The following is a 55530-nucleotide window of genomic DNA, read 5'->3' as shown; positions in this document are numbered from 1 at the left end:
CGTCGGCTCGCGTCCCGCCGAGGTATGGGGATGGAAGAGATAGCCCTCCTCCTCCAGCTCCTGTAGAATGCTGCGGATCGTGGCGCTGGAGAGATTCATCCCAGCCTCGTCTGCGATCACGGAGGAGGACACGGGCCGGGAATGCTTGATGTAATAATGAATCACCCACTGGAGCAGGCTTTTTTTGCGCTCTTCGACGACTTCCGGCTTGAGCTGGCGCATCGGGTTTCTAAATTAGCAGTTAAATAGTTCGACTGCTAATATTATAGCCTAAGGCCCCTCCCCTGTCAAACGGGAACGGCGGAGAACTAAGGCCCTAACGGTGGACCAGCTCTTTGAGCTTGTGGCCGACGATGACTTCGTCGATGATGCCGTAGGTCTTGGCCTCGTCGGCGGACATGTAATAGTTGCGCTCCATGTCGCGCGTGATCTTCTCCATGGGTTGGCCGGTGTGCTTGGCCATGATCTTCTCCAGGGTAGTCCGGGTGTAGGCCATCTCCTTGGCCTCCACCACGATATCGGTGGCTTGTCCCGAGATCCCCCCCACCAAGGGCTGGTGGATCATGATACGCGACTGGGGCAGGGCGAAACGCCTGCCCCGGGTTCCGGCCGCGAGGATCACGGCGCCGAAAGACATGGCCATGCCCATGCAGATGGTGGTGATGGGCGACTTGATGTATTGCATGGTGTCGTAGACCGCCAGGCCCGCAGTGACCATGCCCCCGGGAGAGTTGATGTAGAGATTGATGTCCTTGGTGCTGTCGTCGGACTCCAGATAGAGGAGCTGGGCGATGAGGATGTTGGCGGAATCCGTGGTGAACTCCCCCTCGTAGCCCCCGACGAAAATGATGCGGTCCTTGAGCAACCGCGAATAGATGTCGTAACCAACTACCGCGCCCTGAGTGGCCCGCTCGATGACTTGAGGTATGATGTTCATCCTCCTATCGAAACATATTTCCCGTTTTTAGGTCAATTCGCCTTAAAACCAAGAAGGCGCAGCCTGGCGATCCACCATAATCCGCTCAAGAGCCGCGCCAGGTCGAGCTTGGTGGCTCCGGCCCTGCGCTCGGCGAACTCGATCGGGACTTCCTTGATCCGCAGCCCGGCAGCATGGGCGCGGTAAAGGGCCTCGTGCACGATGGATGGCCCGCGGGAGCTCATGGTTTCGGGATGGATGCCTTGGAGGGCCCGGCGCGAGAAGCAGCGGAAGCCCGAATTGCAGTCGGCCGCCTCCAGACCGAGCAGGAGCCGGGCATAGGCGTTGGCCGCGCGCGTGAGAACCCTCCGCCTCCAGGATCTTTCGGCATCCCCGCCGCCCGGGACGAAGCGCGACCCCAGGACCACGTCGCAGTGCTCAACCGCGGCAAGGAGCTCGGGGATATGCCGCGGCTCATGGGAGAAATCCGCGTCCATCTCGACCAAATAGTCGACTCCCCGGCTCAGGGCGAAGAGATAACCCTCCCGGCCCGCCAGCCCCCGGCCCCGCGGGCCGGGCCTCTCGATCAAGTGCAGCCCTGGACGGCGGCGGGCCATGTTTCTCACGAGCTCTCCCGTTCCGTCCGGGCTCTTGTCGTCCACGACCACCGCTTCCAAGCCCAGGCCCAGGCCGAAAATCCTATCGAGCAAGGGCAGGATATTCTCCCGCTCGTTGTAGGTGGGGAGCATGACCAGTATCCGCGGGCTCATTGGACAGGGACGCCCATTCCGGCCCCCAGCAGAGCCTCCGCCGCGGAGAGAAAGTCCTCCACGGGCATGTCCTCGAGACAGGGCTTGGCGCGGCCGCAGCGCGGCCGGTAGAAGCAGGAGCAGGCAGGGTCCGGGGACAGCTTGCGCCCCAGGCCGAACGCGTCAAGCTCCGAGGCGGAGCTCGGCCCCGTGAAGACGATCACGGGCCTTTCGAGCGCGGTCGCGGCGTGGAAGCACAGCGTGTCCGAGGTCACGATGAGGCCGCATGATTCCACGATGGCGGCGAAGGCCCGGACGCCGTGCCCTGTGCCGGCGTCGATCAAGGCGGCGGGGCTCCGCTCCATTATTTCCCGATTGCGCCCTTCCTCGTCCGGGCCTCCCAGCAGCAAAATAGGGCGCTTGAAGCGCCGATGCAGAGCCTCGGCCAAGGCGGCGGTGCGCTCGCAAGAAAGCTGCTTTGAAGGCCAGCGCCGGCCCGAGCCGGTGTTGATCCCGATGGGCGCCGCCCCCGCGGCAAGCCCGTGCCGCGCCGCCAAGTCCCTCGCCGCGCGCCGGTCCTCGTCGCGCAGAACCAGGATGGGCCTCGAGTCCGCGGCGCTATCCGGCAGGGGCAGGCCCAGAATGTCCAGCCACAACTTGGCATAGGAAGCCAAGTTGCGGGACTTGAGGCGGTCGGCCGCCGAATGGCCCCCGTCCAAGTCCTTGTGAAGAAGGCTCATGTCGTAATAGGGGGCGCTCGAGGGAGTGTAGCCGAGGCCCGGAACCACGCCCACGAGCTCGCCCCGGCAGGCCGCGCGCGCCAGGGCCGCGGCAGCATCGCTTTCCTCGAGGCTCAGGACCAGGTCGAATTTTCCGTTGAGGCCGTCCTCGGCGGCCTCTTCAAAGCTCAGGACGCGCTCGATCCAGGGATTGCCCTCGATGAGCGCCTTGGCCCCGGCCGCTGTCGCCCAAGCGATGCGGCACCCCGGGTAGCGGCGATGGAGGGGCTTGAGAAGGGAGGTCGTGCGCAGGACATCCCCCAACGCGGACAGCTTAACTATCAATATGTCCATGGAAGCCAGCGTTAATTGTATATAATCGACGCATGGCTCAACAGGCCGAGACGGATTTCGATTTCGCAGGCTACACCCGGCAGTCGCGCAAATCATGGAGCCAGGTCGCGGCGTCCTATGACCTTGTCAGCTCCCGCTACTTCCGCCCCATCACCCAGGCCTTCATCGCCTACGCGGAGTTGAGTCCCGGACAACGCATCCTGGACGTGGCCTGCGGCTCGGGGGCGGCATCGCTGGCGGCGGCCAAGGAAGTCGGCGACGCCGGACGGATACTGGGGGTGGACCTGGCCCCGGGAATGCTCAAGCTCGCGCGCAAGAGGGCCAAGGAGCTCCTCCTTGACTTCATTGATTTCGAGGAAATGAACGCGGAAGAACTGGCTCTTCCAAACGACTCGTTTGACGCCGTAATCTGCCAGCTCGGGCTCATGCTTTTCTCAAGGCCCGACAGGGCCCTCTCCGAGATCGTCCGAGTGGCCAAGCCCGGAGGCTCGGTCGCCTGCATGGTCCAAGGCCTGCGCGAGAGGATGCTCTTGACCGGGCTCGTCATGAAGGCCATGACCGAGCAAGCCCCCCAACTCAAGCTCCCCGGTGCGCCCAGCCTCTACGCCTTCGGCGCGGAGGGAGCGCTCGAGGCCGCGTTCAAGAAGGCGGGGCTTGCCCGGATATCCGCAAGCCGCCTGGCGGGGACCTTTCGCTTCGACGGGATAGAGCACTACTGGGACACCATGACCCAGGGAGGCGGCCGCACGCGCCTAATGCTAGAGAGCCTGCCGGCCGAGACCCAGGCCGCCATTCGCGCCGAGGTGTTCCGCCTGGCCGCGGCCCACCTGGCCGCCGAGGGCCTCTTCATCCCCTACGAATTCGTGATGGCCAAGGCGGTCAAGATATAGCCCCGCCGCAGCTGTGGCGGAAAATCGCCTAAATATGGTATTTTCTCTTTTTACCGGCGAGGTAGCTCAGTGGTAGAGCACCGGTCTGAAAAACCGGGTGTCGACAGTTCGATCCTGTCCCTCGCCATTTTTATTTGCGCCCGGGCTGGGCCTTGGGGGATTTCTTCCTCACGGCCATAATCTTGAACTCGGGGATGTAGCCGTAGCCCACGATATAACCGTAAAGATAGTCCTCCTCCGTCATGCGATCAAGAATCACCTGGCCTCGACTGTAAGAAGCCACCAAGATGTAGCCGCCGGTTTTTAGCCCTCCTTGACCCACGTAAAGCCCGACATGCGTCACCCCATCAACGGCTTCTCCAGATTGGCTGGTGGGATTATTGAAAAATACCAAATCACCCGGCTTGGGACCTCCCTTCGGATTCCCGCTTCCCTTGCGCAGGGAGAGTAAAATGTTCCCTTTCGCCATCTGATATTGGATATCCGCCATACGGGTAAAGTTCGCGCCAATCAGATTGGCGGCGCCCATATGAGGGAGCGCGCAAATAACGGCCATCCTTGTCAGCATGGCGCAGTCCGTGGATTTTCTTCCGTCCCCCCCTAAAATGTAGGGCACGCCGAGGAATTGCGAAGCGGCATAAAGCACGCTCTGGCCTATACTCTTTGGGGGAAGCGAAAGCTTGGCGAAAGACTTGCTTTCCAAGCTTCCTAAATAGGCGGCGGTTTGCGAGTCGATGGAGTGGCCGTCCTGCCCCAGACCGTAAACCGCCTTGAACAAGGTCAAGGCCATGACCAGATCCTCGTCATAAACTCCCCAGTTGGAATTTTGGTGAAGCGGCAATCGGCCGTTCCATTGTTTCAGGGCCCATTTGACGCGGCTGACCGGGCCGTGGGGCTTTTTGTCCCGGTCTCCCTTGGCCAGGCCCACGAATTCGGGGACCGGCAAGGGTAGAAAATACGTTTTCCCGACGCTCTTCATCTTCTGGGTAAGCTTCATCATGGCGTCCGCCGAATCGGAGCCGCTTTCCTGGGTATCGAAAGCGATCAAGTCCTGCGGCGCGGCCGGGGTCTCGATGCCGGCCACCTCTAAATTGACCGGCGCCTGGCCCCCCTCGGCCGGAGAGTCCATGAGAGTGACGGCGCTAAGGACATCCGTCCACGCCTGGCTGATGAACCTGACGCCCTCCTCCCATGCTTGCCCTGAACCGCTGACGGCCGGGGCGACTTCGGGAGGATCGGCAGGGGTTTGTCCCTGGACGAGACCCGTTCCCGCCAAACCGATAAAACTGGAGAGAATCAGATTTTTCATGGGAATAGTGTAGTCCTCCCGGAGCGGCCGCAACAGGGTCGGGAGACCCAGGAAGCCCTAGGACTTTGGACCTACTCTTGATTTTCCCGTCAAATGGGCTATAATTTCATGCCGTGAACGACTTCTTCATATTCGTGGGAGCCTTCGCCTCGATCGTGGTTCTGGCCACCTTATGGATCATCCACGGAAAAATCATCGAGATCACGGAGCGCCTCAAATCCCTTGAAGCCCTCAAGAAGGACGTTAAGGCCCTGGTTTTTCTCTCCGAAGGAGGCGTCAAGCTCCAGCCGCAGAAGGCCTCCGAGCCGCCCCAGCAAAACATCCCCTGGGAAAAGTAGGCCCTTCGGCCTAGGCCCAATGCCTACTGGGCCTTCCCCTTAAGGCCCAGGCCGGGCACGCCTCCTCGGCCTATAATTTACTTGGAGGCTACTCCCATGAAACATCTACACCACGCCCTTCTCGCCACCCTCGTCTCTCTTGCCATGCCGAGCTTCTCCGCGCAGGGTCCGCAGCCTCAAGGCAAAAACCCAGTTCGGATCGCGTCCATTGAGATGGCTGTTGGCGCGGCCACGGATGCGGGAAAAAACGCCGAGGCCAAGGCACCCGCTCAACCCATTCGCTCGCTAACTGGACACCATTTGCTTCGCCCTCTCTCGAACTTCGTCTTCAGAATATTCAGGCCTCGCGCCATGGAGCCGGAAAGCTCTGTCACGCGCGAAGAACTAAAAAGGCTCGCCGCTGCAGTGGCGGACGCGGCCAATCCTTTCGATGGCGGCCGTGGTCATAAATTGGAAGAGATGACTCTTCAGACCGCCGACAGATTGGTCGAAAGGGGCGCCACCCCCAGGCAGATAGCGTATTTCCACAGCCTGATAGACCAGCGGCGCAAGGGCCGCGATTCCGTCCTAGCTATACAATAACGCCGAGGGGGATCAAGGATTATCCTTGATCCAGCCCATGAAGTCCTTGAGCTTGGCCGAAGACTCTTCGTCTAACGGGTCGAGTTCGCAGGCAATCCTGTAGCGCTTCTGGGATTTAAGCTTGGAGCAGCGCATCACCCGGGCCTGCATCTTGAGGGATTCCTTGAGGCGAAAGGCATACGGGAAATGGATCTTGAGCTTGATCAAAGTCCCCGCCAGCACCTCGTGCTCAGAAGCAAAGAGAACCCCCAGCGTCGAGATGTCCTCCAATTGCCCGTCCCCGTAGCGCACGTCGGTGTCGGCCCAGAAATAGACGTCCAATAGATTCGGAGGACGCAAGCGCGGACTGCGCCGCCGTTCTTGAGCGGAAGACTCGCTCTTGGAGGGTTCGGGATATCTGCGAAAGCGCGTGATGAAATCGAGGAATTTCACAGGCACAGAATAACAGAATGCCCAGATGAGGTCAAGCAAAACTTAGGGCCAAAGAAAAGGCAGACAGGAGGGCAAGGCCTCCAAGCGCGCCGGCAGAACCCCGACGGCTTCTCCGTCAAGGTTGAGGAAAACCCTCTCCGGAGAGGAAGCCTCCAGGCGGCGGACCCGCCGGTACAAGACCCCTGCGGAGCCCAGATGCCTTCCGGAGTAGACGGAGGGAAATCTCCGCAGCAGCTCGAGGCGCGAAATCCCCTCCACGGCCACAAAGTCGAGGAGACCGTCCTGGGGATCAGCCCCGGGAGCCACCTTCATGCCCCCGCCCACGGCGCTGGTGTTGGCAAGAAATGCCAAATGGTAAAGATCGCGAGGCTGGGCAATTCCGTCAATCACCAGGTCCATGGGGCGAGGCCTGGAGCCAAGCAAGGCTCCGAGCGAGGCCGCGAAATAGCTCAAGGTTCCGCCCCAGGGCTTGCCCGCCGCGCCGACCCGGACCGCCACCTCGCCGGCCAAGCCCCAACCGGCGACATTGACGAAGTGGCGGCGGCGTCTTTGCCCCTCCAAGTCCGAGAATTCACACACTCCCGCGTCCACCAAGCGCAGGCGCGGCCGATCCAGGAGGGTCAGCAGGGCCTCGGCGGTGGGTTTTATGCCGAAATGCCGGGCCGTGTCGCAGCCGGAACCCGCGGGCCAGGTACCCAAGCCCGCTTGCCCGCGCTCGGAGGCCGGAGCGCTCAAGAATCCGTCCACCGCCTCCCCAAGCGTGCCGTCCCCGCCCACGGCCAGCAGGAGATCAAAGCCGGCACGAAGCCCGTCTTGGACCATGGCCCGGACTTGGCCGGGGCTGGACGCGATCCAATACTCGGAGGCGGGGTGCGCCTCGAGGATCCGGGGGGAAACCGCTTCCCAGCGCCCTCGGGCCCGGCCATGGCCCGCGGCGGGATTGATTAGAAAGAGAATTTTCACAGCCTATAAAACGCGAAGCCCGCCGCAAGGCGGGCTTCGTTTTTACGGTCTTGTACGCGGTTAGAGCTTCTTAACGTTGGCAGCCCTGGGACCTTTGTCGGACTCCTGAACCTCAAATTCAACCGCTTGATTCTCAGCCAGGGTCTTGAATCCCTCACCCATGATTGCGGAATGATGGACGAACAAATCCTTCGAACCATCATCCGGAGTAATGAAACCATAACCCTTCTGATCATTGAACCACTTCACTTTTCCTGTTGGCATTCTAATACTATCCTCTTTATTCTTTAAGCATTCTCCGCCTGACTTCGGCGGCAAGGCCCTGAGGCCTCTGTTGATTATAGCATGAATGGCATGCTTTGCAAGATCTAATTTGACCCCCCTCTCCCAAATGAGCCAAAATAGCCGCTATGCCCGCCGCCGACCGCAAGGACTACCTTCAGAGGCTGATCATGGGGCTCGAGCAGAGCATAGAGACCTTGAAGTTCGAAATCCCCTACTACAAACCCGGCGACATCCAGCTCATCTATGCCAAGAAATTCCTGGCCGCGGCCGAGGAAAACCTCTCCAGCGCCCAAGCCGAGCTCCAAACTTTGCTTAAAAGCGATAATTGAGCGCCGCCGTGATCCCGTCCTGGCTGTGTCTCTCGGAAGGATTGGGCCGTGCAGGATTCGAACCTGCGACCTATCGCGTGTAAGGCGAGCGCTCTACCGCTGAGCTAACGGCCCGGATCGAGATTCTACAACTTTAGCGCCGCCGCCGCTCCGAAAGCGCCTCCAATTTTGTATAATTCTTTTTCCTAATTTCTGGGGTCGTGGTGTAGCCTGGCCTAACACGCCGCCCTGTCAAGGCGGAGACCGCGGGTTCAAATCCCGTCGACCCCGCCAGTTTGTCTGAAAGATAGAACCTCCTCAGCAGAGTGACCGCCCGTCTCATTCGGGCGGTCACTTCTGTTTAGGGGCACGAGCGGCAGCGTGTACTCGATGGTCCCGCCGTTGGGCTTGTCCAAGTCGATCCGCTTGATGAACGTGCGTAGGAAAGACTTCCGCTCGAACACGGAGCCGTCCTCCAGGAGCGCGTGGAGATCATCCGAGTAGGCCTTCACCTGGGCCTTGTTCGCCTGGATGGTCTCGGACGCTCTTTGCAGCTCCAGGTCGATCCTGGCGGTCTTCAGGGCCTCTATCTGGCCGCGCAGCTCCTTGATGCGAGGCGCGAGGTCGTCCATGTCCAGCTTGCCGGTCTCCAGTGCCGCGTAGAGCTTGTCCAGCCGGCCGTTGAAGACCTCGATCTGGCCGTCCTTCTCCTCTAGCTGGTCCTCGACCTGGCTCTTTCCTTGGCTCACGTCCTCGTTGATCAGGCGAATGAGCTTGCTCAGGTTCTCCTCGGTAAGGACCCGCAGCTTGAGCTGCGCGACTATGGAGCGCTCGATCTTCTCGCGGTTGATAAGCGGCGCGTTGCAGCCGTGCTCGCCGCGCCGAACCTTGTTGTGACAGGTGTAGTAGAAGAACCGCGAGCTTTTCGCCGCGCAGCCCGCCATGTTCGCCCCGCACTTGCCGCAGAACAGGAAGCCGCTCAGCAGGTAATTGCTGGTCACGGTCCGGGGATGCACGCGCCGGGGGCTACGCGACTTGATGAGCTGTTGGGCCCGCTCGAACACCTCCCGCTCGATGATCGCCGGGTGGGCCATCTCGACCCGGATCATCTGGTCCTCCGGCCGCTCCACCGCCTTGACCGAGTTCTTGCTGACGCGATTGAAGATCAGGACCCCGGTCGTCGTCTCGTTGCGCAGGATGTAGTGGATCGCGTTGATCTCCCACTTTCTGCCGCGCCGCGTTCGCAACCCCTCGCCGTTGAGGGCCCGCGCGATCTCCTTCGCGCCGTTCCCGGCGAGGCACATCTTGAAGATCCGCCTGACGACCGGGACCTCCTTGGGATCGGGCTCGAGCTTCCACTTGTCCGCGTTTCCGACCCGCAGCTTCACCTTGGTGAAGCCAAAGGGCGGGATGCTCCCATTCAGGAAGCCGCGCCGCGCGTTCTCCTTCATGCCCCGGATGGTGTCATGCGAGAGGTTGGCCGAGTAGAACTCGTCGATCACCTCGATGATTCCCTCCAAGAGCTTCCCGGACGGGCTGTCGTCGATCTGCTCGTTGATCGAGACCACGTCTACCCCGTGCTTGCGCAGGAGCTTCTTGTAGATGATCGAGTCTTCGCGGTTGCGCGCGAACCGGGAGAGCTTCCAGACCAAGATGGTGTTGAAAGGCGGCTGCTTCTGCTTCGCCGCCGAGATCATCTCCTGGAACTTCGGCCGGTCCGCCGTCCTCGCGCTTCGGGCCTCGTCCACGTACTCCGTATGGATCGCCCAGCCTCTCCGGACCGCGTAATCCCTCAGCGCCTTGAGTTGGGCCGGGATGGAGAGGTCCTTGTCCGCCTGCCGTTCCGATGAGACCCGGGCATACAGCGCCGCCCGCGTCGTCCCGTCGCTTCTGATTTGATCGTTCATGTTTAGTCTCCCTCCTATTCTTACGCCCAACCCACGACAGAGTTGCTCGGCGTCTTGTCCGCTTGAGCCCCTTTCGCCAGCATCCGCTCCTTGAGCATCTTCCGCCCGATAATCCGAGCGAGTATCCTAAGCCCTTCCTCCGCGCTGCCTCCCTGAGCGCCGACCGGCCACTTCTCCGACCACTGCATCTGGGTATCTATACGAACCTCCCCGCTTCATGGGCTTGGGGGTTACCCTCCGCGTTCAGACGACAGGGGCGGAACCCTTGCGACCGTGCGACTTCTCTTCATGGTGGACGCCGGACTACGCGCCCGCATTCACCTCCCTTGCGACGGCTGGGGCCATCCTAAACTCCTTACTATCCTCACGAATCCATGCTTCTACGATCTCGGCCGGGACGGCCGGCGCGTCATTCAATCTCTTGAGAAGGAACTGGCTATACCCGCCCTGCGGGCTCCAGCCGGTGAACGCGCACCGCCCAAGATAGCGCCGGAAATCCCGCAGGTGCGCCACATGAATGTAGGGGTGCCCGTACCGGCGCGCATGCTTGAGCAGGCACTCGACGCCACGAGGCCAGCCGACCAGGTATAGCAGGATGCTGCCCTTCGGCAGGCCGCGCCGGTACGCCGCCCATATCTCCTCGTAGCGTTTCTCCGACTTCTGGCCCAGTTCCACCTCGATCACCTTGGGCTGCGCCGCGTCCGGGATCCACAGGTCGGCCATGGTGAGCCGGTACTCCGCCAGCTTGCGGAAGGGTATTCGGTTCCTCGCGTACCGTTCCCGAGCCGTCGTGACCTCGAAGCCCAGCAGTTCCGACACAATGAGCCCGACCGCGTTGACCGCCAGCTCATGGCGAAGCCAGATTGACGCCAGTCCCTTGCGGTAGCGAAGCATCGCCGCCCGGCCCTCCCACCTGAGCCGCTGATGCCCTTTGCCGGTCAAGAAATAGAGCTTGCGTTGGCCGATCTGCCGGGTTTCGCTCCGGACAAATCCCGCCCTCTCCAGCTTCCAAAGCCGCTTGTAAGCCCCCAGCCAATAGTCGCTCCGCTTCGTGTCGTTGAAGAAAAGCCGCACCCTTTCCACCTGGGAAATGTCCCTGCGGAATGCCAGCCCATCCAGTTGCCCCTGGCCCAAAACGCCCCACTTCTCCAGAGCAAAGAGCACCGAATAGTCCCGTTCTTCCAACCTCAAACCCCTCCTGATCCACCTCATCTTTATATCCATTCACCTCCCCTGATTTTGCTGCCCCCAGCCCGCCGCCTTCCCGACCCCACCACCACGCCTCTCGTCGTAGTGGGGGTGGGGTCGGGAAGCGAATCGCGGCCTCTCGCGATTCGAGGCGGGCGACTTTGGGCAGCAAAATCAATCGCTTTCTCAAATCGCATCCCTGTCCAGCACCCTGTCAGACCCGTTAGAAGGGTCGTTGGACAGGGTGTTGGTGGGGTCTGACGTTTAATACTACATCTACACTGTAATACTCGGATCAAAAAAAGTCCTCCTAGCCGCCCGCTCCCGCTCCGGCTTTCTTGAGCTTCGCCAGCCGCTCTTGAAGTTGCGGATGCGCCTTTCTGGCTTTGCTCAAAGCCTGAAGAAATCTCACGCCCCGACCCGACGAAATCCAGTCTTTGACCCCCTGATAATCCTCCGCGAGCTGCTCCAAGATCCGCGCCTTGAACTTGGATTCGCGAGCCAATTGCTCCGGCTCCGGATGGGCCGCATCGGCCCGCAGCAGCCCCTTGCAGGCCCGGTAATTGTCGACGTCCTGCTCCGTGAAGCCGGCCTTGAGGAGCGGGATCATGTCCAGCAAATCTTCCCCCGAACCCCACCAGCCCTCGATCAGATCGTAGCTCTCCTCCGGGATGCCCCGGAGCAGGACCTTGATCAGCTCCAAGGGGAAAAAGAACTTCTGCCGCAGGGTCCAGATAATGGCCAAGCGGCGGTAGTGGTCCGGAAAGATATAGTAGCCGGTGTGGCGGTTCCGATAGACCGGCCGGGGCAAGAGCCGGAGCTGCGGCGAGCCGTAGAATAGAAGCGTGCGCCGAGTCAGTTGGTCCTTGCCCTTGAGCGAATAGGAATTGTTGAAGAACTCGATGAAGTCGTCCGTCTGCATCACGAACCGATCCCGGTAACCGCTGAGGCTTCTGCGCTCGGAGGAAGTCCTGTCGATGAAGAAGGTCTTCGCCGACCTGACCGGCAGGTCTTCGTGATCGATCAAGGGGGCCTTGGCCATGAACCGTTAAAGATACACTATCGCTGTAATATATGTCAAGCGAAATCTTCTCCTCCTCCCGAGGCACTAAGTCCCTTGGGGCGGTGGCCGAGAGTCCAAAACAACGGCTTCGTCGTGGAATTTGACGGATATATGTCGAAGCGGTACAATGAGCAACCTTGAACAAGGTTAACATGAAGACATTTCAAGAGTACCTGACCGTCAAGCAAGCTGCGGAGGTCCTTGGGGTCTCACCCATCACGCTTCGCCGCTGGGACAATACAGGAAGGCTTGAGAGCCGACGCCACCCCATCAATGGCTACCGGCTCTATGATCGCAAGGCGCTCGGCCGACTCTTGGAGAAGATCAATGGCTAAGTATCGCAAACCTTATCGGAACGGCCATGCGGTTGTGCGGGAGTCGAAGTCGCTCGAGATCTCCTCGACCTTTTCGCGGAGCGCCGACGTTGCCCTGTTCCAGGGCAACTGCCTTGATCTGCTGGCCTCGATCCCGGACAAGTCCGTCCAGCTTGTGGTGACCTCGCCGCCGTACAACATCGGCAAGTCCTACGAGAAGCGCGCCCCCCTTGAGCGTTATCTAGCCCAACAAGAGGTCGTCATCCGCGAGTGCGTCCGCGTCCTAGCGGATACGGGGAGTATCTGCTGGCAGGTTGGAAATTACGTCGGCAAGGACGAAATCGTTCCCCTCGACATTCCGCTCTACTCGATCTTTAAGAACTTAGGCCTCAAGATGCGGAATCGGATCGTTTGGCACTTTGAGCATGGCCTACACTGCTCCAAGCGCTTCTCGGGGCGGCACGAGACGATCTCCTGGTTTACGAAGTCCGATAAGCACACCTTCAATCTGGATCCGGTCCGAATCCCGCAGAAGTATCCCAACAAGAAGCACTTCAAGGGGCCGAAAGCAGGCCAGTTGTCCTGCAATCCGCTCGGGAAGAATCCAGGCGACGTTTGGGTTATCCCGAACGTCAAGCATAACCACGTAGAGAAGACTATTCACCCCTGCCAGTTTCCCGTCGAACTCGTCGAGCGCCTCGTCCTTGCCACCACGGCTCCCGGCCACCGAGTCCTCGACCCCTTTATGGGCGTAGGGACTACCGCCGTCGCGGCGGTGCTTCACCGGCGCAAGGCGGTGGGGGCGGAGATCATGCCTGAGTACCTCAAGGTCGCCAAGCAGCGCGTCGCCCTCGCCGCAGCCGGCCAACTTCGTACCCGCCCGATGGATCGCCCCGTATATGACCCGAAGAAGGTCAATGGGAATGGGGCCTCGAAAGGCACGACTTATACGAACGGGAATCATGACCAACTCGTTCTCCTGGATTCCCGGCGAGGCTCCAGGAACGGCGTAGGAAAAGAATTGGTCCACGCATGAAGGTGCTAGGCAAGTACTCGCACTTAAATGGCGAAGAGTATCTCCTCGTTCACCACAAGACCCTCTACAAGAAGGTCCTGGATGTGATCGCAGCCGTCGACGCCCTTCAGTTCAGGACCAAAATTAGCAAGGAGAAGGGCCGCAAAGAAGGGAAGGCAATGTGGAATCCCAAGGCCCTGAACAAGGAGTACGCTCGCTTGTTCAATGCCGATGGCTGGCAGGAGAGCAGACGCCAATTCTATGTTTCCGCCGATCGAAAGATAGCTGAAATTCTTGAGCCGATGGACTTCAAGGCTCAGGGGAAATATCTAGATTCGATTGGCCAGGAAAAGCTCTATTCATTCAATCAGACTGATTTCGTGAAGAACAAGGTTGCCGTTGAAGTGCAGATGGGCAAGTATTTCTCGGTGACCTACGACCTTTTCGTCAAACATCTATCCTTCTACAGCGGCGGAATAATAGACGTCGGGGTCGAAATCGTCCCCATGAAGTCCATGCAGAAGGACATGTCCTCCGGACCGCCCTGGTTTGAGAAGGAAGTTCATAATGTTTACCGCCACGGTCGCGGGAACCCTCCCGTCCCCCTGCTGATCCTCGGCGTCGCCCCGTAATTTCGTCATGGCAGCTGACAAGGGCGCCGCCCTAAATCGACGGGTTTGGCAGCTTTTCTCCAAGGCTGGGTTCACGACGCAGCCCAACTCCAGCGACCCCGCCGAGAAAATCGCTGAAATCAAAGGCAAGAAGAGGACCGTAGACCTCTTCGCGACCGATGAGGATCTTGATATCTCAATCGTCGGCTGGAACAAGGCCCGCAAGGAACTCAAGGAATCCTTCTCGACGCACGTTCACGACTACGACTTCATCAAGAAGAAGTTAAAGGCCGATGCAGTTCTCTTCGTATCCACGGAACACGAAATATCGGCCCAGGACAAGAAGTTCGCCCGCGACAACGGTGATACTGCCTGGGGCCTTGATGAGTTGGAATACTACGAGGCGATCACGGATGCTATCGGTAAGTGGGCCCGCTTTGAAATCATCCATTCGCTGGGCATCCGAACCCGAGAAGAAAAAACGATTTTGACCGTACCGGCAATTCGGCTCGCCCAACCTACCAGCAAGTCGGCGACCGAGCTCTTCAGCTTCTCGATTCCGGCCGAGAAGCTTCTGAAGACCTGCGCGATTTTCCGCCGCGCTCAGGGGGACGCCAAAGCCTATCAACGGATGCTGGGCGCAAAACGGCTTCCTGGCGTGGCAAAGTTCCTCTCGCAGAGCGACTCGATGCTCCCGACGAATGTGGTCTTGCACCTCGGTCCAAATGTTACCGTCCAGAATCTCAGGGATGTAGACACCTTCCGCGACGAACACAATGCTCGGGTTAGCTTTTCAAGGAGCGACGCCCGTCTCGTCGCCTTAAATATTCCACTCGAATATGCCTCGATGGAAATTATCGATGGCCAGCACCGGATTTTTGGGTTCAGCCATTGCCAGGAGAAAGTGCACAAGAACTATAACGTCTTGGTAACTGGCCTGAGAGAGCTGGATGATACTCGCAAGCGGGATGCCTTCATCGCCATCAACGATAATTCTCGGCGGATGGATGCCAATCTTGTCGCCTATCTGAAGTACACGAAGGATGATGTGCTTTGCCAAGCAGACAACGAACTGATGGCCATTCGCGTCGTCGTGGAACTCAACAAAGCGACACCCTTCAAAAAGACCGTGCGACTTCTGGACATTGGCGACCAACGGATCACCCTCAAGGGCTTTGCGGGCTATGATCTTAAGGGCCTTTTGGGGCCGCGCGGATTGCTCAGAAAATATTATGTGGCGAACACCGCCGACGAATACGTAACGGCACTTCGGACGTACTTCTCAACGATCCAGAGCATCTTCAAGACCGAGTGGAATGATCCGGATCGATACATCATTGCCACCAATCGCGGGATATCTGCCTTCCTCAAGCTTCTCAAATCGATGCTGCGCACTCACGGCGGCACGCTCGACCACGATACGATCAAAAGCTACCTCCAGCCCCTCAAGACCGAGTGGAAAACCTGGGAGTCCAGCAAGCTGCGACAAAATTACACCGCCTCTCAGGGCTGGAAGACGTTCCACCGAGACCTGGTCGCCGCAATCAGAAAAAAGCATCCTGGATTCCAAGAGTAGGTCGCAGAAAAGGACCGCGCCCCCATGCCAGAAATGCCTGAGGTCGCTGTCCTCGCTTCCGATCTCGCTCGCATTGCTCACGGTCGGCGGTTAGATGGGGCATCTTTTTGCATGGGAAGCAGCCTTCTCCCAAAGATTCTCCCTCCTGAAACCCGAAGAGCGCTGCGTAGCATGGTGGGGCGGCGCACTCAAATATCGTCCTTGGCCAAGGCGCTGATACTCCGCTCTGGCACTACGGCCGTATCGGTCCACCTGGGCATGACGGGACAGTTCCGGATCGGGAACATCCCAAAGAGGCATCGGGAGCACAATCTCATGACCCTTTCATGGGGTAAGAGTAATTGCTCTTTCCTGGACTTCCGTCGGTTCTCGCGCGTGCGCGCAGCACTGCCTTCAAGTCCAGGGGCACTAGGCGGGTTTGATCCAAACCGCGGACTATTTCTCCGCAGCAAAAGAAACCTCGCCCAGGACCTCTCCGCCCTAAAGGGAATCCGGTCGTCGCCTCGCATCACGTGGCTTCTTCGACATGGCTCCACGACCGGAGTTGGGAACTACCTCGCCAATGAGGCGCTCGGCAGGTTAAATCTCTCTCCCTTTGACGCCTGTCGCGATGAAGAAGAAGCTTTCCGAATCTTGAGGATGTGCCAGCAGCTCGCGCAGCGAAGTTTTCGAGCCGGCGGGACCTCCTTTGGCATCGGCTATTTCCGTCTTGATGGGTCTGAAGGCCGGTTCAGCCGACAGCTCGCGTTCTATAAGAACTGCAATATCCCAAGGACTACCTTTCGGAATCGATCCGTCTTCTCAAGGTTCGCCGTCTGACTCGCTTGCTGTCAGTGGCTCGCTCCGGACGCCGTCGCGCCATCAGCCTTGTCCCCATCCCCAGAGGGGCCCACGGTCGCGATCACGGTGCCTACACCGGGACTTTCGAGACGCGCCCGCCTGGCCGCTCGTAACTTTTCGCCATCCTTCTTAAGCTTCTTGGAGAGCGTCCTGATCTCTTCGACCTCCTTCTTCAGGTCGTCGATCTCTGGTGGCGGCGCCGCCGTCGCACGCGCGTTGTCGTGGGACCAGCCTGACGTGCGAGACACCCCTTTGTAGACCTTCTCCCAATCTTCATCCAAAACCTGGACCATGTCCAGGCGCTGCGTTTCTACGCTGTGGCGGAAGCGGACCACCGTGCTCTGCAAGATGCCCTCCTCGACCAGACGTTCCCATGTCTCACGCAGCTTCTCGCCGATTAGGCGAGCGCGGTCCTCGAATTCTTGGGATTTTGAGTCGAAGTTCTTGAGGTCTGGGAGGAGCTTGTCCTCCAAATACTTCAGCTTCAGCGGGACGCTGAGGTTGATCCAGGGGGTGTCGCCTTCACCGACCTTGCCGCAGAGTCCTCCTTCCGTCCGCACGTCTTTGACGAGTAGCGGCACTTGAGCCTCTTGCGCCTCCCGTTCCACCTCAGCCCAAAAGACCATGTCGTGCGTGAAGATCACGACCTGACGTTTCTTCGCCTCGGCCACCAAGCGCTTCGTGACCCTGAGACGCCTCTCGTGGTCGAGCGAGGACACCGGGTCGTCGATCACAAGCGGCTGGTGGTCTCCGAGCATCTTGGCTTCGGCCAGGAAGCAGGCGATGGCGACAGCACGGTGCTCGCCCTCGCTTAGGACCTGATCAAGGTTGGGGAAAGCGGAATCCCCGAAGACGGCGCGCTGATACGCGATGCCCTTGGTGACCTTGAAGTCGAGGGTGACGGTGCGGCTGACCCTGATCGCTTCAAGCTCGGTCTTGAGCGTTGCCTTGAAGAGGTCGTCGACGAAGAGTTGATTGAGCTTCGCCTTGGCATCCGTAATGGCCTTCGTGCCGACGTCCTTGATGCACTCGTCGAGTTTCTTCTTGAGAAGCCGATTCTCGATCAGCTGCTGAAGGGTCGGCTTGTGCTCGGCCAGGGTCTTTTTGGTCACGAGATCAGCCTGCTCATGCCTGAGCGCCTTTTTCGTCTCGGGCGTCAATGAGGCCTCGATCTCCCTGATCTTGGCGTCCAGGGCGTCGACCAGTTTCTTCAGCTCCGCCGAGCAGGGCGTCGGCTCGGCCGCGATGGTCATGAGATCGCCCAAAATGGCGGAGTTGGTGATGTCGTTCTTGCGCGTCGTGGCCTCGGCGAAGAACTTTGAGACCTTGGCCGCGGTCTCAGGCGCGTCCGTCTTCAACTCGCCCAAGAGCGCCTCGTCCTCGGTCGATAGAGCCGGAGAGAGTGCGTCGATGGCCCGCATGGCCTCGGCAAGTTTTGTCTCGGCCTCGGCGGCGCGGTTCGCAACATCCCCACGCACGAACTCCTCGAAGCCCTTCAACCGGCCGCAGGCGTCCTCGGAAAGCGGCTGGTGGCACAGGACGCACCGTGGCTCCTTGCCTCCCGTCTCGGCCGTGACCGGGAAGTCTGTGCCCGGGTAGGCGGCCTGCGTCGAGTATGAGCGGGCCGCCTTCCAAAGCTCTCGCCATGGCCCGCCGCCGACGCCCGGGAGTAGCTCGGCATCCTGTGAAAACGAATCCTTGGACGTTGCCGCCGACGCTGCCTGAGTGTCCCGCACCAAAGTTTGGCGGGCTTCGAGGTCGTCGAGTTTGGCTTTGGAGAGCCCTACCTCCAGGCGGTTGATACGGCTGAGCAGGCCATCGCAGCGAGTCTTCTTGGCCCGCACCTCGGCGACCGCTTTGGTCGGTCTTTCGAGCAGATCGGTGGCCTCGGCTAGCCGCGCCTCGTCCTGGGGATTCCACTTCGCCATTGCGTCGATCGCGGCCTGGGTGGTCGTCGCCGTGATCGTGCGGGCATTGATCTGGGCCGAGCCCCGCGCGGGCACGCTGGTCGTCAATGTCGAATAGGCGGCATCGGCGGCGTTGGCCTCGGATTTGAGGGTCTCCGTCAGCCGGGCGCACTCATCGGCGAGCTTATCGAAGAGGTCAAGGTTGTAAGGAACATACGCCAGAGCGGCAGGGCCCTCGACGTAGATCGCGGCTGCCTTTCGATCAAAGACCCGCACCTGCCTGAGCTTGGCAGGAGACGCAGCGTTCGCGGCCCAGGTCAGGGACTCCTCGGTCTTCGTCATCCCGGCCGTCTCGGCTATATTGAACCTCGCAGTTGCCGCAGACTTAGTCTTGTAGTTCGGGTCGAACACGTTCGCGAGGATGTCCTCGGCGCTTCGTGCGGCGCACGCCTTCTTGAAGATGCGGGTGTATCCCGACTTACCGCTGCCGTTGCCCCCGTAGATGAGCGTGATGCCGTCCGACTTGAAATCCAGCTTCTCCCCAGGCTTCAGCAGGTTGACGTTCTCCGCTTCGCTCAGGGCTTCGATCGAGAGGCGGGGTTGGTTCGCGGCCGTGTTCGTGAGGTGCTCGGCGCCGAGTGGTTTTGCTTCAGGCGGCGGGGTGGTGGTGAGGACGTGCTTGAACTTGATCGCCGCGAGCATGTCCGCTCGGTCCGCGTCGCGCAGAGAGCCCAGTTCCGCGAGACGGCGAAGCGCGTCGCGCTGCCAATCAGGCCAGTCCTTGGCCTTAGAAAGTATCGCCTGGCTGGGGTCTGTCGGGGTTTCTGCCGTTTCTTTCTTCGCCACTGCTGCTGCTCCTCTCGCCTATCCCATGAAGGCGCCGGAGGGGCCGCTGGGGCCGGGGCTGAAAGTCCAGGTCGAAGGTGAGCGGCGAGTCGGGCGGCCTTGCTCGAACACGCCGGGCTAAGGTCGAGGAGGCAATTTTACCACTTGTAGGTCGGTATAGGGAAGTCCCTGGCCCCTGTGCGGAATGCCAAATCCGGCATCTGCCTGAGATAGGCGCGAGAACCGTGCCATTGGGGCATTCGCTAAGCCGACCACGTGAATGCAACCCGGAAAGTTCTATCTTTCATGTAGACTGGGCCGGCACCTTTTGGATTAAATTTGTATGATGACTGTCATCTGGCCATGCCCGGCAACGATCCCGCTCCAAATTCTCGGCCCAGCGAGGAAGCCTTCCGCCTTCTCGTGGAGAGCATCCAGGACTATGCCATCTTCATGCTGAACCAGGAAGGTCAGGTCACGACCTGGAACCTCGGCGCGGAACGGATGAAGGGCTATAAGGCCGAAGAGATCCTTGGCGCTCATTTTTCGGTTTTTTACACCCCCCAGGATGTCGCCTCCGGGAAACCCGTCCGCGAACTAAAGATCGCTGCGGAGACAGGCCGGTTCGAGGATGAGGGCTGGCGTCTGCGCAAAGACGGATCGAAGTTCTGGGCGAATGTCGTCATGACAGCGCTTCACGGCCCGAAGGGCGTCCTGTACGGTTTTTCCAAGGTAACACGCGACATGACGCGCAAGAAGCTGGAAGAGGAGCGATTTCGAGTCCTTGTGGAAGCCGCGCCCAACGCGATGATCATGGTGGGAAAGGACGGCGGCATCGTCCTGGTCAACTCCCAGACAGAGAAGCTGTTCGGATATCCCCGGAAGGAACTGCTCCAGCAGCCCATCGAGCTGCTGGTCCCGGAGCGGTTCCGGGGCAAGCACCCCGATTACCGACGCTCCTTTTTCGCCGCCCCCCAGACCCGCGCCATGGGGGCCGGGCGCGACCTCTACGGCTTGCTCAAGGACGGCCGCGAGGTGCCCATCGAGATCGGCTTGAACCCCATCGAGACCCCCGAAGGCAGCTTCGTCCTGGCTTCCATCATCGACATCACCGAGCGCAAGCGGGCGGAGGAATTTCGAACCGCGAAAGAAGCGCTGGAGGCGGTGACTCGAGAGATGGAGACCTTCAGCTATTCCTGCGCTCATGATCTGAGGGCTCCTTTGAGGAAAATAGCGGGCTTCGGCGCGGCGCTGGAAAAAGACTCGCTGGGGAAGTTGAGCGCGCAAAGCCAGGATTATCTTCAACGGATACAAAACAATGTCATCCAGATGGACGGCATCATCGAAGGCTTGCTGAAATTGTCCCGAGTCCTGCAGCAGGAGCCCAGGTCCGAATCAGTGGATTTAAGCCAATTGGCGAAGGGCATCGCCGATGAGCTTCAGAAGGCGCAGCCGGCGCGAAATGCCCAGTTTATCATAGCTCCCGGCCTCGTGACCCAAGGAGATCCGGAATTCCTGCAGATCATTCTGCGAAACCTGCTCGAGAACGCTTGGAAGTTCACGGCTCGGCATCCCAGAGCGAAGATCGAGTTCGGCGCGGCAAAGAGGCAGGCAGAGGTGGTGTATCACGTCCGCGATGATGGAGCCGGCTTCGACATGGCCCACGCGGACAAACTCTTCGGCGCGTTCAAGCGCCTGCATGCGCCGGGCGACTTCCCGGGCGCTGGCATCGGACTTGCGACCGTGCACCGCGTAATCCGCCGCCAGGGAGGGCGCATCTGGGCCGAGGCCCAGGTGGAGCGCGGGGCGACCTTCTACTTCACTCTGGGGGATGGCGGTCCGCGCGCAGCTAAAACCCGATGAACGACAAGAACGTGGTGCTTCTGGTGGAGGATGACGAGGACGATGCTCGCTTGACCCAGATGGCGCTGGAAGACCTGCTCGATCCCTACGAAGTCGTGGTGGCGCGAGACGGAGTGGAGGCGTTGGATTATCTTCTGGGTACTGGAGCCTATGCCTCTCGTGAGGCGAGCAAAAAGCCTTTGTTGATCATCCTGGACATAAATCTGCCCCGGATCGACGGCCTCCAGCTCTTGGAGCGCCTGAATCAGGAATGGGGAGCGGGGCTTGGCAAAGTGAAAGTCGCGGTTCTTTCATCATCTTATATACAGCAAGAACGCGACGCCGTGAGAAAACTGGGGGCCATGGTTCACCTACAAAAGCCGATCCGCCCCGACGATTGCGCGGCCATGGTTCGTGAAATAGGAAGGCTGCTTCTTCCCAGTGACCAGCCGTGATCTCGCGCCGCGCGGGACGAAAGGCGCGCTGCGCCCCCACTCGGGCGGAATTGGAAGCCGCCAGGTTTAAGACCGTCAAGGACGTCATCCGACCGGGGCTGGACGTGCTCTTCGTCGGGATCAACCCGGGCCTCTACACGGCGGCCATCGGCCATCATTTCGGACGGCCGGGCAACCGATTCTGGCCCGCGCTCAACGCCTCGGGCCTCCTGCGCCGGCCCCTGACCCCCTGCGATTCCCGGAGACTGCCCGAGTCCAATCTGGGCATCACCAACATCGTCGGCCGCGCCACGGCGGCGGCCTCTGAGCTCACGCGCCAGGAACTGCGCCGGGGCGCCAAGAGGCTTGAGCGAAAGCTCCTGCGCTACAAGCCGCGGCAGGTGGCGTTCCTCGGCCTGGGCCTGTACCGGGACGCCTTCGACCGTCCGCAAGCCCGCCTCGGCCTGCAAAAGGAGCGGATCGGACGCATACGCCTTTGGGTCTTCCCCAATCCGAGCGGGCTCAATGCCCATTTCCAGGTCCAGGATTACGCGAGAATGTTCCGAAGGTTAGGCGCTAGAACTTGAACCGCAGCTCGGCATTCAAGGTGTGATTGGCGAAGTTCGAGCGCAGGTCGCCGGCGTAGATGAGCTTGGCGACGATGTTCGAGGAAAGGCTCGTGGAAAGCCCCGCGCCGACCAAGGTCGCGTCGCGGTCCACCTTGGCGGTCTGGGAGGAGAAGGCGCTGCCCACCCCCGAGTTGAGCTGGGCGTCGACGGCACGCGATTGATTGTGGTACTCGTGCTGCCAGCCCAGGCTCAAATAGGGCGTCCAAACGCGAGCCGAGGACTGGATTTTACAGGCAAGCTTGGTCCCCACGGTGGATCTAAGCGAGTCGGCCTGCTGGGTATTGACGCTGAGGTTCAGGGTCCCCGCCCCGCTCTCGGTGTAGGGATCCACCGTCAAATGATCGTAGGCGAGCCCCGCGAAGGGCGTCAAAGTGTAGGCGTCTTTCTTGAGGTCGTAGCCCACCTGGGAATCCACGTTAAGCTCCCGGCCCCCTGTCGAGCTCGTGGCGGTCCTGGAAATCCCGGGAAACTCTATGTTGCGGCTGGAGTCGAAGAAGTCCTCCGCGCCTCCCAGGTACAGGTTGGCGTAAAAATCCCCCTTGCCGGACACGCCGTAGAAGCCGTAGCGCAGACTCTTGCTGACGACGTCTCCCCCTCCCCCGTTTATCACCGATTTGCCGTGCACGTATCCCGCGGAAAGCCCCACGGGGACTGCTGGCCGGTCGGGTCTCCCAAATTGAGCCCTCCCATGTCGCTGCCACCCGCCGCCGCCAGCAAGGGGCCTCCGGGAGAGAAGGAATCGCCGGTGACCTTGTAATAAGCCACCCTCTCGACCTCCGACTCGTCGTTGCGCAAGTCGTTGGAGCGCATGGCCAGAGCCCCGCCTCCCCCCGCAAAGCCCGACACCAAGGTCGAGAAAGTCGGGCCGGTCGAGCCGATGGCAGAGGCGTTGGAGCTTCCGCTCACCTGCTTGAGCGCCTCCTTGGCCTGGGGGGTGGTCAAGGTGTTGATCGCGTTGACCACCGTCTCCGCGTCGCCGCCGCTCCCCTCAGAGCGCAGGGAGTCGAGGGCCGCGCCCACGGAATTCTGCGTGGCATCCCCGGAAAGCGTGCTGAAGGAGGGAACCGCCACGAACAGGATGAGATCGGTCGAGGAGTAGTGCGGGACGAGGTAGATCCCGGCGGGATTATTGATCGCGGCGAACTTCCCGTTGATAGCCCCCGCCGTGATCACGGTGAACGACTGCCCGGGCTCGGGAACGGCGGCCACGCTGGGGTTCAAGGTCTCGTTGGCAAGCGCGGCGGTGCCGCCCACGGTAAGATTGGTAAACCCGCTCTGCAGGATTAGGTTCAAGGTTCCGGACCCGGAGTGGTTGCCCGTCACCGTGATGGCGCTGCTCCCGGCGTTGATGGTGCCGTTATTGATCAAGGACGCCAAAGCCTGGTCGAAATTCCTGGTACGCAGGGTCGCCCCCGAGGCGACGCTGAGCGCTGTGACCGGCAGGGCGTTATTGCGCCCGATCTCGAGGGTCCCCGCCCCGACCGTGGTCGCGCCCGCGTAGGTGTTGGCCCCAGAAAGGGTCAAGGTTCCGCTGCCGATCTTGTTCAAGGCCCCGGCCCCGCTCAGGACGCCGGACAAGGTGGCGTTGAAGCCGTTGGTGTCTAAGGGCAGCGCCGCGTTGAGGACCATGCCGCGGGACGAGACGAGGTCCGCCAAGGCCTGCAAAGTTCCGCCGTTGGCGGTGACCTTGTTCGCGGCCCCGACGGCCCCAAAATTGGCGTCGTCCAAGACCGCAAGCGTGGCCCCGTTGTTGAGGGTCACCCCGCCAGTAAAGGTGTTGCTTCCGCTTAATGCGACCCGGCCGCCGCTCCCGGAATTGCTGATGGCCAGGCCCCCGCCGCCGCCGATAATGCCGCTGAAAGAGAAGACCCCGCCGTTCTGGTCCAATATCCCGCCCGAGGCTAGAGTCACGGCACGGCTGGCAGACACGTCTCCACCCGTTGTCTTGAGTCTGCCGTTATTCTTCAAAGTAATGTCACCGGCCAGATTTCCCAGAGCCACGTTGCTGTTCACGGCTAAAATGGCTCCATCAACGCTGGTTCCCCCCGTGTAAGTGTTGGCCCCGGTCAGAGCCAAGGCCCCGGCGGCTCCGGTGTTCTTGACGAACAGGCCGCCAGCGCCGCTGATCGTTCCAGACAAGGTCGTGTTCCCCGCCGTGTAGTCGAGAGTGCCGCCCGCGCCGAGGCTTATATCGCGGGCGGAGGTGACGCCGGAGGTGAACCTAAGGGCGCTGGTCTTGTCTCCAATTGTGACGCCACCCGCGGCGTCGCCAAGGCTCGAGTCGCTTGCGACCGCGAGAAATCCCGAGTCGATCGTCGTGCCTCCGGTATAGCTGTTGTTCCCGGTCAGTATGATGCCGCCGGTGCCTCCGTCGAGATTCTCGACTTCCAGCCCCCCGTTGCCGCTGATCATGCCCGAGAAAGTGCCGATCTTGGTTCCAGCCGTGTTCAAGCTGCCTCCAGCGTTGAGAATGATATTTCGCGACGAAGTAACGTCCTGGGAGATGGTCAACTCGCCATCGTTGATCAGGGTCACCGCCCCCGCTGCATTGCCCAGGTTTCCGTCGCTCGAGATGTTCAAGATGCCGTCGTCTATGACCGTCCCTCCGCTGTAAGTGTTATTGCCGGAGAGGGTGATGCCCCCATTGCCCGTGGTATCAACTATGGTCAGGGGCCCGCTTCCGGAAACCACGCCGGAGAACGTAGAAACCGATCCCAGTGCGTCTATGATGCCTCCCCCCCCATTGAGAGTGACGGCACGGTTAGTGAGGATTCCAGCGCCCGTGATCAAGGTGCCGCCGTTGAAGGTGATCCCGCCGCTCAAAGCGCCGAGGTTGTTGTCGTTGGTGATGTTAAGCTTGCCGGAGCTGATCGTGGTCCCGCCGGAATAGGTGTTGGCCCCATTAAGGAACAAGGAGCCGGCGCCGCCGGCCTTGTCGTTCAAGGTCAGGACCCCGGTCCCGCCGATCACGCTGTTGATGATGTAGCGGCCCCCGCTGGTGTCTATGGTCCCGCCGGCTCCGTTGATAACCATGCCCCGGTTGGTCGTGATGGACCCGGCCCCGGTCAGGGTCCGGAGGGTCCCCCCATTGAAGGTCAGGTTCCCCGAGCCGAGGTTGCCGTCGCTGCCGATCGCCAAAGTCGCCCCTGAATTGATGAAGGTCCCGCCCGAGTAGGTGTTGTTGCCGCCGCCGCTCAGGTTAAGGGCTCCCCCGCCCACATTGTCGTTGACGTTCAAGGCCCCGATGCCCTTGATGGACCCCGAGAAATTCGACGAGAATCCCCGCAGCTCGATGGTCCCCTGCCCCCCCAGCAAGGTGATGCCTCTTCCGCTGGAGAATCCCGCGTCCGTGCGCAAAGTGCCCCCGCCCGATATGTTGAGGCCGTTGCCGGCGCCGACGGCTCCCATGTTGGCGTTGCTCGTGACGGCCAGAGTCGCCCCGCCCATGATATTGGTGCCGCCCGTGTAGGAGTTACTCCCGCTCAAAGTGACCCTGCCGCCCCCGAGGTCATCTTGGATGCTCAGGCCATTGCTTCCCGAGATCATGCCCGAGAAGGTGGCCTTGTTGCCGTGGGAATTGAAAGTGCCGCCGCCGACCAAATTGATGGCCCGGGCGGAATTGATGTTGGCGTTGGCCGTGAGAGTGGCCCCAATCGTTCCGAAGCTAATGCCCCCGACCCCATCGCCGAGGTTCAAGTCGCTGATAATCCCCAGGGAGCCGGTGTTGATGGTGGTGCCGCCGGTATAGGTGTTGTTCCCGGTCAAGGCGACCTGGCCGCCGCCGGCCGGGTCGTTAATGATGGTAAGCCCCCCATTGCCGCTCACGATCCCATTATAGGTCGCCACGGTGGCCCCGCTGCCCGCGTGCAAGGTGCCTCCTCCGTTCAACGTGATGCCGCGGCCCGAGGAGAACGTTCCCAAAGCCTGCAAAGTTCCCGCATTGGTCAAGGTCACGCCGCCCGCGGCGTTGCCGAGGTTGGCGTCGGAGGAAATCTTGAGGACCCCGCTCGTGATCGTCGTCCCGCCGCCATAGGCGTTGTTGCCCGAGAGCTCGAAGCTGCCGCAGCCGGGGCAGGCAGTGTCGTTGTAGGTCAAGCCTCCGGCCCCCCCTATGGGCCCGGAGAGGACCAATGACCCGCCTCGGGTGTCTATGGTCGCTCCCCCCGCGTTGATGGTCACGCCGCGGTTGGAGACCAGCGTGCCGTTGCCGGTGAGGACCTGCAAAGTGCCGCCGTTGAAAGTCACTCCCCCGTTGACATTGCCGAGATTGGTGTCGCCGGAGATGCTGAGCACGCCCGCGTTGATCGTCGTCCCGCCCGAATAATTATTGGCGAGGTTCGTCAGGGTCACCGTCCCGACCCCGGACTTGGACAACCCGCCGGCTCCCGTGAACCGGCCATTAAAGGAGGCCGAATTGCCGGCGTTCACCTGGATCGTGCCTCCCGCACCGTTGATCTGCACGTCGTTGTCTCCCGCGAAGTTCGCCGCGGTCGTAAGCAAGGCGCCGCCGTTAAAGGTCAAGGACTTGTTCCCACCTCCGATATTGCCCGAGTTGTTGATGCTTAACGTCCCGGCATTGATCGTCGTCCCGCCGTTGTAGACGTTGTTTCCGGCCAAGGTCAAGGTCCCGGCCCCGTTCTTGACCAGTCCCGTTCCTCCCGGGATGTCGCTGATATTGCCCGACAGGGTCAGGCTATTCCCGTTGGTGTCTACGGGCGCGGAAAGGCCGAGATTCATGTTGTTGACGAGAGTGAGCCCGTTGGCGCCGGCTCTCAAGGAGCCTCCGTCGAAGTTGAGCATGGCGCTGCCCAAGGCGTTGTTGTGGCCCACGGACAGTACTCCCGCGGTCAAAATGCTCGTGCCGCTGAAAGCGTTGTTGCCGGTCAAAGAAAGCGTGCCGGCCCCGTTTTTGCGGATGCCGTCGTCGGTGCCGTCGCCCTCGATATTGCCGCCGACCGTCACGGTGGCGCCCGCCCCCGGCGCGAACACGATGTTGGAGTTCTGCGCGAGGAAAATTCCCGAGCCCTTTGCCGTCCCCCCAGCACCGCCCGCAGCGCCCTGAGGGCCGCCCCCGCCGCCGGCCCCGCCCCCCACGGCGTTGGTGCCGTCTATTTGGCTGCCGCCACTAATGGAAAGTATGCCGCCTGGGCGCACGAAGATGGCGCCGCCAAGGCCCGCCCCGCCGCCGCCGCCGCCCCCGCCGCCGTCCTGGCCGCCCATGATGCCGTTAGCGCTTCCGCCGCCGCCGGCTCCACCACCCGTCCCCGCCCCGCCGGAGCCCTGGGATGCCCAGCCGGACCCGCCGCCCCCGCCACCCCCGCCGTAACCTCCGGCGCCGCCATTGCCCCCGCTTCCGTTGGCATTGCCGCCCCCGCCCCCGCCCGCCCCGAACCCGCCGCCCCCGCCCGCACCCGCCCCGCCGCCCCCGAAAGTGTTGGTGCCGCCGCCCCCGCCGCCGGTGAAAGAAACGCCCCCGTTATTCGTGCCCGCCGTGTTATTGCCGCCCCCGGCCGGGCCGGAACTCCCGTTGGTCCCTCCCCGAGGCCCGCCTCCCGCACCGCCGCTTCCTCCCACCGCGTTGGTGTTGGTCCCGCCGCCGCCGGCGCCGCCCGTGGCTTGGTTGCCCGTAAAGATCACGTTGGACAAAGTGACGCCGGCCGAGCTGTCCACGAACAGCCCGCCTCCCATTCCAGCCCCGCCGCCCCCGCCGCCGGCCCCGTTGCTCAAGCCGTTGCCGCCTTGGGCGACGCCGTTGATCACGCTCATGTTCTGCAGGACGACGTTGGCGGCACCAACGTTGAATATCTGGTAGAGGTTATTGCCGCTCACCGTCACCTGGGAGCCGCCGTTTGAGCCGTCTATGGTGACTCCGGCCGTGATCGAGGGCAGGCTCGAGGCCAAGGTGATGGTGGTCTGGCCGGCGCCGAGATTGAAGTTGATGCTGCTGCCGGGATCGGCGTTGGCCGAGGTGACGGCGTCGCGCAGGGACCCGGCCCCGGCGTCGTTGTTGCTGGTGACCGTGTAGGTCGCGGCAAAGCCCTGTTCGCAAAGAACCGCCAAGGCGCAGGCGACGCGGAGGCTATCTTTTAAGGAATTCAAAGATCGCGCGGCGGAGGCGATTCCATGCTTTATTTTTCTCATTTATCCCTATCCGCCTTTCCGCATAAGACGTCCTTTTATCGACGAGAGGATGCCGCAATCCTGAAATCGGGACACTCTTAAGGAGGGTATACCACTAACCTTGCTCTGTCAAGAGGCTCTGGTTACAAGACACTCGCCCCTCGAAACCGCAGGAGTTCCACGTCCAACTTTAGCCGAAAGAAGCATGGTGCTGCCCATCCCGGAAATCGCCTGCAGCGATTCACCCCGGCGCAAACGGGGGATGAGCCGAGGCCCATCCCCCTTGCCCACGGACTATTTGCCCAAGCTCCTAGAACTGCACGAAGACCTTATGCGGCTCCAGCCTGACGCGCCTAGGAGCGGAGCCTCCCGCTCTTTCATGGCCCGGTAAAAACTCCGGCCAAGGCTTCTAGAAGCTTCCACTGCCGCCTCACGTCGGCCTTGGCGTCTTCCAGAAGCCGGGCGGCCAACTCCGGATTCGTTTCCTTGAGGCTGCGGTAACGGGCCTCCCGGTAGAGGTAGTTTTCCAGGGGAACGCCGCCCAGGCGGGAATCAAGGGCAAGCGGCGGCGCCCCGGAGCGCCGGGGATTGAACCTGAACAGGGGCCAGTGGCCGCTTTCCACCGCGAGCTTCTGCTGGGAGAGGCCTTCGCACAGGTCGTAGCCGTGGGCGATGCAATGGCAATAGGCCACGACCAAGGCCGGCCCTTCGTAGGCCTCGGCCTCGGCCAGGGCCTTGACGGCCTGCACGTCGCTGGCACCCATGGCCACGCGGGCCACGTAGACGCCTCCCATGGCCACGGCTCCCAAAGCCAAGTCCTTGCGCGGCAGGCTTTTCCCCGAAGCCGCGAAGCGCGCCACCGCCCCGCGGGGCGTGGCCTTGGAGGCCTGCCCGCCCGTGTTGGAGTAGACCTCGGTGTCGAGCACCAAGACCTTGACGTTGGCGCCCGAGCGCAACACGTGGTCAAGGCCCCCGTAGCCGATGTCGTAGGCCCAGCCGTCTCCACCCACGATCCAAACGCTTTTGCGCGCAAAGCCGTCTGCCACGCTCAGGAGCTCCTGGGCCGCCGGGCCCGCCATCCCCTGCAAAGCCTGGGCAAGCCTTTCCAAGCGACCCCGCTGGGCTTGAATTCCCCCGGCCTCCCGTTGGTCCGCGGCCAAGAGCTCCGCGGCCAGCCCCGGGTCCACCGCGCCAGACAAGGAGCGCAACAAGCCCTCGGCGTAGCCCCGGCGGTAATCCAGCGCCAAGCGCATCCCCAGCCCGAACTCAGCGTTGTCCTCGAACAGGGAATTCGACCAAGCCGGCCCCCGGCCCTCCTTGTTGACCGTCCAGGGCGTGGTCGGAAGATTGCCTCCGAATATCGAGGAACAGCCGGTGGCGTTGGCGACCAGGAGGCGATCGCCGAAAAGCTGGGTGAGAAGCTTGAGGTAGGGCGTTTCCCCGCAGCCGGCACAGGCTCCCGAGAACTCGAAGAGCGGCTCGCGCAGTTGAGAGCCCTTCACGCTCTCCGGCTGGGGCGGCTCGGACTCTGGCAGGGCCAGGAAGTAGCTGAAATTGCGGCTTTCCCTCGCCTTCGTCCGCGAATCCAAAGCCGCCATTTCCAGGGCCTTTGCGCCGGAGGCGTCCCGGTTTTTGGCGGGGCACACCGCCACGCAGAGGCGGCAGGCCGTGCAGTCCTCCGGGGAAACCTGGACTGAATAGAGGCAGGGCTGGGCAAATTCCCGCCCTTTCCAGGGCACGCTCTTAAAGCCCTCCGGAGGGGCCGCCAGGGCCTCGCCGGGGTAGGCCTTGACGCGGATGGCTGCGTGAGGGCACACCAAGGCGCACTTGTTGCACTGAATGCACAGCCCCTCGTCCCAAACCGGAATTTCACGGGCGATGGACCGCTTCTCCCAGCGCGCGGTGCCGACCGGGAAACGACCATCGGCCGGCAGGCGACTGACGGGAAGAGAGTCCCCTTGGTCCGCGATCAGGGGCCCTATCACCTCCCGCACGAAGCGCGGGGCCCTCGGGTCCACCGGAGGCGCGCGCCGGCGCGCGGCCGTGGGGGCGGGAGGGACCGGGACGCGGCACAGCCCGGCCGAGGCCGCCTCGATGGCGGCTATGTTCTTCTCGACCAGGCCCCGATCCTTCGAGCCATAGCTCTTGCTCGCTCCTTCCTTGAGCCTGTCCTTGTAGCCGGGGAGGATGCCCGAGATCTCGAAAAAGGCGGCCTGCATCACGGTGTTGATGCGCCCGCCCAGCCCGGCCTGCCGAGCGATAGCGCAGGCATCGATGGCGTAAAAGCGCAGGCCCTTGTCCAGGATCGCCCGCTGGACCTCCAGCGGAAGGATGTCCCAGGCCTTTTGCGGGCTCGAGGTGTTGAGAAGGAAGACCGCCCCGGGCGCGGCCAAGCGCAGCATATCGTAGCGCTCAAGGAAGCTCTCCTGATGGCAGGCCACGAAGTCCGCGGACTGCACGAGGAAAGTCGAGCGTATCGGCCGGGGGCCGAAGCGCAGGTGCGAAACCGTGAGCGAACCGGACTTCTTGGAGTCGTAGACGAAATAGGCCTGGACGTAAAGCCCCGTCTGGCGCGCGATGATCTTGACCGCTGTTTTGTTGGCGCCCACGGTCCCGTCCGACCCAAGCCCGAAGAAGACGGCGCTTCTAGCGCCCGCCTCCTCGTTGGGGAAATCAGGATCGCAAGCCAGAGAAAGGTGGCTCACGTCGTCCTTGATTCCGACGGTAAAGCGCGGCTTGGGCCGCGGGCGGGCAAGCTCCGCGAAAACGGCCGCCGCCATGGCCGGGGTGAACTCCTTGGAGCCCAAGCCGTAGCGGCCGCCGATGACCTTGACCTTGCGGCGCCCGCTTTCCGAAAGAGCCGCGAGCACGTCGAGAAATAGCGGCTCTCCGAGGCTCCCCGGCTCCTTGGTCCTGTCGAGGACTGCCAGGGCGTAAACGCTGGAAGGCAGAACCCGCAGGAAGGACTCGGCGGAAAACGGCCGGTAAAGCCTGGCCTTGAGCAGACCCACCTTCTGCCCTTGGCGATTCAGGGACTCAACGCATTCCTCGGCCGCGCCCGCGGCAGACCCCATCAGGATGACGGCGCGGTCGGCCTTCGGGTGTCCGACGTACTCGAAAAGGCCGTAGGCCCTTCTCGTAAGGGACGCGAACCTCCTCATGACTCCCTCGACGATGGAGGGAGCCATCTGGTGGTAGCGGTTGGACCCCTCCCTCGACTGGAAGAAGACGTCGGGATTCTGGGCCGTGCCGCGTATGGAAGGCCGGTCTGGAGACAGGCCGCGAGCGCGATGGGCCAACAAGCACTCCCGGCTGACCAAGGCCCGCAGGACCTCCTGAGAAACCAGCGCGATCTTTTGGATCTCGTGGGAGGTCCTGAAGCCGTCGAAAAAGTGAAGGAAGGGCACGCGGCTTTCCAGCGTGGCGGCGTGGGAAATCGCCGCCATGTCCGCGCACTCCTGCACCGACGAGGAAGCCAGCATGGCGAACCCGGTCTGGCGCGCCGCCATGACGTCCGAATGGTCGCCGAATATGGAGAGGGCATGGGTCGCCACGGCCCGCGCGGCCACGTGCATCACGAAGGGCGTGAGCTCCCCCGCGATTTTATACATGTCCGGGATCATGAGCAGCAGGCCTTGGGAGGAGGTAAAAGTGGTGGCCAGGGCCCCGGCGCTCAAGGCCCCATGAAGGACCCCCGCGGCCCCGGCCTCGCTCTGCATCTCCACGACCCTGGGCACAGCACCCCAGAGATTCCTGCGGCCCTCGGCGGACCACTGATCGGACCATTCCCCCATGGGAGAGGCCGGGGTGATGGGGTAGATGGCGATGAGCTCGCTTAAGAAATAGGCGATCCGGCCCGCGGCCTCATTGCCGTCGACAGCGTCGCATTCCGGGGCCTCCATGGCCCTTTAACTGTACGCAACGCTCTTTCCAAGGATCAGGCCCGGGCTTTGAGCCGCAGCGACATGTCGAGCACGACCCGCAGCATGTCCATGGAGCTGACGATGCCGACCAGGCGCCCTCCCCTGGTGATGACCACGCGGTGGATGCGCTTTCGCATCATCATCCGCGCCAGGTCCTCGACGGGAGCGGTTTCATCGGCCGAAAGGACCGTCGGGGTCATCACGTCCGAGACCGCGGTGGAGTCCGGGCATTCGATTTGATAGCCGGGCCCCCCCACGGCGTCGTCGGGATGCCGGTGGAAGCTAGGAATTTCGGCCCGTTGGGGCTCCTCCCGGTCGCGGCGCACGAGATCGGTTTGAGAGATGACTCCCAAAAGCCTGCCCTTGGAATCGACCACGGGGGCTCCGGTGATTTTGCGCTCGATGAAGAGCTTGGCCAGCTCCGTCAATGTCATCTCCGGGGCCACGGTCACGACGTTCCTGCGCATGATGTCGGCTGCGTACATGGTGTCCTCCTACCGCCAAAACCTAGCGCAACACTTCAACCAGGCGGCTTATTCTCGACCTCATTTCGGACGGCGTTGACCGTGCGGCGGGAAACCCGAATTCCATATTCCTTGTTGAGCCTTTGGGCGAGCTTGGCGTCGGTGTCCCGCGGCTCCTGGGCAAGCCACCGGCCGAGGACCTGGCGCAGGACATTCCGGCGTCCGGGAAGAAGGGCGATGAGCGGGGCCTCGTCCCCCCAGGGGAGCTTAAGGGAGCGCCCCGAGGCGGCTCGGCTCACGGTGCTCGGGGCCAGGTCCAGGCGGTAAGCCAGGTTCCTCAGGCTGATGGGGCGCTTCAAGTCCTCGCGGCGGGTGGTCAGGAACTTGGCCTGCAGCTTGGTCAAGCTCTCCAAGATGCGGAAAAGGGTGTTCTGCCTCAGGTTGGCGGTCTCCATGCGCTTAAGCAGATGCGGCAGGCGCTTGACCTCCGCCGGGGCCAGGCGCCCGTCCGTCTTCCAATCCTCCAGCAAATCGTAGCGAATCTGGTAGAGACCCCTGGCCCAATACGGGGAAAAGAAGTCGAAAACAGGCTCCCCGTCCTCGAGGCTGACGCGGGCCAGGCAATTCTGGGCTTTGGCCGTGGCCTCTGGAGCGGGGCCCGCGAACTCGGTCTGGGCGCCGATTTCCAGGATGAAATCATGGATGGCCCGGACCTCGGCCAGGCTCAGGCGCGTGCGGGCCGCGATCTCCTCCAAGGAAGCGGGCTCGGTGCCGTAGAGAAAATAGCGCTCGAAAGCCTCCTGCCCCATCTTCCGTATTTTGGGAAGGAGCCGGCGCTTTTCCTCGAGAAGCTCCTCGACCTTGACCCGCTCGCTGGCGGCCGCCGTCCGCTCGTTGAGCTCGTAGAATCCCCCGCTCAGGCGCCCGCGGGGCCAGCGCTGGCGGCGGATGACCCCGGGATTCTCGCGGCCGGCGAAGTAGAGCTTGCAGAACAGGGGGTCCTTCTCGATCTTCTCGACCTCGCGGGCGAAGTCTCCCTCAGGCATCTCTATAAGTTCGGCCATGCGCAGGCGTCCGAGCAAAGCCATGCGCTGCTGGATTTTAAGGGTTTGGCTGAGAGACTGTTGGGCCATGGTTGTTCATTATCCTACTATATTCGCTATATCCGACCCGGGAACATTAGCTACAATGTTCTGGCAGGAATGTTTCAGTATTCCTAGTAGCAATGATCCGGCCAAGGCCGTTTTCAGCCTTGCTTGATCCATGATGGAACAAAACATAAGGCCCGCGACCCCGCACGAAAGAGCCCTATCCCTATACCAGGCATTTAAGCAATCAAACGACGTGATGTTCTACTGCGACCGCAATGGAGTCATCCTGGACGTCAATGAGGCCTTCACCACCCATTACGGCTACACCCCAGCAGAAGCCATCGGCAAGACTCCGCGCCTTTTGCGCTCCCGCCATTCAACGCAGGAGCTCTACGACCGCATGTGGTCAGGCATCCTCGATCCTAAAAAGGGCTATTGGCGCGGGGAAATCATCAACAAGGCCAAGGATGGCCGGGAGATTCCCCTGGTCTTGACGATCACGGCCGTGCGCAACGCCGAGAACGAGATCGTGGGCTACATCTCCACGGCCCTCGACATCAGCGAACAGATGGCCCTCCAGGCCCGCGTGGCCCAATCCGAGACCTTGGCCAGCATCGGCGAGATGGCGGCGGTGGTCGCCCACGAGATCCGCAACCCCTTGAGCTCCATCGTCATGGCGGCCAAGCAGATCGCCGGGGGCAAGCTCACCGCCGAGGAGGCGGAGATGGTCCGGCGGGTCCTGCAGACCGAGTCGGAGCGCTTGAACGAGGCCCTCAACAACTTCCTCGCCTACGCCAGGCCGCGCGAGCTCAAGCTCGAGCGCGCGGACCTCAACGCCATGGTGGGGGAGGTGGCCAATATCGTCCATTCCAACCACGACCTCATCAGGTCCACCGCCCTGCAGCTCAGCCTCTCCGAGGCGGTCAAACCCTTCCCTTTCGACTCGGACCAGATCCGCCAGGTGGTTTGGAACATCGTTCTCAACGCGGTCCAGGCCACGGACGGCAAGGGAACGCTTTCTGTTTCCACCGGGCACGAAGGGCATTCCGCCTATTTCAAGGTGGCCGACACGGGGCCGGGAATCTCGAAATCGGTTCTGCCCCTGATTTTCAAGCCTTTCCACACCACTAAGAGGCAGGGAACGGGCCTGGGGCTAGCCATCGCCCAGCGCATCGTCAAGGCCCACGGCGGCCGCATCGAGGTCAAAAGCCTGCCCCGCAAGGGCGCCTCCTTCACCGTTTTCCTGCCCTGGATCGAGGGCTAAGACATGGAATCACCGCGAATTCTCCTGGTCGAGGACGACCTCTCCCTTTCCACGCTTCTTTCCATGGAGCTCAAGAAGCGCGGCGTCGAGGTCGCGACGGCCAAGAACGGCCGAGAGGCCCTGGCCAAGCTCGCCGCCGAGGATTTCGACGCGGTGGTGACCGACCTCAAGCTTGGAGACATAGACGGGCTCGAGGTCCTGAGCCGGACCAAACGCGCCCAGCCCGAGGCGGAGGTCGTCCTCATCACGGGCCACGGCTCCATCGACACGGCCGTGGCGGCCATGAAGGCCGGGGCCTTCGATTATTTGACCAAGCCCGTCCAGCCCGAGGAGTTCCTCATCATCCTCAACAAAGCCTTCGAGCACCGCAAGCTCCTGGGAGAAGTGCGCCGCCTGCGCGAGGAAGTGAAGGGCAAATACAGCTTCGAGGGGATCGTCTACGCGAGCCCCGCGATGCAGAAGGTGCTCGACTTGGTCAAGAAAGTGGCCTCCACCGAGGCCACCGTCCTCATCCAGGGAGAGTCCGGCACCGGCAAGGAAATCATCTCCCGCGCCATCCATGAGAACAGCTCCAGGCGCTCGGGCGCCTTCGTGGCCATCAACTGCGGGGCCCTGCCGGAGGGCCTCCTGGAAAGCGAGCTTTTCGGCCACGTGAAGGGCTCCTTCACCGGAGCCGAGCGCAACAAGCGGGGACTTTTCGAGGACGCCAACGGCGGAACCCTGTTTTTGGACGAGATCAGCGAGACCACCCAAGCCCTCCAGGTCAAGCTCCTGCGGGCCTTGCAGGAAGGGGAGGTCCGCAGGGTGGGCGACAACCACCCGATCAAGGTCTCTGGACGGCTCGTCACGGCGACGAACAAGGATCTTGCCAGGCTGGTGCAGGAAGGGAAGTTCCGCGACGACCTCTTCTACAGACTCAAGGTATTCCCTATCCATATTCCCCCCCTTCGCGAACGGGTGGAGGACATCCTGCCCCTGGCCGAGCATTTCCTCAGAAAGGCCCGCAAGAAGATGCAGGCCGGCGCGGGCCGCCTGAGCCCGCAGGCCGCCGAGGCCCTCAAGGCCTACTCCTGGCCCGGCAACGTCCGGGAGCTCGAGCACGCCATGGAGCGGGCCGTGATCATGTCTCCGGGCGGGGCGATCTCCCTGGCGGATTTGCCTCCCGAGATACAGCCTCCCTCCCGCCCCGCCGGACCCTCGGCCAGGCCCCAATCCCTCGAGGTCATGGAAAAACGGCACATCCTCGAGGTCCTGGAGGCCTGCGGAAACAACCAAGTCGAGGCGGCTAAAAGGCTCAAGATCGGCCGCAACACCCTTTGGCGCAAGCTCAAGGCCTTCGGCATCTCCCTGAAATAGCCGCCCCTGGCTGTTTTGTTGCGGATAATAATAGCGCCGAGGCCCGTGAATACTTCCCTTTTGGTGGTGGACGACGACGACTCCGGCCGCAATATGCTGGCACTCTCCATGCGCCAGGCGGGCTTCAGCGTCCAGACGGCGGCGAGCGGCGAGGAGGCCCTGCGTCTGCTGCAGAACACCCATTTTGACTGGCTCATCACGGACGCCCGCATGAGCCCCATGGACGGCTTCAAGCTGTCCCAGAAGGCCAAACGCATCCAACCCGACCTCCACATAGTCATGATCAGCGCTCTCTACACGGAGCGCAGCGTCAACGGCCATCCCATCGAGAAGCTGTTCACCAAGCCCGTGTCCATCGAAGAGCTCATCGGCTGGATCTCGGGCCCCCAGCCCTGATGGAGATCGCCTACTATTTCCAAAACGGGCTGTACCTCAACATCACCAACCGCTGCCCGACCTCCTGCGTCTTCTGCTTCAAGCGCGGACGGAGCTGGGATTTCCACGGCAGCAATCTCAGGCTCCGCGGCGGGGAGCCCTCCCCCGCGGAACTGGAGCGCGCGGTAAGAGGATCCCTGGGAAAGCGCCCCGTGCGGGAGCTGGTATTCTGCGGCCTGGGAGAGTCAACCTACCGCCTGCAGGTCGTGCGCCAAATCGGGGCGCTCTCCAAGAGCCTGGCTCCCGGCGTTTGGCGCCGCCTCAACACCATTGGTCTGGGCAATCTCATCTGGGGACGCGACATCGTCCCGGAGCTCGCGGCCTGCATCGACGCGGTATCCGTCAGTCTGAACACGGCCGACCCGAGGCAATGGGCAGAGCTCCACTCCCCTCGCAAGGGATTTCGGGAGAAGGGCTTTCAGAGCGTCCTTGATTTCGTCTCCTCCTGCGCCAAGGCCGGCCTCAAGACGACGGTGACTGCCATCGAGCGCAAAGGCGTGGATTTGGACGCCGTCCAACGGCTGTCCGCCTCGCTCGGGGCGGATTTCCGTGCGCGGCCGGAATTAGGGGCGAGCGGCCTCGGAGCTTGAACCGCGTGCGCCTGCCGCGGCCGCCGTCCCCGGCAGGCGCACGCGGAACTCGGCCCCCTTGCCGGTGTCGGACTCCACCTCGATCATCCCATTCATCGCCTTGACAGCATCATGGCAGAAGATCAGCCCCAGCCTGCTTCCCTGCATTTGCCCCTCGCGGTGCGCGTAAACCTGGGATAAGCGGTCGAATATCCCAGGAATCGCCCCGGCCGCGATGCCGGGGCCGTTGTCTTTGAACGAGATGACGATCGAGCCGTCCTGTCCAGCCCGGGCGGTTATGGCCAAACACCCCCCCTCCTGAACGTATTTGATGGAGTTATTGACCAGATTTTGGCAGACGCGGAAGAGGAGATCCCTGTCCGCCCTGACCCTGAGCTCGAGCGGGACATCCACGCCCACGGCGATGCGGCGCTTGTCCGCCTGGGCCTTCTGCTCCTTGACCGCCTCGGCCAGCAGCGCGCTCAAGTTCAAATCCTCGATATGGGCCGTCAAAACCCCGGAGTCGATCTTGACCATTCCCAGATAGAGATCGAGAAGCTCCTCCATCCTCCGGCAGCCGCGCAAGGAGATATCGATGAGCTCGATGTCCTTGGGCGCCAAGGCCTGCCCGGCTTTATAGCCCTCGAAAATACCCAGCACCGCGTGAATGTTGGTCATGGGAGTGCGCAGATCATGGAGGATCATGCTGCTCCAGTTCTCCTTGCGTTTCTCCAGCTCCACCTCCGCGCTGGCATCCTCGATGAAAGTGACGTGCTGGCCCGTCCGACCGCCAACCACGATAGGGGTTCCCACCTTCAGGCAGCGGACCCGCAGGAACTTCCACTCCTGGCGGCTCTGCACGTGCCCCTCCCGCCAGTAGAAAAGAGAATGCGGACCGTGGCGGCCCTTGAAGGTGACTGACATATTCTGGGAATCCGGGGCGCGCAAGACGCACCCATCTGCGCGATTCTCCTCGAATCCCGCGCAAAAAAGCCTCCCGCAGAGAAATTGGCAGATGTTTATGTCTTCCTTATGGAGACCGGAAATATCCAGTAGGCGCTCCCCGGCGGGATTGATATAGATGACCTTCTTCTCCGCGTCGGAAACAATGACCCCGTCCGATATTTGGTCCAGCAGCGGACCCCATATATTCATGTGATTTTTACCCTATTACTCTCGCAGGGGCGAAATTTTCCGCAGGCCCGGCGCCAGAGGATGTGCTCCCCAAGATACTGGTTCCTGACCAGGCACCAATACCCGACCTTTTTGCCGCGACCCTTGCGCAAGGCCAGCCAACGGCAGTCCAAACAGAGCTCGGGATTCGCCCTCGCCGGGTCTCCAAGTGGAACATCAACCCCGGGAACCCTCATATAAGCCTTCTCTTACCTTAAGCTTGCGCAACAGTACTTCCAATCAGGCCAGGCCGGCAAACAAAAGGTTGCGCTGCATGGGATTTCTCCGGGATATTGTTAAGGAACCTCCGGGTCCCCATGGAAACCATCGCCTTCGTCGAATAATGCCGGGAGAACGCTCCGTAAAGCCTCTCCTCGTTTACGCTGGGGACTGCGGCTTTTGCCGCCTATGGGTGGAGCGCTGGAGGCAGTACCGCTTCCACTGGAAGCGGGAGCTCAAGGGCCTTTACTGCCCCGTGATGGGCCGGAAGCTGTAGCCGCCCAGAGGGCTTTGCCCGACTCGATGGCCCGGGGGATGGCCGTGCGCAGGATGAGCCCCACGATGCCCAAGGTGACCATGGGGTCGGCCAGGGACCAGCCTAGACCCAGTTGCGCCGCGGATGCCGCGATGATTCCCAAGGAACCCAGGGCGTCCACGAACGCATGGAGGAACGCCGTTTTGAGGCTCTGGTTGGCCTCGCGGTGGGGATAGAGGAAGTAGATCGAGCCGAGCTGGGCGCCGAGCCCTGCGAAAGCCAAAAGCATGGTGGCCCAGCCCATGAGCGGCTCCGGGGCGTAAAGGCGCTCCACGGCCTGGGCTGCGGTGAGAATCGCCATGGTCAAGATGATCGCGGCGCTGGAAAACCCCACCCCCGCGTCGATCATTTCCCTTTTGGACTCTCTCCATTCCGGATGGCCCAAGGCCAGGGAATTCGATATAAGCGAACCAAGGTCAACGGACGCGTCCACCAGCCGATGAAGGGCGTCGGCCCAGAGAGAGCCGCTCTCCGTTTCGGCGCTGCCCGCCAATTCCACCCCCGCCATGGCGAAAGACAAGCCTACCACCTTCTTTAAGGCCGCGACATAGGCCTTCCGTTGGGCCGGCACGGACAGGGGTAGCGCAAGCGCCGGGCTTAAACCCGTGGGGAGCGCGCTCCCCGCGACCCGCAATCTGCTCTCTTCGCCGAAAAGCGCCCCCGCCCGCCCATGGAGGCTTTCAGGAGCCTCTTCTGCCGCAGCATGGATGACATGACTCGGGTAGGCGCGGATTTGGTCAAGGAGTCCCGGTCTCGCCAATCGGGCGGGCTGTAGAATGGCGCGGGCCGGAGATGATTCCGGAATTATGGAGTAGAGACGGCGAGGAATATCTCGAGCCGGGAGAGATGCCAGCGCGCGAGCGGGCGCCGCCCAGGCCGTGAGCAGGGCGAGAAACAAGGCGGCGGCGCGCTTAGGGCTCGCAATGAAATAATATGACCAACTGGCCGGGGCAATTTTGGAGCGAGACGAGGATCGAGGAGCGAGCATACCCGCAGCGGTATGTGAGTGACGAGAGACGAAGTCGCAGCCCAAAAGTGCCCCGGCCCTTCGGGCAGGCTCATCTTCGGCCGATTTCTTCGTTGCTCGTCGGTCACAATGCGCTGCGGCATTGCTCCCTCCTCGCGCCTCGAAATCAACTCGAATCTGGGCCTGCCAGTTGGTCATATTATTCCATTGCGAGCCCTTAATCATAAGCTCGGTGTATTATATCCTTATTGAAATTAAATTTCAATAACAAACGGCGGCTCCGCGCGCCATTTTAGTAGAATCTCTCCATGGTGCCGCCCCTGCTGGTCAAGAACGCCCTGCGCGTAGTCCTCATGGACGATGCGCGCACGGAGCTCGCGGGCGCCGACATCCTGATCCGGGGCCGCGTGATCGTGGCCGTGGGAAAGGACCTCGAGGAGGAGGGCGCCCGGATCCTCGACGCCCGGGACTGCGTCGTTCTGCCGGGGTTGGTGAACACCCACCACCACCTCTGCCAGGCCCTGACCCGCAGCGTAGCCGCGGTACAGGACGCCAAGCTCTTCGACTGGCTGGTCCATCTTTACGAGATCTGGAAGCATTTAACTCCGGAGGCGGCCGAGACCGGGGCCGAGGTCGGCCTTTCGGAGCTCCTGCTCACCGGCTGCACCACATCCTCGGACCACACCTATCTTTTCCCCAAGGGCCAACCCAACGAACTCATTGACCGGCAAATCGAGGCGGCCCGCAGGCTCGGAATCCGGTTTTCGCCCACCCGCGGCTCCATGTCGGTCGGCCGCTCCCAGGGAGGCCTGCCGCCGGAGGAGGCCGTCCAGAACGAGGAAGAGATCCTCAAGGACTGCGGGCGCCTGGTCAAGGCCTACCACGATCCCGCCCCCTACGCCATGTGCCGGGTGGGCCTGGCTCCCTGCGCGCCCTTCTCCGTGAGCCCCGGACTCATGCGGGAGATCGCGACCGAGGCCAAGCGCTGGAAGGTGCGCCTGCACACCCATCTGGCCGAGACTTTGGATGAGGAGGAGTACTGCCTTCAGCGCTACAAGATGCGCCCGCTTGACTTCATCGAGTCGGTCGGCTGGCTCAGTCCGAGCGCCTGGTTTGCCCACATGGTGCATTTAAACGAGGGCGAGATTCGGCGCTTGGCCAAGGCCGGCGCCGGGGTGGCGCATTGCCCGACCTCGAACCTGCGCCTGGGCTCCGGCATCGCCCCGGTGCGGCGCTATTTGGACGCGGGAATCGCGGTAGGCCTGGGAGTGGACGGCTCGGCCTCCAACGACTCGGGCGACATGCTCGCGGAAGTCCGCCAGTGCCTCCTCATCCACCGCATCAAGAGCGGGGTCGGCTCCATGCCGGCCCGGGATGCCTTGTGGATGGCGACGCGAGGCGGCGCCAGGGTCCTCGGGCGAGACGACATCGGCGCCGTCGCCCCCGGCAAAGCGGCCGACCTCGCCATATTCGATCTGAACAGGGTGGACTACGCCGGGGCCATGAGCGATCCCGTGGCCGCACTCCTCTTCTGCGGGACCGGGCATCGCGCGAAGTGGACCATAGTCAACGGCCGGATCGTGGTGGAGGACGGAAGGCTTTTGACCGCGGATGAAGGCGCGTTGGTCCGCAAAGCCAACGACATCTCGCGCCGGCTCCTACGCTAGAGGCGGAATCCCCAGCTGTTTGCAGATCTTGCGCGCCGCGAAATCCTCCATCTCGGGATGGCGGGTCACCGGCACTTCCTTCTGGGTGGCGGGGTTCTGGAACACCGAGTACTTACCGCCCTCCCTCACGAGCACGCAGCCGTTTTCCGTTAAATGGCGCACCAAATCCTTCCTTTTCATGGCTTTATTTTACCTAATTATTCTCACTCGTAGTGCAGGGCCTCGATGGGATCGAGCTGGGCCGCCTTGCTGGCCGGATATAGGGAGAACAGGAAACCCGTCCCGACCGCGATCGCCAAGGTCAGCAGGAAATGGAAGGGGGTCAGGCTGGAGAAGTCTCGGTCTGCGTTGCGCGAGAGGTACAAAACCCCGGCGGTGCCCAGGCCCAGGCCCGCGACCCCCCCCAGGAAGCCCAAAATCATGGCCTCCACCACGAATTGCCTGAGGATGTCCCCCCGGGTAGCGCCCACCGCGCGCCGGACCCCGATCTCCTTGATGCGGGAGTAAATCGTGGCCAAGGTCACGTTCATGATGCCGATGCCCCCGGCCAATATCGCCACGATCCCGACCGCCAATATCGCGATGACGTACTGGCGCACGCTGTTGAGTATGCCCTGGATCTCGTCCCGGTTGTCCTTGACCTCGTAGTCCTCCTCGCGATGCCGGGCCTTGAGAAGCCCCTCGATGCGGCGCTTGTAGAGCGGGACGGTGGCCTCCTCCCCGGTGTCCACCTGGATCTCGCTCACCGACCTGGGACTGCCGTCGCCTCGTCGGGCCAGAAGCCTCTGGTACGTGGTGACGGGGACCAGCACCGTGCCGCTTCCTCCATAGGAGTTGTGCCCCCAGCGTGGATCCTTGTCCCGGGGAGGCTCGCTCAAAATTCCGATCACGGCGAAGAGATGGTCGCCGATCATCACGGTCTGACCCAGGAGGTCCCGGCGCTTGAGCAGGCCCTCGATGGGCATCTCCCGGAAAAACTTGGCCCACCAGGGCTTCTCGATCCAGCCTCCCGGCTGAATCAAGAGGCAGACCCGGTTTCCCCGCCTCACGTCCTCGGAATTTAGGAATCGGCCGCGCAGTTGATAGACCCAGTCCCGCTTGGACCACTCCTCGGTGACGCCGGTGACCACGAAATCCTCCTTGTAAAATTCCCGGAACCGAAAATGCATTCCCCAGGCCCGCGCCAGTGGGTAGACCATGTAAAGCTCGGGCATGCTCTGGCGGATGGCATCCGCGTCGTCCGAGTTCAAGCCCGCGGAGAGCCCCCGGGAAACATAGTCGCGCTTCTTCTCGATTTCCAGGCGCCCCGGCCCCATGAGCTTAAAATTCTCCGCTACACGCTGGTTGACCCCCTTGATCTGGGCCAAGGTATAGAGGATAGAGGCGACCCCGATAGAAATCGCGAAAAAGCTCAAGAACGACCGCATCTTATGCGACCGTATCTCCAACCACCCCGTCTGCAATGATTCCATGGCGGCTACACCAGCTGGCCATCCTTGATGCGGATTAGGCGGCTAGCACTTTCCGCGATCTGGCGGTCATGAGTGACGAGCACCACGGTCATGCCCTCCCGGTTGAGCTCCCGAAAAAGGGCCAGTATCTCGGCGCTGGAGCTGGAGTCGAGGTTTCCGGTGGGCTCATCGGCCAAGAGAAGGCTCGGCCTGTTGGCCAGGGCCCGGGCGATGCCCACCCGCTGGCGCTGGCCGCCGGAAAGCTCTAGCGGGGTGTGGGTGACCCTGTCCTCGAGGCCCACCTTGGTCAGGAGCTCCACGGCCCTGAGCGCCCGCTCGACCCGGGGCACGCCCGCGTAGCCCATGGGCAGGCAAACGTTGTCGAGGGCGGTGTGGCGCGACAGGAGGTTGAAGGCCTGGAACACAAAGCCGATCTTCTCCCGCCGCAGGCGCGTGCGCTGGTCGTCGGAGAGGTCCTGGCAGGCGTGGCCCATCAAGCTCAGCTCCCCCCCGCTCGGCCGGTCGAGAAGCCCCAAGAGGTGCATCAAGGTGGACTTGCCGCAGCCCGAGGGGCCGGTGATGGCCGCGAACTCCCCCTTCTCGATCTTGAAGCTCACCCCGCGCAGGGCGGTATAGGCGGCGCTGCCCTCCCCGTAGGTCTTCTTCAAGCCCGCGCACTCGATCAGATTCACGATTTCTTGGGCTTCTCCGCCGGCTTCTCGGTGAGAAGCCGGTCCTTGCCCGAGAGGGTCTTGGGGTCCAGGAGTTCTGCATCCATCTCGCTGCGAAGGCCGAGTTCGACCCGGATGCGATCGGGGTTTCCCTTCTTCTTATCAACGTAAACGTAAGTCTTACCGCTCTCCTCGAAAACGGCGGACAAGGGCACGCGGAGAACACCCTTCCTCTTCTCGAGAAGGGCATCCACCCGTGCCGTCATGCCGGGCTTGAGCCTCGGCTCGGCCCGGTCCAGCTCGACCTCGACCTTGAACACCTTGAGCCCGGCGTTATTCTTCTCGGCCTGGGGCGCTATCAAGCTCACGCGCGCCGGAAAAACCTGCCCGTCCAAGGCGTCCACGGTCACCGTGACGGGAAGGCCCGCCGACAGCTTCAAGACGTCCATCTCGTTGATCTGCATGTTGACCACGAGGCGCGAAAGATCGGCCACGGTCATGAGATAGGTCGGGCTCTGCGAATCGAAAAGGCCGGTCAGGTAGTCCCCGATGCGGGGAAATTTCACGTTGTAGTTGTTGTCCGCGGCGGGCACGTAGCGCATCACGGTCCCGGCAAGGGGCGCGCCGACGGTGGAGGGAACGTAGCGTTCGGACTCTGTACGCCCGGGCTGGACCACGGCCAAGGCCTGGCCCTTTTGCACGGCCTGGCCTTCCTTCACCTTGAGCTCGATGACTCGGCCGCTCACCTTGGAGGCCACGTCCACGAACACCTTGGGGGCGATGTCGCCGCTGTCCTTGAAGTGGACCTCGATGTCCCCCTGGCTCGGAGATTCGAAGCCCGCCGGAGCCTTGTCCGCGGCCTTATAGCGCTTGTAGCCGACGCCGCCTGCCAACAGAGCCAGGATGGCGGCGGAGGCGACGGCGGTTTTCCTGCGCTTCAAGTAGAAATGCCTTAGTTTCCCCATAAGGGTTCTCCCACGGCCTGGCGGTATTGGATCCAGCCGAGACGGCTGTCGTGGAGCAGGCGCTCCAGCTCGACCCTGGACTGGAGGTAGTCCTGCCGCGCTTGGGCCAGGCGAATGACGTCGGCGCTGCCTTGGCGGTACTGCTGGGTCACGAGCTCCAGGTTGTCGCGGGCGATGTCCTGACGCTGGCGCCCGAGACGGAAGGAATTCAAGGCCAGGTCGAAATTGATCCGCGCCACGTACACCTCCTCGCGCACCCGGCGGACCAAGGCCTCTCGGTCCTCCCGACTCTTCCTCAGCTCCGCCGCGGCCGAGGCTCGCTCCTGCCATTGGCTAAAGCCGTTGAACCCCGCCGGCAAAGAGAGGCTGACCCCCAGGTAATAGTTCGGGCGCGAGCGGCCGGTGCCGAGGCTCGGGTCCCCGAAGGTCGCGGCCTTGGCGGCGCTCCAATGAGCGGCGGCGCTCAAGGTCGGGAACAGCTTCTGGAGGGCCGAGGCCGCGCTCGTCCGGGCCTGGGCCAGCGCCAACTCGGCTTGGCGCATCTCTGGCCGCTCGAGCACCGCCTTCCTCGCGGAGGCCGGGAACTCCCCGGACAAGGGCTCCGGGGGAACGAGGCTTTCAAGGCGGGACGGCTCCTCGGGGTCGCGGCTTATGAGAACGTTGAAGCGGTAAAGGGACTTGCGGCGCTCGGCCTCCGCCGCGAAGGCGCGCAGCTCGCTCGAGCGCCAGTCGGTCTCGCTTTTGAGAAGGTCGCTCTTGCTCTTCATCCCGTTCTTGTAGAGGTCCTGGGTGAGGAGGTACTGCGCCTTCTGGGCCTCGAGATCAGAGTCGGCCACTTCCTTGAGCCCCTGCTTAAGGGCCAGATCGAGGTAGGCCTTCACCGCCTGCAGGGCCCGGTCCTGCCGGACCTCGTCGAGCCGAGCTCGGGAGAGGTCCCGCGACAGCGCGGCCTGGCGGATCTTGCGCGAGTCGAGAAAGCTGTTGAAGAGGTTGAGCGACAGGCTCGCGTCGTATTTGACGTCCGAGCCGTTAAGCCTCCAGGAGCTGAAGCGGTCGCTATGGAGCGGGTTCTTTCCCCACGGGGCGGCCTGGGCCTCTGCCGATAGGGCGGGAAGCCAGGCGTCGCCCACGGCCTCTTTCCATTTCGCCGAGGCCGCCTCGGCCGCGGCCTCGGCCGAGCGCAGCTCCGGGGAATTTTCGAGAGCCAGGCGGAGGTAGCTCTCCTGGGTAAAACTCGTCTCGGCGCGGCAGGGCCCGGCCAAGGCCGCCGCCAGAACCACAAGCCCAAGAGCCATAGAATTGAATGACAGTATACTTAATTCACCGTATGGAAACTGTCCGCCAAGGCGCCGAACTCCGGCTGGGCGCGGGCGAACGTTCCCGCGGGGGCCGAGTGGACGAGGACGTAGAATCCCGAGCGGACCGGGATGAGCACGAAGGCCTCGCGGCGCCGCTCCAGGGCCGGGCCATGCGCCAGGCGCTCCTCGCGCGAAAGGGAAAATTGATAGGCCCTCCCGCCCTTCCACGGCCGAGGAATCAGAGGCGAGCTCTCCCCCCCGCCCAGGGCCTGCCTTCGGGCGTAGGCCCGCAGGGCGGCAAGGTCATTGCCCCCGGGCTCGAAATAAACGCCTAGAGAGGTCGAGAAGGCCCCGGGGCCGGAGCTCGGCCCGATGAAGGAGACCCGCTGGGCTCCGCCCTGGTTTTCCAGAACTCTCCAGCTTGGCGGCGCCTGGCTGGAAAATGAACCCCGCAAATCCGTGTAGGCCGGTTTTTCGCCGCAGGCAAGAGCTTCCAGGAGAACGCAGACGAACACCCGCGATCCAGCGCGCGCTAGCCGCATCATCGAGTCTTGACTTTAAATTTCAGCAAGGGAAGCCCAAGCAGGACCTCGCCCTGCTGTTTTGCCTTGCCTTCCAAATGGCGCAGCAAATCCGCGCGGACTTTTTTCTTGGCCGCTTCGCCTAAAATATTGAGGATGTAGAAGTGTTCCAAAATTCCCATGAGAGTCCCGGGGGCTCCGCTGATTTTCAAGGTAAAATCCTGGAAATTGATATTGGGGAGGAAGTACCGCGGATCGAAGAGCTCTTGAATCCCCTCCCTGGACTCAAGCCGCGAATCGCCGGTGCGGAAAGCGGCTCCTTTTGAAAGCTCTGTTTTAATGAATTGGGAAATTTCGCTCCCCATCAAGCCGTAGAGCCCGCCCGAGGACGCGTTGCGCCCTACGACGGCCGCGAACGTCCCGCCCGGGCGCAAAACCCTGCGGACCTCGGCCACGACAGGCTCGATGGGGACCATGAGCATCAAGGCTAAGTGGCAGATGACGACGTCAAAACTTCCGCTTGGGAAAGGCAGCTCTTGGGCTCGGGCTTGCAGAAACTCGACATTTTCCCTCCGGAATCTCTCATTCGCGGACCCAACTTCGGAGGCAACCATGTCAACGCCCACGAAGCGGCCTCCCTCTTGCATGCGGCTCAGACATAAAGGGGTGATGTAGCCGTCTCCGCAAGCCAGGTCCAGGACCTCGATCGGTTTGCCTTGGAACTCATCCAAGGCGCTCGCCATGACTTCGTAGGTGTTGGGCCCGAGGTCGGTGGGAAATCCCGCGAAGCATTTCTCCGTCATCCCCGGCGTTTTCCCATGAGCCTGGGCCAAATGGTTCTCCCAATCCTTGTCCGTGGGAGATACTCCCGAGAAAATCTTACGAGAAAAGAGGTTCATGGATATGAGCTCCCATTATACGATATAGTCAAGAATCGCCCTCTTCCGATCATGCCCGGGAAGACTCGGCCCTTGCAATTTCCCGGGGCCCCGTTATACTACCACCCATGTTGATGAAGTTCGCCTCGGTCCTTGTCCTCGCCGGGCTGGCGCCGGCTTGGGCCGAGAAGCTCGAGTGCGACGTGTCCTGGCAGATTCCCGGGCCGCCGATCGAGCGCCAGCAGGACTTGAGCGCCTGCCATGCCTTCGCCGCGACCCGACTCCTCGAGGCCGCGATCCGGCGCTCCTCCGGGAAGGCCGAGATGCTGTCCCCGGCCGACCTCCTGGTCATGAGCACGGTGGGCTCCCCGTGGTTCTTTCGCAGGCTGATGGACCAGGGCGATTTCATCCCCAGGCTCACGGCCGCGGATATCGAAGACGCCTTTAACCATGCCGAGGGCGGAGATTCCCTCTGGGACCTGCGCGTCGCGCTATGGAACGGAGTGGCGCGCCGAAAGACCGTGCCCTTGGGAGAAACCATAGACAATTACCGCGACTGGCGGGATTATACGATCCATAGGCTCCTCGAGCTCCAAAGCCCCACTCGATACGGCCGGCGGGAAACGAAGGCCGAGGTGGACGCCCTCTTTAAGCGCTACCCCACCCTGTCTTTGGCCGTCCGCCTGGTGCTCATGAGCCAAGGCTTCCCGCATAGGGAGGACGAGCTAAAATCCCTCGCGCAAAGCATCAAGCTCGCTTTGCGGGCCCAGGCGATCGCCCATTCCTTCTGGGCGGGGAAACTCGACCCGCGGCAGGATTTAGACGCCCAGCACGACTCCATCGCGGACCTGATACTCGGCCGCAACGACCAGGGCAAGCTGGACGAAATCCTCCGGGACCGCGCCGACGTGCGCAAGGCATACAACTTCGAACATATGCGCATCGTGAAGCTCGCCGGAGGCTCTCGGGTGGACGGCGCCGCCGGCTGGATCAGGCGCCAGCTCTGCGGCAAGCAAGCCGCGCGCCCCGTAGTCTTCGGGATAGACCTTCACGACCTCGACGGTTGGAGGGACGGCAAGGGAGAGCGCTTCAAGCGCGGTTCCTTCCACATATTCGTATTGACCGGCTACGGCAGAAATCCGGAGGGCGCGCGGGTATTCAAGTCCCGCAACTCCTGGGGCCTCAATTACCACGATGACGTGCCCGAAGACGCTCTCAGCAAAATTCCGATCTGGGCCGCCGCGTTGGCGGCGCCCGGAGAGCCGGATTAGTTTATGCTAAAATATAGGAGCCCTAAAAATGGAAGACATCACCCCTCAAGCGCCGCCCGCGCCGGCAGAGCCGCGCAAGCTCGGGGCTTTGCTTAAAGCCAGTTTCGGCCTGGCCAAGGCCGGGCTCGGCGAGACCGCCCTTATCGTTGGGGCCGGGCTTTTGCCCGGTTTCGTTCTCATGAGCGCGGTCATGGCTATGACCGGGCTTACCAGCAAGGAATCCCTGCGCGAGGCCCTCATGGCGGGGCAACTGGGCGCCCTGCTTCTCATCCCCGTGGCCTTAATCAGCAAGATGATCCAAGCCCTGGCCTTCATGGCCCTCATCTTCTCCCTGTACTTCCGCGACAAGGGCGAAGCCCTGGATTTCCAGCAATCCTACTCCTTCTCTTTCCAGCGCTTCTGGCCCTTCGCCCTCACCCAGCTGCGGGCCCTTCTCTACATCGTGCTGGGCTATATTCTCCTCATCGTCCCCGGGGTCATCCTCTCCATCCGCTACTGCTTCGTGCACCTGTCGGTGCTCCTGGAGGGCTACGTGGGACCTGCGGCGCTGGCGCGCAGCAAGCAGATCGCGATCGCGCACATGGGCAAGGTGGTGGGAAACCTCATCGCGGCAAGCCTCGCCGTAATGCTCACCAACATGCTCGTCATGCTCGCCCTCCGCTTGGGCTCGGGCTTGGCTCTGACCGTCCTGCCGCAAAGCCTTTCCTTCGCGGGAGGGCAGGCCGCGAGCTTTATCAGCGAGTGGGCGGGAGGGATCGTGGGAAGCTGGATAGTGGCCTTCTCGATCCTGCTCTACAAGGACCTCAGCGCCTTACATCCGGCCGGGAATTAAACTCCTGGTATAGGATCAAGCCCAGGAACATCCCCAGGATCAGTATCAGCCAGGCCATCACCCGGTTCTGCTCCCTGAGAAGCTCCATAGGAACGCCCAGGCAGGAGACATCCGGGTTCTGGGGCAGGTAATAGACGATAACCCTGTCCTCCACCGCCAGAGACGGGAAGGCGGGATTGCCATAGCCGGCGCGGCCCTCGCCGCTGTAAAGCTTGGACCCGACCAAGAAAGAGTAGCTGACCGAGTCCTTCTCCCCCAGGCCCTTGGCCGTGACCCAACCCTCGACCCAGACCCCGCGGGCCTTGAGGCGTTGGTATTTGGGCCAGTCCAGGCGCAATATCGCCGCCCCCAAACAGACGAGAAGCCCCAAGGCCACCAGGCGCGTCATGGTTCGCATGGCTTTTATAATAGTATAATGGCATCGAATTCATGCGCCCGATTCCATCCAAAAAACTTTCAGGCCTTCCTCCTTACCTTTTTGTCCGGCTCCATGCCCTCAAGCTCCAGGCCCAGGCCGCGGGACTTCCCATCATAGACCTGGGGCAGGGCAGCCCCGATCTTGCGAGCCCCCCAAACGTGGTCGCGGCCTTGAAGGCGGCCGTGGATGAGCCCTGGACCCACCGCTACCCCCAAACCCAAGGGCTTCCGGAGCTGAGAAAAGCCATCGCCGCCTGGTATTCAAGACGCTTCAACGTGGCCCTGGACCCGGAAAAAGAGGTGCTGCCCTTGGTGGGGTCGAAAGAAGGCCTCGCCCATTTGTTCATGGCGCTCCTGGAACCGGGGCAGGGAGTCCTCGTCCCCAATCCCTGCTACCCCGTGCATTACAACGGGGTGATCCTGGCGGGGGGCAAGCCCTTCCTCATGCCCTTGAAGGAAGAGAACGGCTTCCTCCCCAACCTCAAAAAAATCCCGGCCGAGGCCGCGAGGCGCTGCAAGATACTCCTGCTCAACTACCCCAACAACCCCACGGGGGCGGTGCTGGAGGACGCCGGGCTCCTGGAGGAGGCCCTGGCCTTCTCGCGCAGACACGGGTGCCTGGTGGCCTACGACAACGCTTATTCCGAGCTCACCTTCGACGGCTACCGCGCTCCCTCCATTCTCCAGCTCCCGGGAGCGCGCAGGCGCGCCGTGGAGTTCCACTCCCTCTCCAAAACCTATTCCATGGCGGGCTGGCGCATCGGATTTGTCGTCGGCAACGCCGAGGCCATCGCGCACCTCGGGAAATTCAAGGGCTTCCTCGACTACGGCATCCCGAGCTTCATCCAAAGGGCCGCGGTCGAGGCCTTGAACGGCCCCCAAGACTCCATCGCCGAGGCTTGCCGCGTCTACCGCGAGCGCCGGGACGCCTTGGTGGCGGCCCTGGCCGGCATCGGCTGGGAAGTGCCCGCCCCGAGGGCGGCCATGTACCTCTGGGGCCGGCTTCCCGAGGTTGCCCGCAAGAAAGGCTCTCTGGCCTTCGCCGAGAGCCTCATCCTCGAGAAAGGCGTGGTGCTTTCCCCGGGAGTCGGCTTCGGGCCGCATGGGGAAAGCTACATCCGATTCTCCTTGGTGGCGCCGAAGGAGAAGCTGGCGCTGGCGGCCCGGCGCATCGGAGACTTCCTCGCCCGGCGATGACGCCAGAGGCGGCCGCGCGGCTAGGGGGATTCGCCGGGGCCTTCTCGCTTTCGGGGATTTGGGAACGGCTTTCCCCCCGCCGCCCCTTGGCGGCCTCGAGGCTTTTCCGTTGGCGAAGCAACCTCGGCATCCTGGCCCTGGACGCCCTGGCCCTGCGCCTGGGCCTGCCTTTGGTCCTGGCGGATTGGGCCAAGCTCGCCGAGTCCCGCAGCTGGGGCCTCTTCAACCGATTGGATCTGCCGGCGGGGTTTGAGCTCGCCGCGGGCTTCCTGGCCCTCGATCTCGTCATATACTGGCAGCACAGGATTTTCCACCGCGCGCCCATTCTCTGGCGACTGCATCAGGTCCACCACACCGACGTGGACCTGGACCTCACCACGGGGCTGCGCTTCCATCCCCTGGAGATCCTTATCTCCATGGCCATCAAGTTCGCCGCCGTGGCCGCGCTCGGCGCGCATTGGAGTGCCGTGGCCGCCTTCGAGATCGTTCTCAACGCGACATCGCTCTTCAACCACGCCGACATTAACCTGCCGGCGGGGGTTGACCGGACGCTGAGGCTGGTCCTGGTCACGCCCGACATGCACCGGGTGCACCACAGCATGGACGCGGGCGAGACCAACAGCAATTTCAGCTTCAACGTGCCCTGGTGGGACTGGATATTCTCGAGCTACCGCGCCCAGCCCCGGGACGGCCACTTGGAGATGAGCTTGGGCCTTCCCGAACACCGCCAGTGGCGGGCCCAGAGCCTGCTTTGGCTCCTGGCTTTGCCCTTCAAATAGCCCGGCCGCATGAAGATCCGCTGCGACCTCCACGTCAACGGCGGATCGCGCAAGCTCCTCCTGGTCCCCGGCCCCAACGAGACCGGAGAGCACTTGGCCTTGAAGCTCGCCGCCTACCTTTTGTTCTGGGACTGGGAACCGGTCGTCGAGGCCAGCGCCAAGCATCCGGCTTTGGCCGCCCAGGAGTTCATCCCGGACCTCATGGCCTTGGACCAGGGCGGGGAGATACGGCTCTGGGTCGAGTGCGGCCAGGTGAGCCTCCACAAGCTCGGCAAGCTCCTGCGGCGCCTGCCCCAAGCCCGCATCGTAGCGCTCAAAGCCGACGAGCGCCAGGCCCGGCGCCTGCGCAAGGACCTAGGGGACTGTCTCGAACGCTCCAAGCGCGTCGAGATCTGGGCCTGGCCCGAAGGCTCCTTTAAATCCTGGATCGCCTGCGTGGCAGAGAAAACCGAGGTCTACGGCGAGAGCCGAGGGCTCATGCTCAACGCGGTCGTCAATGAGCGCCCCATCGTGGCCGAGCTGAAGAAAGTCTAGGCGCTCTGGGGCTCTTGGAGGAGCACTTGCGTCGGGTAAGCGAGGGATATCCCCTCTTTTTTGAGGCCCTCGATCAGGGCGAAGTGAATCTCCTCTTGGAGGTCCATATAGCGGTTGAAATCCGGGTCCATGACGACATAAACCGCCTCGAACTTGAAGGCGGCCTCCGCGATCTCGTTGAGATGGACCCGCTCCAGGCGCGCCGCGGGCGCTTTCGAGACAATCTCGCGGACAAGCGGCCCCACCCGTCTGATCTTCTCGAGCGGCGTCCGGCGCGAGATCCCCAGGGACAAAGTCGCCCGGCGCTCGCGCAGATAGCGGAAATTGCGTATCTTGGCCGAGGCCAGGAAGGAGTTCGGAAAAACCAGGAGCTCGCCGGAAACGGAACGCACCCTCGTGGTCTTGATCCCGATCTGCTCCACCGTGCCCGAAAAGGAGTCCACCGCGATGGCGTCCCCGACCACGAAAGGCCTGTCGAGGAAGATGGCCATGGCCGAGAAGAGGTCGCTCAGCACCGCCTGGGCCGCCAGGGCCACGGCCACGCCCCCGATGCCCAGGCCCGTGAGCATGGCGGTGATGTTGATGCCAAGATTGCCCAGGGCGAAGAGAAGCGCTCCCACCCAGATCAAAGCGTTGAGGAGGTAAATGATGTTGCGCACCGTGGACTGGGCAATGGCCTGGGCCTGCCCAGGCTCGGGAAGGGCCAGGCGCCGCACCGCGAAAGCGGCCGCGTCCTGGAGCAGGCGCACCGCGCGGTAGGTCAGAACCAGGACCAAGAAAACATAAAGGAAGCGGTGCGCCGAAGCCGGAATCTGGAGGGAGCGAACCGACAGATAGAGGGCCAAGAGAAGCCCCTCCCAAGGCCGGACCTGGGCCAGGTGCTCGACCAGCAAGTCGTCGCCCTCCCAAACGGTTCTCTTGGCCCAGGCCCTCATGCGCCCGAGCGCCGCGCGGCGCAGGACCAGCATGCCAAGCACCAAGGACAGGAAAACCGCGCCAGCGTAGAAGTAGGCGGTCATATGTCCAGCACCATGGACCGCATGATAACAATTTATTTGTATAATCCCAATGTTCAAAAAAAGGAGAGCTATGACCACCGCCACCATGGACTATAAAGTGAAGGACATCAGCCTTGCCGAGTGGGGACAGAAGGAAATAACCATCGCGGAGAGCGAAATGCCCGGGCTCATGGCCCTGCGGGAGGAATATAAAGGAAAGAACCCCCTGAAGGGAGCCCGGATCGCGGGCTGCCTGCACATGACCATCGAGACCGCGGTCCTCATCGACACCTTGGTGGAGCTGGGAGCCTCGGTGCGCTGGAGCTCCTGCAACATATTCTCAACCCAGGACCACGCCGCGGCAGCCGTGGCGAAAGCCGGGGTCCCGGTCTTCGCCTGGAAGGGCGAAAGCTTGGCGGAGTACGACTGGTGCGTCGAGCAGACTTTGCGCTGGCCCGACGGCTCCGGGCCGACCTTGCTCCTGGACGACGGCGGGGACCTCACCAACATGGTCCATGACAAATACCCGGAGCTCTTCAAGGACATCGCCGGCCTTTCCGAGGAGACCACGACCGGGGTGCACCGCCTCTACCAGCGCCATGCCGCAGGCTCGCTCAAGTGCCCCGCGATCAACGTCAACGACTCCGTCACCAAGTCCAAATTCGACAATCTCTACGGCTGCCGGGAATCGCTGATAGACGGCATCAAGCGCGCCACCGACGTCATGGTGGCGGGAAAGGTAGCCGTCATCTGCGGCTACGGCGACGTGGGCAAGGGCTGCGCCCACTCCCTCCGGGGCATGGGCGCGCGGGTGCTCGTGACCGAGATAGACCCCATCTGCGCCCTGCAGGCCTGCATGGAGGGCTACCAGGTCGTCACCATGGAGGACGCCGCGGCGGCCGGAGACATTTTCGTCACCACCACGGGCTGCCGGGACGTGATCCGCCGCGAGCACATGGACAAGATGAAGTCCCAGGCCATCGTCTGCAATATCGGCCATTTCGACCTCGAGATCGAGGTCGCCTCTTTGGAGGACGACAAGAAGCTGCGCAAGGTCAACATCAAGCCCCAAGTGGACCAATACGTCTGGCCCGACGGCAAGGTCCTGACCGTGCTGGCCTCCGGGCGCCTGGTCAACCTCGGCTGCGCCTCCGGGCACCCATCCTTCGTGATGAGCAACTCCTTCACCAACCAAGTCATGGCCCAGGTCGAGCTCTGGGCCAACCGCGGCAAGGGAAAATACAAGAACCAGGTCTACACCTTGCCCAAGGCATTGGACGAGAAGGTGGCTCGCCTGCACCTCAAGAAGCTGGGAGCAAAGCTCACCAAGCTCTCCAAGGAACAGGCCGATTACCTCGGGATCAGCCCCGAGGGGCCCTTTAAGCCCGAGCATTACCGCTATTAATTGGGAAGCCATGAAAACGCTACTGTCCGCGCTGGGGCTCTTCGCGCTGGTGGCTGTCCTTTGGGCCGTGGGGACCTACAACAGCCTGGTCGGCAAACAGGAGGCTGTGAGCGGAGCCTGGGCCCAGGTCCAGAACGTCTACCAGCGCAGGGCGGACCTCGTCCCGAACCTGGTGGAAACGGTCAAGGGCGCAGCCCATTTCGAGAAATCCACCTTGGCCGCCGTAGTCGAAGCTCGCTCGCGCGTGGGCGGCCTCAACGTGGACAAAGGCCTCCTCAACGATCCGGGCCAATTCAAAAAATTCGAGGACGCCCAGGGCGCCTTGAGCGGGGCCCTGAGCCGCCTCCTGGTGGTGGTCGAGAAATATCCCGAGCTCAAGGCCAACGCCAACTTCCGAGACCTGCAGGTCCAGCTCGAAGGAACGGAAAACCGCATCGCGGTCGAGCGCCGGGCCTTCAACGAAATTGCTGTCGCCTACAACACGGCCATCCGGCGCATGCCCGCCGCCTTGATCGCCAACTTCTCCGGCTTCAAGGGGCGCCCCTATTTCGAGGCGGCTGCCCAAGCCCAGCAGGCGCCGCAGGTGAAGTTTGAGGGCTCGCAATGAAATACTATGACCAACTGGCCGGGGCAATTTTGGAGCGAGACGAGGATCGAGGAGCGAGCATACCCGCAGCGGTATGTGAGTGACGAGAGACGAAGTCGCAGCCCAAAAGTGCCCCGGCCCTTCAGGCAGGCCCATCTTCGGCCGAT

53 protein-coding genes and 3 tRNA genes (1 of these 56 only partly in view) are annotated in these 55530 nt (G+C 62.4%); 27 read left to right on the top strand and 29 right to left on the bottom strand.

From position 1 onward, the window contains the following. From hrcA to HY921_04110, 4 genes are all read right to left on the bottom strand, one after another. Positions 1-222, bottom strand: the 5' portion of a protein-coding gene (gene hrcA / locus HY921_04125; protein MBI5630053.1) for a heat-inducible transcription repressor HrcA. It extends 882 nt beyond the left edge of the window; the window shows 222 of its 1104 coding nt (coding positions 1-222); the start codon lies at positions 220-222; its stop codon lies beyond the left edge, outside the window. A gap of 94 nt (positions 223-316) precedes the next feature. Continuing rightward, positions 317-931 (bottom strand): ATP-dependent Clp protease proteolytic subunit, encoded by a 615-nt coding sequence (locus HY921_04120; protein MBI5630052.1) that lies wholly within the window; start codon positions 929-931, stop codon positions 317-319. A 38-nt stretch (positions 932-969) separates the two neighbouring features. Then, complete coding sequence (locus tag HY921_04115; GenBank protein MBI5630051.1) at positions 970-1686, bottom strand: polyprenol monophosphomannose synthase; 717 nt, start codon at positions 1684-1686, stop codon at positions 970-972. Continuing rightward, positions 1683-2738 carry a glycosyltransferase family 9 protein gene (locus HY921_04110; protein ID MBI5630050.1) on the bottom strand — a complete coding sequence of 352 codons (1056 nt, stop codon included), beginning with the start codon at positions 2736-2738 and terminating at the stop codon, positions 1683-1685. Before HY921_04110 ends, HY921_04115 begins: the two co-directional genes overlap by 4 nt. A 32-nt stretch (positions 2739-2770) precedes the next feature. On the opposite strand from HY921_04110, the gene HY921_04105 reads away from it, so the two are divergent. Then, positions 2771-3628, top strand: a complete 858-nt coding sequence (locus HY921_04105) for a methyltransferase domain-containing protein (protein ID MBI5630049.1) — start codon at positions 2771-2773, stop codon at positions 3626-3628. 55 nt (positions 3629-3683) lie between these two features. Further along, positions 3684-3755 (top strand) — tRNA-Phe (locus HY921_04100). A 3-nt stretch (positions 3756-3758) separates the two neighbouring features. On the opposite strand, the gene HY921_04095 is transcribed toward HY921_04100, so the two are convergent. Further along, a complete protein-coding gene (locus tag HY921_04095) occupies positions 3759-4937 on the bottom strand; it encodes a C40 family peptidase (GenBank protein ID MBI5630048.1) in 1179 nt (392 codons plus the stop codon). 113 nt (positions 4938-5050) lie between these two features. On the opposite strand from HY921_04095, the gene HY921_04090 reads away from it, so the two are divergent. After that, on the top strand, positions 5051-5275 hold the full coding sequence (locus tag HY921_04090) for a hypothetical protein (GenBank protein ID MBI5630047.1): 225 nt from the start codon (positions 5051-5053) through the stop codon (positions 5273-5275). 96 nt (positions 5276-5371) lie between these two features. Beyond that, positions 5372-5857: a hypothetical protein gene (locus HY921_04085; GenBank protein ID MBI5630046.1), complete on the top strand. Its 486-nt coding sequence runs from the start codon at positions 5372-5374 to the stop codon at positions 5855-5857. A gap of 12 nt (positions 5858-5869) precedes the next feature. Here HY921_04085 and HY921_04080 read toward each other — a convergent pair whose 3' ends face one another. Genes HY921_04080 through HY921_04070 form a run of 3 tightly spaced genes read right to left on the bottom strand, consistent with a single transcriptional unit; the run spans position 5870 to position 7516 of the window. Next, positions 5870-6289: a PilZ domain-containing protein gene (locus HY921_04080; GenBank protein ID MBI5630045.1), complete on the bottom strand. Its 420-nt coding sequence runs from the start codon at positions 6287-6289 to the stop codon at positions 5870-5872. A gap of 42 nt (positions 6290-6331) precedes the next feature. Further along, entirely contained in the window at positions 6332-7252 is a 921-nt protein-coding gene (locus HY921_04075; GenBank protein MBI5630044.1) for a YegS/Rv2252/BmrU family lipid kinase, read from the bottom strand. A 60-nt stretch (positions 7253-7312) separates the two neighbouring features. Continuing rightward, positions 7313-7516 (bottom strand): cold shock domain-containing protein, encoded by a 204-nt coding sequence (locus HY921_04070; protein ID MBI5630043.1) that lies wholly within the window; start codon positions 7514-7516, stop codon positions 7313-7315. 146 nt (positions 7517-7662) lie between these two features. On the opposite strand from HY921_04070, the gene HY921_04065 reads away from it, so the two are divergent. Next, positions 7663-7866: a hypothetical protein gene (locus HY921_04065; GenBank protein ID MBI5630042.1), complete on the top strand. Its 204-nt coding sequence runs from the start codon at positions 7663-7665 to the stop codon at positions 7864-7866. A gap of 42 nt (positions 7867-7908) precedes the next feature. Here the strand turns inward: HY921_04065 and HY921_04060 are convergent. Continuing rightward, positions 7909-7980: transfer RNA gene (locus HY921_04060), tRNA-Val, on the bottom strand. Positions 7981-8060: 80 nt separating this feature from the next. On the opposite strand from HY921_04060, the gene HY921_04055 reads away from it, so the two are divergent. Further along, positions 8061-8139 (top strand) — tRNA-Asp (locus tag HY921_04055). On the opposite strand, the gene HY921_04050 is transcribed toward HY921_04055, so the two are convergent. The 3 genes from HY921_04050 to HY921_04040 form a co-directional block, all read right to left on the bottom strand. Next, complete coding sequence (locus HY921_04050) at positions 8118-9752, bottom strand: recombinase family protein (protein ID MBI5630041.1); 1635 nt, start codon at positions 9750-9752, stop codon at positions 8118-8120. The two genes, HY921_04055 and HY921_04050, sit on opposite strands and share 22 nt — an antisense overlap. Positions 9753-10055: 303 nt before the next feature. Next, the gene (locus tag HY921_04045) at positions 10056-10964 is read right to left on the bottom strand and encodes a replication-relaxation family protein (GenBank protein MBI5630040.1); all 909 of its coding nucleotides are present in this window, start codon (positions 10962-10964) and stop codon (positions 10056-10058) included. Positions 10965-11250: 286 nt separating this feature from the next. Beyond that, a complete protein-coding gene (locus tag HY921_04040) occupies positions 11251-11982 on the bottom strand; it encodes a hypothetical protein (protein ID MBI5630039.1) in 732 nt (243 codons plus the stop codon). Between the two features lie 173 nt (positions 11983-12155). On the opposite strand from HY921_04040, the gene HY921_04035 reads away from it, so the two are divergent. The 5 genes from HY921_04035 to HY921_04015 are packed head-to-tail and all read left to right on the top strand — an operon-like array spanning position 12156 to position 16338. Further along, positions 12156-12338, top strand: a complete 183-nt coding sequence (locus HY921_04035; GenBank protein ID MBI5630038.1) for a MerR family DNA-binding transcriptional regulator — start codon at positions 12156-12158, stop codon at positions 12336-12338. After that, positions 12331-13353: a site-specific DNA-methyltransferase gene (locus HY921_04030; GenBank protein ID MBI5630037.1), complete on the top strand. Its 1023-nt coding sequence runs from the start codon at positions 12331-12333 to the stop codon at positions 13351-13353. The genes HY921_04035 and HY921_04030 overlap by 8 nt, the downstream gene beginning before the upstream one ends. After that, on the top strand, positions 13350-13964 hold the full coding sequence (locus tag HY921_04025) for a restriction endonuclease (protein MBI5630036.1): 615 nt from the start codon (positions 13350-13352) through the stop codon (positions 13962-13964). Before HY921_04030 ends, HY921_04025 begins: the two co-directional genes overlap by 4 nt. Positions 13965-13971: 7 nt before the next feature. Further along, positions 13972-15519, top strand: coding sequence for a DGQHR domain-containing protein (locus HY921_04020; GenBank protein ID MBI5630035.1), 1548 nt, complete (start codon positions 13972-13974; stop codon positions 15517-15519). A gap of 33 nt (positions 15520-15552) precedes the next feature. Next, positions 15553-16338 carry a hypothetical protein gene (locus HY921_04015; GenBank protein MBI5630034.1) on the top strand — a complete coding sequence of 262 codons (786 nt, stop codon included), beginning with the start codon at positions 15553-15555 and terminating at the stop codon, positions 16336-16338. An 11-nt stretch (positions 16339-16349) separates the two neighbouring features. On the opposite strand, the gene HY921_04010 is transcribed toward HY921_04015, so the two are convergent. Further along, entirely contained in the window at positions 16350-19112 is a 2763-nt protein-coding gene (locus HY921_04010; protein ID MBI5630033.1) for an AAA family ATPase, read from the bottom strand. A gap of 342 nt (positions 19113-19454) precedes the next feature. On the opposite strand from HY921_04010, the gene HY921_04005 reads away from it, so the two are divergent. From HY921_04005 to mug, 3 genes are read left to right on the top strand one after another with little or no spacing between them, the layout of a single operon-like run. Further along, positions 19455-20954, top strand: coding sequence for a PAS domain S-box protein (locus HY921_04005; GenBank protein MBI5630032.1), 1500 nt, complete (start codon positions 19455-19457; stop codon positions 20952-20954). Further along, positions 20951-21388: a response regulator gene (locus tag HY921_04000; GenBank protein MBI5630031.1), complete on the top strand. Its 438-nt coding sequence runs from the start codon at positions 20951-20953 to the stop codon at positions 21386-21388. Before HY921_04005 ends, HY921_04000 begins: the two co-directional genes overlap by 4 nt. Further along, entirely contained in the window at positions 21388-21954 is a 567-nt protein-coding gene (mug, locus tag HY921_03995) for a G/U mismatch-specific DNA glycosylase (protein MBI5630030.1), read from the top strand. The genes HY921_04000 and mug overlap by 1 nt, the downstream gene beginning before the upstream one ends. Here mug and HY921_03990 read toward each other — a convergent pair. From HY921_03990 to HY921_03970, 5 genes are all read right to left on the bottom strand, one after another. Continuing rightward, positions 21944-22621 carry an autotransporter outer membrane beta-barrel domain-containing protein gene (locus HY921_03990; protein ID MBI5630029.1) on the bottom strand — a complete coding sequence of 226 codons (678 nt, stop codon included), beginning with the start codon at positions 22619-22621 and terminating at the stop codon, positions 21944-21946. The genes mug and HY921_03990 overlap by 11 nt on opposite strands. Beyond that, on the bottom strand, positions 22603-28137 hold the full coding sequence (locus HY921_03985) for an autotransporter-associated beta strand repeat-containing protein (GenBank protein MBI5630028.1): 5535 nt from the start codon (positions 28135-28137) through the stop codon (positions 22603-22605). The genes HY921_03990 and HY921_03985 overlap by 19 nt, the downstream gene beginning before the upstream one ends. A gap of 356 nt (positions 28138-28493) precedes the next feature. Then, on the bottom strand, positions 28494-32018 hold the full coding sequence (gene nifJ / locus HY921_03980; protein MBI5630027.1) for a pyruvate:ferredoxin (flavodoxin) oxidoreductase: 3525 nt from the start codon (positions 32016-32018) through the stop codon (positions 28494-28496). A gap of 35 nt (positions 32019-32053) precedes the next feature. Beyond that, positions 32054-32524 carry a CBS domain-containing protein gene (locus HY921_03975; GenBank protein MBI5630026.1) on the bottom strand — a complete coding sequence of 157 codons (471 nt, stop codon included), beginning with the start codon at positions 32522-32524 and terminating at the stop codon, positions 32054-32056. Positions 32525-32559: 35 nt separating this feature from the next. Next, positions 32560-33636: a hypothetical protein gene (locus tag HY921_03970; GenBank protein ID MBI5630025.1), complete on the bottom strand. Its 1077-nt coding sequence runs from the start codon at positions 33634-33636 to the stop codon at positions 32560-32562. Positions 33637-33766: 130 nt separating this feature from the next. On the opposite strand from HY921_03970, the gene HY921_03965 reads away from it, so the two are divergent. The 4 genes from HY921_03965 to HY921_03950 are packed head-to-tail and all read left to right on the top strand — an operon-like array spanning position 33767 to position 37239. Beyond that, the gene (locus HY921_03965; GenBank protein MBI5630024.1) at positions 33767-34858 is read left to right on the top strand and encodes a PAS domain S-box protein; all 1092 of its coding nucleotides are present in this window, start codon (positions 33767-33769) and stop codon (positions 34856-34858) included. Positions 34859-34861: 3 nt separating this feature from the next. After that, the gene (locus HY921_03960; protein ID MBI5630023.1) at positions 34862-36214 is read left to right on the top strand and encodes a sigma-54-dependent Fis family transcriptional regulator; all 1353 of its coding nucleotides are present in this window, start codon (positions 34862-34864) and stop codon (positions 36212-36214) included. A 45-nt stretch (positions 36215-36259) separates the two neighbouring features. Beyond that, the gene (locus tag HY921_03955) at positions 36260-36610 is read left to right on the top strand and encodes a response regulator (protein MBI5630022.1); all 351 of its coding nucleotides are present in this window, start codon (positions 36260-36262) and stop codon (positions 36608-36610) included. Beyond that, positions 36610-37239 (top strand): radical SAM protein, encoded by a 630-nt coding sequence (locus tag HY921_03950; protein MBI5630021.1) that lies wholly within the window; start codon positions 36610-36612, stop codon positions 37237-37239. The genes HY921_03955 and HY921_03950 overlap by 1 nt, the downstream gene beginning before the upstream one ends. On the opposite strand, the gene HY921_03945 is transcribed toward HY921_03950, so the two are convergent. Continuing rightward, positions 37213-38373, bottom strand: a complete 1161-nt coding sequence (locus HY921_03945) for a PAS domain-containing sensor histidine kinase (protein MBI5630020.1) — start codon at positions 38371-38373, stop codon at positions 37213-37215. The genes HY921_03950 and HY921_03945 overlap by 27 nt on opposite strands. Positions 38374-38734: 361 nt before the next feature. Between HY921_03945 and HY921_03940 the strand changes: the two genes are divergently transcribed. Beyond that, entirely contained in the window at positions 38735-38887 is a 153-nt protein-coding gene (locus tag HY921_03940) for a hypothetical protein (GenBank protein ID MBI5630019.1), read from the top strand. On the opposite strand, the gene HY921_03935 is transcribed toward HY921_03940, so the two are convergent. Further along, complete coding sequence (locus HY921_03935) at positions 38847-39686, bottom strand: cation transporter (protein MBI5630018.1); 840 nt, start codon at positions 39684-39686, stop codon at positions 38847-38849. The genes HY921_03940 and HY921_03935 overlap by 41 nt on opposite strands. 515 nt (positions 39687-40201) lie before the next feature. Between HY921_03935 and HY921_03930 the strand changes: the two genes are divergently transcribed. Further along, positions 40202-41560 carry an 8-oxoguanine deaminase gene (locus HY921_03930; protein ID MBI5630017.1) on the top strand — a complete coding sequence of 453 codons (1359 nt, stop codon included), beginning with the start codon at positions 40202-40204 and terminating at the stop codon, positions 41558-41560. On the opposite strand, the gene HY921_03925 is transcribed toward HY921_03930, so the two are convergent. Genes HY921_03925 through HY921_03895 form a run of 7 tightly spaced genes read right to left on the bottom strand, consistent with a single transcriptional unit; the run spans position 41552 to position 47365 of the window. Further along, complete coding sequence (locus HY921_03925) at positions 41552-41740, bottom strand: type II toxin-antitoxin system HicA family toxin (protein ID MBI5630016.1); 189 nt, start codon at positions 41738-41740, stop codon at positions 41552-41554. The two genes, HY921_03930 and HY921_03925, sit on opposite strands and share 9 nt — an antisense overlap. 23 nt (positions 41741-41763) lie before the next feature. Next, the gene (locus HY921_03920) at positions 41764-43032 is read right to left on the bottom strand and encodes an ABC transporter permease (GenBank protein MBI5630015.1); all 1269 of its coding nucleotides are present in this window, start codon (positions 43030-43032) and stop codon (positions 41764-41766) included. A gap of 5 nt (positions 43033-43037) precedes the next feature. Next, a complete protein-coding gene (locus tag HY921_03915; protein ID MBI5630014.1) occupies positions 43038-43697 on the bottom strand; it encodes an ABC transporter ATP-binding protein in 660 nt (219 codons plus the stop codon). A gap of 2 nt (positions 43698-43699) precedes the next feature. Beyond that, complete coding sequence (locus HY921_03910; protein MBI5630013.1) at positions 43700-44647, bottom strand: efflux RND transporter periplasmic adaptor subunit; 948 nt, start codon at positions 44645-44647, stop codon at positions 43700-43702. Beyond that, positions 44635-45942 carry a TolC family protein gene (locus HY921_03905; GenBank protein MBI5630012.1) on the bottom strand — a complete coding sequence of 436 codons (1308 nt, stop codon included), beginning with the start codon at positions 45940-45942 and terminating at the stop codon, positions 44635-44637. Before HY921_03905 ends, HY921_03910 begins: the two co-directional genes overlap by 13 nt. A 20-nt stretch (positions 45943-45962) precedes the next feature. After that, the gene (locus HY921_03900) at positions 45963-46490 is read right to left on the bottom strand and encodes a hypothetical protein (protein ID MBI5630011.1); all 528 of its coding nucleotides are present in this window, start codon (positions 46488-46490) and stop codon (positions 45963-45965) included. Beyond that, positions 46487-47365 carry a class I SAM-dependent methyltransferase gene (locus HY921_03895; protein MBI5630010.1) on the bottom strand — a complete coding sequence of 293 codons (879 nt, stop codon included), beginning with the start codon at positions 47363-47365 and terminating at the stop codon, positions 46487-46489. The genes HY921_03900 and HY921_03895 overlap by 4 nt, the downstream gene beginning before the upstream one ends. Positions 47366-47472: 107 nt before the next feature. Here HY921_03895 and HY921_03890 point away from each other — a divergent pair, with 107 nt between their 5' ends. Together HY921_03890 and HY921_03885 are read left to right on the top strand one after the other, a co-directional pair. After that, the gene (locus tag HY921_03890; GenBank protein ID MBI5630009.1) at positions 47473-48615 is read left to right on the top strand and encodes a hypothetical protein; all 1143 of its coding nucleotides are present in this window, start codon (positions 47473-47475) and stop codon (positions 48613-48615) included. 28 nt (positions 48616-48643) lie between these two features. Then, on the top strand, positions 48644-49447 hold the full coding sequence (locus HY921_03885) for a hypothetical protein (protein ID MBI5630008.1): 804 nt from the start codon (positions 48644-48646) through the stop codon (positions 49445-49447). On the opposite strand, the gene HY921_03880 is transcribed toward HY921_03885, so the two are convergent. After that, entirely contained in the window at positions 49419-49844 is a 426-nt protein-coding gene (locus tag HY921_03880) for a hypothetical protein (protein ID MBI5630007.1), read from the bottom strand. The two genes, HY921_03885 and HY921_03880, sit on opposite strands and share 29 nt — an antisense overlap. A 32-nt stretch (positions 49845-49876) precedes the next feature. Between HY921_03880 and HY921_03875 the strand changes: the two genes are divergently transcribed. The 3 genes from HY921_03875 to HY921_03865 are packed head-to-tail and all read left to right on the top strand — an operon-like array spanning position 49877 to position 52374. Continuing rightward, the gene (locus HY921_03875; GenBank protein MBI5630006.1) at positions 49877-51061 is read left to right on the top strand and encodes an aminotransferase class I/II-fold pyridoxal phosphate-dependent enzyme; all 1185 of its coding nucleotides are present in this window, start codon (positions 49877-49879) and stop codon (positions 51059-51061) included. Then, complete coding sequence (locus tag HY921_03870; GenBank protein MBI5630005.1) at positions 51058-51840, top strand: sterol desaturase family protein; 783 nt, start codon at positions 51058-51060, stop codon at positions 51838-51840. Before HY921_03875 ends, HY921_03870 begins: the two co-directional genes overlap by 4 nt. A gap of 9 nt (positions 51841-51849) precedes the next feature. Beyond that, positions 51850-52374: a YaeQ family protein gene (locus tag HY921_03865; GenBank protein MBI5630004.1), complete on the top strand. Its 525-nt coding sequence runs from the start codon at positions 51850-51852 to the stop codon at positions 52372-52374. Here the strand turns inward: HY921_03865 and HY921_03860 are convergent. After that, entirely contained in the window at positions 52371-53393 is a 1023-nt protein-coding gene (locus HY921_03860) for a mechanosensitive ion channel (protein ID MBI5630003.1), read from the bottom strand. The two genes, HY921_03865 and HY921_03860, sit on opposite strands and share 4 nt — an antisense overlap. Positions 53394-53463: 70 nt before the next feature. On the opposite strand from HY921_03860, the gene HY921_03855 reads away from it, so the two are divergent. Together HY921_03855 and HY921_03850 are read left to right on the top strand one after the other, a co-directional pair. Further along, positions 53464-54777, top strand: coding sequence for an adenosylhomocysteinase (locus HY921_03855; GenBank protein MBI5630002.1), 1314 nt, complete (start codon positions 53464-53466; stop codon positions 54775-54777). Between the two features lie 10 nt (positions 54778-54787). Further along, complete coding sequence (locus HY921_03850; protein ID MBI5630001.1) at positions 54788-55384, top strand: LemA family protein; 597 nt, start codon at positions 54788-54790, stop codon at positions 55382-55384. The last annotated feature ends 146 nt before the right edge of the window (positions 55385-55530 follow it).

The sequence above is a fragment of the Elusimicrobiota bacterium genome, assembly GCA_016218575.1.
GTDB lineage: Bacteria > Elusimicrobiota > Elusimicrobia > UBA1565 > UBA9628 > JACRDN01.
Note: the sequence above shows the minus strand (reverse complement) of the source record. Positions and strands in the feature narration are given on the sequence as shown.

What these genes read in the sequence shown, in the direction of transcription:
- HY921_04115 (MBI5630051.1), bottom strand. Translation starts at nt 1,686, where the DNA reads ATGAGCCCGCGGATACTGGTCATGCTCCCCACCTACAACGAGCGGGAG.
- HY921_04110 (MBI5630050.1), bottom strand. Translation starts at nt 2,738, where the DNA reads ATGGACATATTGATAGTTAAGCTGTCCGCGTTGGGGGATGTCCTGCGC.
- HY921_04105 (MBI5630049.1), top strand. Translation starts at nt 2,771, where the DNA reads ATGGCTCAACAGGCCGAGACGGATTTCGATTTCGCAGGCTACACCCGG.
- HY921_04095 (MBI5630048.1), bottom strand. Translation starts at nt 4,937, where the DNA reads ATGAAAAATCTGATTCTCTCCAGTTTTATCGGTTTGGCGGGAACGGGT.
- HY921_04085 (MBI5630046.1), top strand. Translation starts at nt 5,372, where the DNA reads ATGAAACATCTACACCACGCCCTTCTCGCCACCCTCGTCTCTCTTGCC.
- HY921_04070 (MBI5630043.1), bottom strand. Translation starts at nt 7,516, where the DNA reads ATGCCAACAGGAAAAGTGAAGTGGTTCAATGATCAGAAGGGTTATGGT.
- HY921_04065 (MBI5630042.1), top strand. Translation starts at nt 7,663, where the DNA reads ATGCCCGCCGCCGACCGCAAGGACTACCTTCAGAGGCTGATCATGGGG.
- HY921_04050 (MBI5630041.1), bottom strand. Translation starts at nt 9,752, where the DNA reads ATGAACGATCAAATCAGAAGCGACGGGACGACGCGGGCGGCGCTGTAT.
- HY921_04045 (MBI5630040.1), bottom strand. Translation starts at nt 10,964, where the DNA reads ATGAGGTGGATCAGGAGGGGTTTGAGGTTGGAAGAACGGGACTATTCG.
- HY921_04040 (MBI5630039.1), bottom strand. Translation starts at nt 11,982, where the DNA reads ATGGCCAAGGCCCCCTTGATCGATCACGAAGACCTGCCGGTCAGGTCG.
- HY921_04035 (MBI5630038.1), top strand. Translation starts at nt 12,156, where the DNA reads ATGAAGACATTTCAAGAGTACCTGACCGTCAAGCAAGCTGCGGAGGTC.
- HY921_04030 (MBI5630037.1), top strand. Translation starts at nt 12,331, where the DNA reads ATGGCTAAGTATCGCAAACCTTATCGGAACGGCCATGCGGTTGTGCGG.
- HY921_04025 (MBI5630036.1), top strand. Translation starts at nt 13,350, where the DNA reads ATGAAGGTGCTAGGCAAGTACTCGCACTTAAATGGCGAAGAGTATCTC.
- HY921_04020 (MBI5630035.1), top strand. Translation starts at nt 13,972, where the DNA reads ATGGCAGCTGACAAGGGCGCCGCCCTAAATCGACGGGTTTGGCAGCTT.
- HY921_04015 (MBI5630034.1), top strand. Translation starts at nt 15,553, where the DNA reads ATGCCTGAGGTCGCTGTCCTCGCTTCCGATCTCGCTCGCATTGCTCAC.
- HY921_04005 (MBI5630032.1), top strand. Translation starts at nt 19,455, where the DNA reads ATGCCCGGCAACGATCCCGCTCCAAATTCTCGGCCCAGCGAGGAAGCC.
- HY921_04000 (MBI5630031.1), top strand. Translation starts at nt 20,951, where the DNA reads ATGAACGACAAGAACGTGGTGCTTCTGGTGGAGGATGACGAGGACGAT.
- HY921_03985 (MBI5630028.1), bottom strand. Translation starts at nt 28,137, where the DNA reads ATGAGAAAAATAAAGCATGGAATCGCCTCCGCCGCGCGATCTTTGAAT.
- nifJ (MBI5630027.1), bottom strand. Translation starts at nt 32,018, where the DNA reads ATGGAGGCCCCGGAATGCGACGCTGTCGACGGCAATGAGGCCGCGGGC.
- HY921_03975 (MBI5630026.1), bottom strand. Translation starts at nt 32,524, where the DNA reads ATGTACGCAGCCGACATCATGCGCAGGAACGTCGTGACCGTGGCCCCG.
- HY921_03970 (MBI5630025.1), bottom strand. Translation starts at nt 33,636, where the DNA reads ATGGCCCAACAGTCTCTCAGCCAAACCCTTAAAATCCAGCAGCGCATG.
- HY921_03965 (MBI5630024.1), top strand. Translation starts at nt 33,767, where the DNA reads ATGATGGAACAAAACATAAGGCCCGCGACCCCGCACGAAAGAGCCCTA.
- HY921_03960 (MBI5630023.1), top strand. Translation starts at nt 34,862, where the DNA reads ATGGAATCACCGCGAATTCTCCTGGTCGAGGACGACCTCTCCCTTTCC.
- HY921_03950 (MBI5630021.1), top strand. Translation starts at nt 36,610, where the DNA reads ATGGAGATCGCCTACTATTTCCAAAACGGGCTGTACCTCAACATCACC.
- HY921_03945 (MBI5630020.1), bottom strand. Translation starts at nt 38,373, where the DNA reads ATGAATATATGGGGTCCGCTGCTGGACCAAATATCGGACGGGGTCATT.
- HY921_03940 (MBI5630019.1), top strand. Translation starts at nt 38,735, where the DNA reads ATGCCGGGAGAACGCTCCGTAAAGCCTCTCCTCGTTTACGCTGGGGAC.
- HY921_03930 (MBI5630017.1), top strand. Translation starts at nt 40,202, where the DNA reads ATGGTGCCGCCCCTGCTGGTCAAGAACGCCCTGCGCGTAGTCCTCATG.
- HY921_03925 (MBI5630016.1), bottom strand. Translation starts at nt 41,740, where the DNA reads ATGAAAAGGAAGGATTTGGTGCGCCATTTAACGGAAAACGGCTGCGTG.
- HY921_03920 (MBI5630015.1), bottom strand. Translation starts at nt 43,032, where the DNA reads ATGGAATCATTGCAGACGGGGTGGTTGGAGATACGGTCGCATAAGATG.
- HY921_03910 (MBI5630013.1), bottom strand. Translation starts at nt 44,647, where the DNA reads ATGGGGAAACTAAGGCATTTCTACTTGAAGCGCAGGAAAACCGCCGTC.
- HY921_03905 (MBI5630012.1), bottom strand. Translation starts at nt 45,942, where the DNA reads ATGGCTCTTGGGCTTGTGGTTCTGGCGGCGGCCTTGGCCGGGCCCTGC.
- HY921_03900 (MBI5630011.1), bottom strand. Translation starts at nt 46,490, where the DNA reads ATGATGCGGCTAGCGCGCGCTGGATCGCGGGTGTTCGTCTGCGTTCTC.
- HY921_03895 (MBI5630010.1), bottom strand. Translation starts at nt 47,365, where the DNA reads ATGAACCTCTTTTCTCGTAAGATTTTCTCGGGAGTATCTCCCACGGAC.
- HY921_03890 (MBI5630009.1), top strand. Translation starts at nt 47,473, where the DNA reads ATGTTGATGAAGTTCGCCTCGGTCCTTGTCCTCGCCGGGCTGGCGCCG.
- HY921_03885 (MBI5630008.1), top strand. Translation starts at nt 48,644, where the DNA reads ATGGAAGACATCACCCCTCAAGCGCCGCCCGCGCCGGCAGAGCCGCGC.
- HY921_03880 (MBI5630007.1), bottom strand. Translation starts at nt 49,844, where the DNA reads ATGCGAACCATGACGCGCCTGGTGGCCTTGGGGCTTCTCGTCTGTTTG.
- HY921_03875 (MBI5630006.1), top strand. Translation starts at nt 49,877, where the DNA reads ATGCGCCCGATTCCATCCAAAAAACTTTCAGGCCTTCCTCCTTACCTT.
- HY921_03870 (MBI5630005.1), top strand. Translation starts at nt 51,058, where the DNA reads ATGACGCCAGAGGCGGCCGCGCGGCTAGGGGGATTCGCCGGGGCCTTC.
- HY921_03865 (MBI5630004.1), top strand. Translation starts at nt 51,850, where the DNA reads ATGAAGATCCGCTGCGACCTCCACGTCAACGGCGGATCGCGCAAGCTC.
- HY921_03860 (MBI5630003.1), bottom strand. Translation starts at nt 53,393, where the DNA reads ATGACCGCCTACTTCTACGCTGGCGCGGTTTTCCTGTCCTTGGTGCTT.
- HY921_03855 (MBI5630002.1), top strand. Translation starts at nt 53,464, where the DNA reads ATGACCACCGCCACCATGGACTATAAAGTGAAGGACATCAGCCTTGCC.
- HY921_03850 (MBI5630001.1), top strand. Translation starts at nt 54,788, where the DNA reads ATGAAAACGCTACTGTCCGCGCTGGGGCTCTTCGCGCTGGTGGCTGTC.